The following is a 49,492-nucleotide window of genomic DNA, read 5'->3' on the forward strand; positions in this document are numbered from 1 at the left end:
GAATTCAGCCATGCGGCGGCGATGTTCCAGCTGGCTTACGCCTGCCCGGAAAATTGGGGGCAACTGCTGCAGGCGGTGGAACAGGGCTGGCGCCATAGTGGTGCCACGCTGATTGAGCTGCAGGTGCCGCCGAGTGATGGCGCGCAGACGCTGCAGCATCTGGTGCAACAGATGGCGGAGCAATGATGCTGGCAACCAAAGTATTGCAACAGGGTGAGGCCGATCGCCCATGGCTGATCTGGCTGCACGGCCTGTTGGGCAATAATAATGAATGGCGAGTGATTGCTTCACGCTGTCCGGAGTGGCCATCGCTGGCGATCGACCTGCCCGGCCACGGGGATTCCGTTGCGGTTGTCTGCACCAGCTTTGACGATATCAGCGCGCAGATCAGCGCCACCCTGCAAATGCACGGTATCGAACGCTATTGGCTGGTGGGCTATTCGCTGGGCGGACGTATTGCTATGTACCACGCCTGCCACGGTGAAACCCGTGGCTTGCAGGGCATCATTATTGAAGGGGGCAACCCAGGGTTGGCCGATGCCGCACAGCGCGAGCAGCGGTTGGCGCATGATGCCGCCTGGGCCGAACGTTTTCGCCGTGAGCCACTCGCCGAGGTGCTGGCAGACTGGTATCAGCAGCCGGTGTTCGCCAATCTCAGTGCGGTGCACCGTGAAGCGTTGATCGACGCCCGTTCTGACAATGCCGGCGCGGCCGTGGCGGACATGCTGGAAGCCACTTCGCTGGGCAGACAGCCCTCTCTGGCGCCACAGCTGCAACAACTGGCGGTGCCGCTGGTGGTGCTGTGCGGTGCTGACGATCACAAATTTCAACAGCTGGCGCGCGATGCCGGGTTGCCGTTACGCATCGTGCCGCAGGCCGGGCATAACTCGCACCTGGCCAATCCGCAAGATTTCGCCGCCGAGCTGCGCACTTTTCTCGTTAACCCTGGTTAAAGGAACAGAACATGCTCTATCCGAATGAAGAACAACTGTATGCCGCCATCGACTGGCAGGATTGCTCCGGTGATTTTGAAGATATCCTGTATCACAAGTCGAGCGACGGCATTGCCAAAATCACCATCAACCGCCCGCAGGTGCGCAATGCGTTCCGGCCGCATACGGTAAAAGAGATGATCGAAGCGCTGTCCAATGCCCGTTATGACGACGGGATCGGCACCATTATCCTCACCGGTGCCGGTGACAAGGCCTTTTGCTCCGGTGGCGATCAGAAAGTACGTGGCGACTACGGCGGCTATCAGGACGACAGCGGTGTACATCACCTGAACGTGCTCGACTTCCAGCGTCAGATCCGCACCTGTCCGAAACCGATTGTGGCGATGGTCGCCGGCTATTCGATCGGCGGTGGCCACGTGTTGCATATGATGTGTGACCTGACCATTGCGGCGGACAACGCCATTTTCGGCCAAACCGGTCCGAAAGTCGGTTCTTTCGACGGCGGTTGGGGCGCTTCTTACATGGCGCGTATTGTCGGTCAGAAGAAAGCCCGCGAGATCTGGTTCCTGTGCCGTCAATATGACGCTGCTGCGGCGTTGGACATGGGCCTGGTCAATACCGTGGTACCGCTGGCGGAGCTGGAAAAAGAAACCGTACGCTGGTGCCGTGAAATGTTGCAGAACAGCCCGATGGCGCTGCGCTGTCTGAAAGCGGCCCTGAACGCCGACTGCGACGGTCAGGCCGGTCTGCAGGAACTGGCGGGTAACGCCACCATGCTGTTCTACATGACTGACGAAGGCCAGGAAGGGCGCAACGCATTTAACGAAAAGCGCCAGCCAGACTTCAGCAAATTCAAGCGTAATCCGTAATGAACACGGCTAGACGTAACGCGGCTGTTTACCGTTACAGCCTGCCGATGGACGCTGGCGTAGTGCTGCGCAACCAGCGGCTGAAAACCCGCGATGGCTTGCTGATCCATCTGCAGCAGGGTGAACAGGAGGGCTGGGGTGAGATCGCGCCACTGCCGGAGTTCAGCCAGGAAACACTGACGCAGGCCGAACAGGCCGCACTGAGCTGGCTTCAAAGCTGGCAAGGCGGGGCATTACCGGCAGAAAGCCCGTTACCTTCGGTGGCGTTCGGCATCAGCTGTGCGTTGGCGGAACTTGAGCAGCGGCTGCCGCTGCAGGCCGATTACCGCAAGGCGCCGCTGTGCACCGGTGACCCCGATGAGCTGTTCGAGGTATTAACCGCCTTGCCGGGGGAAAAGGTCGCCAAGGTGAAGGTCGGGCTGTATGAAGCGGTGCGCGACGGCATGATCGTCAACGTGCTGTTGGAAGCCCTGCCGGATCTCCGACTGCGGCTGGATGCCAACCGCAGTTGGACGCGAGCCAAGGCCGATGGTTTCGCTAAATACGTCAACCCGGTGCTGCGTGACCGTATTGCTTTCCTTGAAGAACCTTGTAAAACCCGCGATGAATCGCGGGATTTCGCTAAGGTGACCGGCATTGCCATTGCCTGGGACGAAAGCGTCCGCGAGGCCGATTTTGTGGTGCAGGCGGAACCGGGCGTGGCAGCGATAGTGATTAAGCCGACGCTGGTCGGCAGCCTGAGCCGTTGCCGCTCGCTGGTGGAACAGGCCCATGCGGTGGGGTTGACGGCGGTGATCAGTTCCAGCATTGAATCCAGCCTGGGGCTGACGCAGTTGGCGCGCATCGCACACTGGCTGACGCCGACCACTGTGCCTGGACTCGACACGCTGGATCTGATGCAGGCACAGCTGCTGCGGCGCTGGCCGGACAGCAAGCTGCCGCTACTGGATCAGCAAGCGCTGGAGTGTTTATGGCGCAGTTAAATGACTGGCCGTGGCGATATTGGGCGCAGCGGCGTCCGCAGGCGACGGCGCTGATTGTCGGTCATCAGCCGGTGAGTTGGTTGGTGTTACGGCGTCAGGTGGATAAGCTGGCGGCGGATTTTCAGTATCAGGGGGTAGAGCCCGGTTGCGGCGTTGCGCTGTGTGGCAAGAACAGTTATCCGCTGTTGTTGGCCTACCTGGCGCTGTTGCAGTGCGGTGCGCGACTGCTGCCTCTGAATCCGGCGCTGCCTGCTACCCTGCTGGCGACGATGTTGCCCGAGCTGGATATCGATTTTGCCTTTAGCCCAGACGCGTTGCCGACCTTGCCGGCCACCGTTATCCGCTTAACGCCTCCTTCTACCGAACCCCGCTGGCTGAATCCGCCGCGCTGGGACGCCCAGCGGTTGGCCACGCTGACCCTGACTTCCGGCTCCAGCGGCAGACCGAAAGCGGCCGCACACAGTTTTGCCGGGCATCTGGCCAGCGCCGAAGGCGTGTTGCAGCTGATGGATTTTCAACCTCGGGATCGTTGGCTGCTGTCATTACCCTTGTTTCACGTGTCCGGGCAGGGCATTGTCTGGCGCTGGCTGACGGCGGGGGCCACGCTGGTGGTGCGCGATATGCACCCGCTGGCGGATGCTCTGGCGGGCTGTACCCATGCCTCGCTGGTGCCGACTCAGCTCTGGCGTTTGCTGGCGCAACCGCGGACTGGGCTGACGCTGAAAAAAGTGCTGCTGGGGGGCGCGATGATCCCGGTTGCGCTGACCGAGCAGGCGGAGGCCGTGGGTATCCGCTGCTGGTGCGGTTATGGGTTAACCGAGCTGGCTTCCACGGTGTGCGCCAAGCGCGCCGATGCACGGCCGGGTGTCGGCCTGCCACTGGCCGGCAGGGAAATTAAGCTGGTGGATGAAGAAGTGTGGATCCGTGCGCAGAGTCTGGCGTTGGGATACTGGCAGCAGGGCGCATTACTGCCGCTCGTTGATCCGCAAGGCTGGTTCCATACCCGCGATCGCGGCGTTATGGAGCAGGGTGAGCTGCGGATTATCGGTCGGCTGGACAACCTGTTTTTCAGCGGTGGAGAAGGCATTCAGCCGGAGGATATTGAGCGTGTGTTGGCAGCCCACCCGCAGATTTCACAGGTGGTGGTGGTTCCGGTGGACGACGCCGAGTTTGGCCAACGCCCGGTGGCGGTAATTGACAGTGAGCAGCCTCTTTCGCTGGAAGAACTGCTGGCCTGGTCGCAAGATCGACTGGTGAACTTCCAGCGGCCAATGGCGCTGTTGGCGATGCCGAATGCGTTGAAAGCCGGCGGCATCAAGATCTCACGCCGTCAGTTGCAGCAATGGGCGGCGGCGCAGATCTCCGGCCGATAAAAAAGGCCGCCTGAAGGCGGCCTGAACGATAAAGCGAGCGGGTTATTTCAGACCCAAAACCTTGGCTACCCCGGCACCGTAGTTCGGGTGCACTTTGCTAAACAGATCAACCTGGCGGCGCTGAATTTGCTCCGGCACCTGCGACAGCTCACCGGCGATGCGGGTGAACATGCGCTGATGCTCTTCGGCGCTCAGCAGGTTGAACAGCGCGCGTGGCTGGCTGTAGTAATCATCGTCTTCACGGTGATTCCAATGGTCAGCCGCCCCTTCAATGCTCAACGGCGGTTCGCTGAAGTCCGGTTGCTCCTGGAACAGACCGAAGCTGTTCGGCTCGTAGGTTGCCCCGTTGCCGCTGTTGCCATCCACACGCATTGCACCGTCACGGTGATAGTTGTGGAACGGGCATTTCGGGCTGTTCACCGGGATCTGATGGTGGTTTACCCCCAGACGGTAACGGTGCGTATCCCCGTAAGAGAACAGACGACCTTGCAGCATTTTATCCGGAGAGAAACTGACGCCAGGGACCACGTTAGCCGGGTTCATCGCCACCTGTTCAACTTCGGAGAAGTAGTTTTCCGGGTTGCGGTGCAGTTCGAAGAAACCCACGTCAATCAGCGGGTAATCACCGTGCGGCCATACCTTGGTCAGATCGAACGGGTTGTATGGCGTCTGGGAGGCTTCGTGTTCCGGCATGATCTGGATTTGCAGTTTCCAACGTGGGAAATCACCCCGTTCGATGGCTTCATACAGATCGCGCTGTGAGCTTTCACGATCTTTGGCGATGATCGCTTCCGCTTCATCGTCCATCAGGTTCTCAATGCCCTGTTCGCAGCGGAAGTGGAATTTCACCCAGAAGCGTTCGTTGTTGGCGTTGATAAAGCTGAAGGCGTGGCTGCCGAAGCCGTGCATATGGCGATAGGACTTCGGAATGCCTCGGTCGCTGAAGTCAATGGTCAGCTGATGCAGGCTTTCCGGTGACAGCGAGAAAAAATCCCACTTGTAGGTTGGATTACGCAGATTGGTGCGAGGATCGCGTTTGACCACGTGGTTAAGATCCGGGAATTTCAGCGGATCGCGCAGATAGAATACCGGCGTATCGTTACCCACCAGATCCCAGTTGCCTTCCTCGGTGTAAAACTTCATGGCGAAACCACGAATGTCACGTTCGGCGTCGGCGGCACCACGCTCACCGGCGACGGTGGAGAAGCGGATGAACATGTCAGTTTGCTTGCCGATTTCAGAAAAGATTTTTGCGCGGGTGTACTGGCTAATATCGTGGGTAACGGTGAAAGTGCCATAAGCGCCGGAGCCTTTGGCGTGCATGCGGCGCTCGGGGATCACTTCACGATCGAAATGGGCCAGCTTTTCCAGGAACCACACGTCCTGTAGCAGCATCGGGCCGCGTTTGCCTGCGGTGATCACGTTATTATTATCGACAACCGGTGCGCCGGCTGCGGTGGTCAGTCCTTTCTTGCTCATCACTTGCTCCTTATCGTATTGCAATCGAGTGAAGATTCGGGCGAATTAAGCGTTCATCATCATAATCCAGCAGGGGATGGTTACCCTGATGTCAATCAATGCCACTACTAGTTGTAGACCTATTGAACGCTCGCGGCAAATAGGTCTGAGTTATCGTTGCCATTGCCCCAGGAGAGATGAGCTTTGCTTGCAAAACTTTACATTTGTTTGATTAATTAAGGATTTATCCCTTAAAGACTGGTTGTGCTTTGGTATAGACTTGTGACCGTATTATTACGGGTTAACTCATATCATTCGCAATGGATGAAGCAGCAAGAGGGATAGATAATGAAAAAGACTTTGGTGGCCTGCGCAGCAAGTATGCTGTTCGTGACCGGTGCGGCGAGCGCTCTCAGCCTGTCGGGCGAGGCCGGGCAGCATTACACCAACCTTGGCTTTGGCCAGGACACCGGGACCACCGGGTTAGGGCTAACCGGCAACTGGGCGCGTAGCGATCATGACGGCAACGTCGGCAGCCTTGGGTTGAATTTCGGTCTGCCGCTTGGGCCGTTGACCGCTACGGTAGGTGGCAAGGCGCTGTACCTGAGCCCGAAAGACGGTAAAAGCGGTGGCGCACTGGCGTTGGGCGGCGGCCTGGACTGGGCTATCAACCGTTACTTCAGCCTGCATGGCGAAGGCTATTTTGCCCCGGACTCACTGACCAGCGGCGTGAAAGCCTATAACGAAGCCAGCGGTGGCCTGCGCTGGAATATTTTCCGTCCGCTCAGCGTGGATGTGGGTTACCGTTACATGAAGATGGAAGGAAAGGACGGACGTCGTGACAATACCCTGGCCGATGGGCCGTATGTGGGTGTGGGTCTGAGCTTCTGATACCAACAACAAAGGGGCCAATCGGCCCCTTTGTTTTATTGACCCATCTATTACCCTACCGCGGGCAAAATACCGCTGGCGATGCCCAACTGAATGGCAATCACCGTTATCCCGCAGACAAACACCAGTGCTAAGGCCGGTGTGCCACCCCAGACTCGGTATTTCGCCTGATGCTGCTGACGGGTTTTCCACACCAGCAGTGACGGCAATAACAGCGCCAGCACCGCCAGCGCGATGGCGGCAAAGCCCAGAGCCAACACAAAGCCACGCGGATAGAACAGGGCGAAGGCCAACGGTGGCAAGAAGGTAATGGCCCCGGTCTGCAGACGGCCCCGCACGTTATCCTGGCGCTTAAACAGATCAGCCAAGAAATCAAACAGCCCGAGTGCTACGCCAAGGAACGAAGTGGCCAGCGCCAGATCGGCAAACAGATGCACCGCCAGTTCAACATGTGGAGACGCCACAACGTCGCGGACTGCCTGCAACAGTCCATTCAGGCCGGCTTGCTGCGCCAAAATGCCCACGAAAGTGGTGGAACTGATGCTGCCGAGCGTCGCCAACTGCCAGAAAATATAGGCCACCAGCGGAATGGCACTGCCGATAATGAATACCCAGCGCAGCTTGCGGATATTGCCGCCCATGTAGTTAACAATGCTGGGCACGCTGCCGTGGAAGCCAAACGATGTGAAGATCACCGGGATGGCCGACAGCGCCAGCCCCTGTTCCAGCGGTAGGGTCATCAGGTTGGTTTGATGAATATTCGGTAACATCAGGCCCAGCATGACGATCAGGAACACCACTTTGGCGCTGAACAGGATACGGTTAAACAAGTCGACCGAGTGAGTGCCGATGCAGACGACACCGCCCGCCACCAGTGTAAACAACAGCACGCCGAGCGTGGTGGGGAAATCCTGTGAGGTCCATTGACTGATACTGGCCGCCAGCAATTCACCGGCACCGCTGATATAGGCGGCGGTCAGGGCATACATCAGGAACATCATGCTGAAACTGGTCAGCCATTGGCCCCCGCCGCCAAGGTAGCGCTTTGCCAGAGTACCGAGGCCGGTATCCGCCTGTTCATGCTGATAAACCTCAACCAGCAGCAATGCGGTATAACACATCAACAACCACAGTCCGACCAACAGACCCAGCGTGACGCCAAAGCCGACACCGGCTGCCGCCAGTGGCATCGCCAACATCCCTGCGCCAATGGTGGTTCCTGCCACGATAAAAACACTGCCAAGCGTGCGATTTTTCACGTTTTTCTCTACCAGCCAAAGATTTTGTAAAATTATAGGTAACCCATGCTATGTGCGGCAGGATAGTGGATGGATTATTTTGTGTCAAACAGGCGTTACGGGTAGTGTTAACTTATATTTACACATTGATAGGCCGCGTGATATCGCAAAAAAGTGCCTTCGGCAGAAATTATCCGCTAATGCCTAGTGAAAACTTATTTACGGGCTTCTATAGTGGAATGATCAGAAAATGTGGGAGAGATCAATGTTAAGGGTGGAGATGCTCAGCACCGGTGATGAGGTGCTGCACGGGCAAATTATAGATACCAACGCCGCCTGGCTGGCAGACTATCTGTTCCAGCAGGGTATGCCGATGAGCGGCCGCGAAACGGTGGGGGACAGTCTCTCCTCTTTGATCGAAATATTGCAGGAGCGCAGTCATATCGCCGATGTGTTGATCGTTAACGGGGGCCTGGGGCCGACCAGTGACGATCTCAGCGCGCTGGCGGCGGCCACCGCTTGTGGCGTTGAGCTGGTTGAACATGCTGAGTGGATCGCGCGTATTGAGGCTTATTTTGCCGAACGTGGCCGACCGATGGCGGCTTCAAACCGCAAACAGGCGCTGATCCCAGCTAATGCCGAGATGCTCGATAACCCGGTGGGTACTGCCTGTGGCTTCGCACTGAAGTTGAACCGGTGCACGATGTTTTTCACCCCTGGCGTGCCTTCTGAATTCAAAGTGATGGTCGAGCAGCAAATCGTACCGCGCCTGCGTGAGCGGTTTACCTTACCGGCCCCCCCACTGTGCCTGCGTTTAACCACCTTTGGCACCTCGGAGAGCGATCTGGCCGCTGCGCTGGACGGCATGCCGCTGCCGCCAGACGTGGTGATGGGTTACCGCTCTTCCAGCCCGATCATTGAACTGAAGTTAACCGGCCCGGTGACCCAGCGAGCCGCGATGGAGCAAGCCTGGGAACGGGTGCGTCAGGTGGCGGGGGATAACACTCTGTTTGAGGGGACTGTTGGCCTGCCGGCAGTATTGACGCAACGCTTGAATCAGCAGGGGTTGAAGTTGGCGCTGAGCGAACAGTTTAGCGCCGGATTAATCAATCTGCAGTTACAGACTGAAGGTGCTCCGTTGGCCGGTGGCGAACTGTTGCCGTCGCACTGCGTGGAAACGCTGGAAACCACGCTGGCCCGTGCTCGTTCACTGGCCGAACTGACCGGGGCGCAACTGGCACTGGCGGTCAGTGCCATGAGCGGTGACCAGGTGAGCGTGGTACTGCATACGCCGAAAGGCGGTATTGGGCAGACGGTGCGTTACCAGGCATCGCGTCATGGTTTGCGTCTGCGGCAGGAGTCGGTGGCGATGCTGGCGCTGGACATGCTGCGGCGCTGGCTGAACGGTGGGTCAGTGTGCGGGAAAAACGGCTGGTTGGAGATTGTCGAGATTATTGAGTAGAGAATGCTTGATGGCAGTGATATATCCCTTATTAATCATAATATTATAAGGGGTTATCGCGTCTGGAATAGGCTGTTACAATCGCTGCGGGTGCTTGAGACTGTTCGTCTTGGGCATTGTGTGGCAAGGCGGATAGAAGAAAGCCCCAAACTGACTCTCAATCAGATTGGGGCTGCCCTAACGCCTAGACACCGTTATGGTAGCCCCTTCACAGCAAGGAGGCAAGCCATGTATAAAAAGCATGCGCTATACGCGTTAACTGTTGTATGTATTACGGTTTTGGTATTTATCTGGATGATTAAAGATCGCTTTTGCGGATTGGAAATCTACCAGAAAGATATCACTATCCTGATGACGTTAACCTGTATGTGAAGCGGTAATCATAGGGCGGGGGAAACCCCGCCTTCTGGTCTCCAGGCGCGGTTTCCGGCACCCAACTTTTTAGAGTTCCAGTTCGATATCGGTCAGTGGCATACAGCAGCAAGGCAGGATTTCGCCGTCGTTGATAAACGCCAGCGGCTGCTGGTGATAAACCACTTCACCTTTTACCAGCTTCAGGCGGCAGGCGCCGCAATAGCCGGAACGGCACTGGTATTCCACTTCAACGTCGTGCAATTCCAGCACGTCGAGCAGGCAGCCTTCACTTTTGGGGCAGGATAGCTGCGTACCTGTGGTACGCAGCGTCACGATTGATGATGCCATCGCTTAGAGTTCGAAGTCGCTCAGGTCGTCGGCATGCACTTCCGAGTCGATCTGGCCGACCAGGTAGGAGCTGACTTCCACTTCCTGCGGGGCAACCTGCACGTTGTCTGACACTAACCAGGCGTTGATCCATGGGATCGGGTTAGAGCGGGTTGCGAACGGCAGGCCAAGACCGACCGCCTGCATGCGGATGTTGGTGATGTATTCCACATACTGGCACAGGATGTCTTTGTTCAGGCCGATCATCGAGCCGTCACGGAACAGGTATTCTGCCCACTCTTTTTCCTGCTCGGCCGCCAGCACGAACAGGTCATAGCATTGCTGCTGACACTCAACGGCAATTTCCGCCATCTCTGGGTCATCTGCGCCGGAACGCATCAGGTTCAGCATATGCTGGGTACCGGTCAGGTGCAGCGCTTCGTCACGGGCGATCAGCTTGATGATTTTGGCGTTGCCTTCCATCAATTCACGTTCCGCGAAGGCAAACGAACAGGCGAAGCTGACGTAGAAGCGGATGGCTTCCAGTGCGTTAACGCTCATCAGGCACAGGTAGAGCTGTTTCTTCAACGCACGCAGGGTAACGGTCACTGTTTTACCGTTGACCTGATGCGTGCCTTCACCCAACAGATGATAGTAGCCAGTCATTGCGATCAGATCGTCGTAGTAGCCGGAGATATCTTTCGCGCGCTTGAGGATCTCTTCGTTGGTGACGATGTCATCAAACACCACCGCCGGATCGTTAACGATGTTTCGGATGATGTGGGTGTAAGAACGAGAGTGAATCGTCTCGGAGAAGGACCAGGTTTCTATCCAGGTTTCCAGCTCCGGGATCGAGATCAGCGGCAGCAGGGCGACGTTCGGGCTACGGCCCTGGATCGAATCCAGCAGCGTTTGATATTTCAGGTTGCTGATGAAAATGTGTTTTTCATGTTCCGGCAGCGCCTGATAGTCGATACGGTCGCGTGAAACGTCCACTTCTTCCGGACGCCAGAAGAAGGACAGTTGCTTCTCAATCAGTTTTTCGAAAATTTCATGTTTTTGCTGATCGAAACGCGCAACGTTAACCGACTGACCGAAAAACATCGGCTCCAGCAACTGGTTATTTTTGTTCTGAGAAAATGTGGTGTAAGCCATAAGCCTGAATCCATCGTAACGTGGCTAAATGAAGGGGCCGGAAGAGTTCCGGCCCGCTGTGTCAAACTTTAGATCTTGCAGGCGCCGCTTTCGCAGTCATCATCGCCGCCTTTGGCCGGCAGCAAATCTTCCTGAATATCATCGGCACCGTCGCGGGTGTTCTGATAATACAGCGTCTTGACACCAAACTTGTAGGTGGTGAGCAGGTCTTTCAACAGCTGCTTCATTGGCACCTTGCCGCCCGGGAAACGGGTTGGGTCATAGTTGGTGTTGGCCGAGATCGACTGGTCGATAAATTTCTGCATCAGGCCGACCAGTTGCAGATAGCCGTCGTTGTTCGGCATTTCCCACAGCAGTTCGTAGTCGTTTTTCAGACGCTCATATTCTGGTACCACCTGGCGCAGAATACCGTCTTTAGACGCTTTGATACTGATGTGACCGCGTGGCGGCTCAATGCCGTTAGTGGCATTGGAAATCTGCGAAGAGGTTTCCGAAGGCATCAGCGCCGACAGGGTAGAGTTGCGCAGACCGGTTTCCTTGATCTCTTTACGCAGGGTTTCCCAGTCGTAGTGCAGTGGCTCCTGGCAGATAACATCCAGATCTTTCTTGTAGGTGTCGATCGGCAGGATGCCCTGTGAATAAGTGGTTTCATTGAACCACGGGCAGGCACCTTGTTCCTGAGCCAGACGGTTCGAGGCCTTCAGCAGGTAATACTGGATGGCTTCGAAAGTCTTGTGGGTCAGGGCGTTAGCGCTGCCGTCGGAGTAGCGCACGCCGTTCTTCGCCAGGTAGTAAGCGTAGTTGATCACGCCGATACCCAGGGTACGACGACCCATCGCGCCACGGTGAGCGGCTTTGATTGGGTAGTCCTGGTAATCCAGCAGGGCATCCAGCGCACGTACTGCCAGGGTAGCCAGCTCTTCCAGATCGTCCAGGCTTTCGATGGCGCCCAGGTTAAAGGCGGACAGCGTACACAGGGCGATTTCGCCGTTTTCGTCGTTGACGTCATCCAGTGGCTTGGTCGGCAGGGCGATTTCCAGGCATAGGTTGGACTGGCGTACCGGCGCGATCTGCGGATCAAACGGACTGTGGGTGTTGCAGTGGTCAACGTTCTGGATGTAGATGCGGCCGGTAGAGGCACGTTCCTGCATCATCAGCGAGAACAGTTCAACCGCTTTCACACGTTTCTGGCGGATGCTGCTGTCTTGTTCGTACTGGGTGTAAAGACGTTCGAATTCGTCCTGATTGGCGAAGAACGCGTCATACAGCCCCGGTACGTCAGACGGGCTAAACAGGGTGATGTCCTGGCCCTTGATCAGGCGCTGGTACATCAGGCGGTTCAACTGCACGCCGTAATCCATGTGGCGCACGCGGTTGCCTTCAACGCCACGGTTGTTCTTCAGTACCAGCAGGCTTTCAACTTCCAGATGCCACATCGGGTAGAACAGCGTAGCTGCACCACCACGCACGCCGCCCTGAGAACAGGACTTCACTGCGGTCTGGAAATGTTTGTAGAACGGGATACAGCCGGTATGGAAGGCTTCACCACCACGGATCGGGCTGCCCAGTGCACGAATGCGGCCAGCATTGATACCGATGCCGGCGCGTTGCGAAACGTATTTCACAATGGCGCTGGAAGTGGCGTTGATGGAATCCAGGCTGTCGCCGCACTCGATCAGCACGCAAGAGCTGAACTGGCGGGTTGGGGTGCGCACGCCGGACATGATTGGCGTAGGCAGTGAAATCTTGAAGGTGGAGATCGCGTCGTAGAAACGTTTAACGTAGTCCAGACGGGTATCACGCGGGTAGTTGGAGAACAGGCACGCGGCTACCAGGATATACAGGAACTGGGCGCTCTCGTAGATCTCGCCGCTAACCCGGTTCTGCACCAGATACTTCCCTTCCAGCTGCTTAACGGCGGCGTAGGAGAAGTTCATATCACGCCAGTGATCGATAAAGGACTCCATCTGCTCGAACTCTTCAGAGCTGTAGTCTTCCAGCAGATGCTTATCGTACTTGCCCATTTCTACCATGCGCGTTACGTGAGCGAGCAGCTTCGGCGGCTCGAATTGGCCGTAAGCTTTTTTACGCAGATGGAAGATGGCCAGGCGGGCTGCCAGATACTGATAGTCCGGCGCGTCGCGCGAGATCAGATCGGCTGCTGCTTTGATAATGGTTTCATGAATATCAGCCGTTTTGATGCCGTCATAAAACTGAATATGGGAACGCAACTCTACTTGAGAAACCGAGACGTTGTTTAACCCTTCCGCGGCCCAGTCGATGACACGGTGGATTTTGTCGAGATTGATGCGTTCTTTACGGCCATCGCGTTTAGTTACAAGCAGACTTTGGTTCATGTGGTGTTTTACCTGTCCGTATGGTGCCCCTAAGCAGAAGTGTAGTAGCTCTGCTCAGTATGTAAACACTATATATAGGGGTTGTATGTCGGTGAGGTAACAAGATAGTGAGAAAACAGGGCGTTTGCAAGTGAACAAAAGTGGCCTAATTTGTGGATAACTTGGGGGTGAAATGTGACTTGTCTTTCGCAGTGCGCGCTGTGACTGGCGCGACAAGCTTGTCAATAAGCGGGATAAGAATTTCCCTAGAATCAGAAAAACGTGATCGTTTGCCGCTTTATTAAACGTTAGAAAAAAACGGCATATTGATCTGATTTAATATTCTTAAAAACTGTTTACAACGGTGATTTTGATCGAAAGCGGAAAAATCAGGTATTTATCTTAATGTTATCGGCGCACCGGAACGGACAAGCCAGTCCCGGCGTGCTTTGGCAGGCTCAGCCTTCGTGCTGAGTATGTACCATATAGTTCACATCAACGTTGCGGCCAAGCTTGAAATGGTCGGTGATTGGGTTGTAATGCAGGCCAATCATATGCTTTTCGCGTAGCGGCGTGCCGTCAACCCAGCCGATCAACTCAGAAGGGCGGATGAACTTCTTATGGTCATGGGTACCCTGTGGCACCATCTTCAGAATATATTCCGCACCGACCACCGCCATTAGCCAGGCTTTGGTGTTGCGGTTAATGGTGGAGAAAAACACGTGGCCGCCCGGTTTGACCAGGTGAGCGCAGGCGCGTACCACCGAAGCCGGATCGGGAACGTGCTCCAGCATTTCCATGCAGGTCACTACGTCATAGCGTTGTGGATTGGCCTGCGCATGGCTCTCCACCGTTTCCTGTATGTAAGTCAGATTCACGCCGGTTTCCAGTGCGTGCAGCCGGGCAACCTGCAGCGGCTCGGCGCCCATGTCCAGTCCGGTGACCTGTGCGCCTTCGCGCGCCATGCTTTCTGCCAAAATGCCGCCGCCGCAGCCAACGTCGAGGACGGTTTTGTCAAAAATGCCGCCGGCGCGTTGCAGGATGTAGTTCAGACGCAGCGGGTTGATACGGTGCAGCGGCTTGAATTCACCTTCCAAATCCCACCAGCGCGAGGCCACGGCCTCGAACTTGGCGATTTCATGATGGTCTACGTTTTGCGCTTGGCTGGATGATTCTGCATTCATGGGCGTATTTGGCTCCTGGTTCTCGTTGCGCGGATTATACATGTTCCGGCGCAGCACCGTCTGCGTCGATGCATTTTTACTGCACATATATGCATAATTTAAGTTAAACAGCGGCGGTTATTTTCCCGTAAAGCGTGCTTTGTGATATAGTTTTACACCTTTGCCACTATGGCAGCGGGCAGATGAATCATTAGTAGAGGGATAGCAGCTCCATGAGCGACCTTGCCAGAGAAATCACACCGGTAAACATCGAAGACGAGTTGAAAAACTCGTATCTGGACTACGCGATGTCCGTAATTGTCGGACGTGCGCTGCCAGATGTTCGTGATGGACTGAAGCCGGTGCACCGTCGCGTTTTGTTCGCGATGAGTGTATTGGGTAACGACTGGAATAAACCATACAAAAAATCGGCCCGTGTCGTCGGGGACGTAATCGGTAAATATCACCCACACGGTGACAGCGCGGTTTACGACACCATCGTGCGTATGGCTCAACCGTTTTCGCTGCGCTATATGCTGGTGGACGGTCAGGGTAACTTCGGTTCTGTCGATGGCGACTCCGCCGCGGCGATGCGTTATACCGAAGTGCGCATGTCCAAAATTGCTCACGAACTGCTGGCGGATCTGGAAAAAGAAACCGTCGACTTCGTGCCTAACTATGATGGCACCGAGCAGATCCCAGCCGTCATGCCAACCAAGATCCCGAACCTGCTGGTTAACGGCTCGTCGGGCATCGCCGTGGGTATGGCCACCAACATTCCGCCGCATAACCTGTCAGAGGTTATCAACGGCTGCCTGGCTTATATCGATGATGAAAACATCAGCATCGAAGGCCTGATGGAACACATCCCGGGGCCGGACTTCCCGACGGCGGCGATCATCAACGGCCGTCGCGGCATCGAAGAAGCCTACCGCACCGGGCGCGGCAAAATTTACTTGCGCGCACGCGCCGAAGTAGAAGCCGATGCCAAAACCGGTCGCGAAACCATCATTGTTCACGAGATCCCGTATCAGGTGAACAAGGCGCGTCTGATCGAGAAGATCGCCGAACTGGTCAAAGAAAAACGCGTGGAAGGTATCAGCGCGCTGCGTGATGAGTCCGACAAAGACGGCATGCGTATCGTGGTTGAAATCAAGCGCGACGCGGTCGGTGAAGTGGTACTGAACAACCTGTACTCGCTGACGCAACTGCAGGTCACCTTCGGCATCAACATGGTGGCATTGCATCAGGGTCAGCCGAAACTGCTGAACCTGAAAGACATTCTGAAAGCGTTTGTCCGCCACCGTCGCGAAGTGGTGACTCGTCGTACCATCTTCGAACTGCGTAAAGCCCGCGATCGCGCCCATATCCTGGAAGCGTTGGCTATCGCCCTGGCGAACATCGATCCGATCATCGAAATGATCCGTCGTGCGTCAACCCCTGCGGAAGCCAAAATCTCGCTGGTGGCTCAGGCGTGGGAGCTGGGTAATGTGGCTGCAATGCTGGAGCGAGCCGGTGACAATGCCGCTCGCCCTGAGTGGCTGGAGCCGGAGTTCGGTATCCGTGACGGTAAATACCATCTGACCGAGCAGCAGGCTCAGGCGATTCTGGATCTGCGTCTGCAGAAACTGACCGGCCTGGAGCATGAAAAGCTGCTGGACGAATATAAAGAGCTGCTGACGGCGATTGCCGCGCTGATCTTTATTCTGGAAAACCCAGACCGTCTGATGGAAGTGATCCGCGAAGAGCTGATTGCAATCAAAGAGCAGTACAACGACGGCCGTCGCACCGAGATCACCGCCAATACTTCAGATATTAATATCGAAGACCTGATCAACCAGGAAGACGTGGTCGTTACGCTGTCGCACCAGGGCTATGTGAAGTATCAGCCTCTGACTGACTATGAAGCGCAACGCCGCGGCGGTAAAGGCAAGTCAGCGGCACGTATTAAAGAAGAAGACTTTATCGATCGTCTGTTGGTGGCTAACACCCACGATACGATCCTGTGCTTCTCCAGCCGTGGTCGCCTGTACTGGATGAAGGTGTACCAACTGCCTGAAGCCAGCCGTGGCGCGCGCGGTCGTCCAATCGTCAACTTGCTGCCGCTGGAAGCCAATGAGCGTATCACCGCCATTCTGCCAGTGCGTGAGTATGAAGAAGGGCGCCACGTGTTTATGGCCACTGCCAGCGGTACCGTGAAGAAAACTGCTCTGACCGATTTCAGCCGCCCACGCAGCGCCGGCATCATCGCCGTTAACCTCAACGAGGGTGACGAGCTGATTGGTGTTGACCTGACCGATGGCAGCAATGAAGTCATGCTGTTCTCCGCCAATGGTAAAGTGGTGCGCTTCCCGGAAACGCAGGTGCGTTCAATGGGCCGTACTGCTACCGGCGTGCGCGGTATCAATCTGGGTGAAGGCGACAGCGTTATCTCCCTGATTGTGCCACGTGGTGAAGGCGATATTCTGACCGTCACTCAAAACGGCTACGGTAAACGTACTGCGGTCACCGAGTATCCGACCAAGTCACGCGCCACCCAGGGGGTTATCTCCATTAAGGTGAGCGAGCGTAATGGTCAGGTAGTGGGTGCGGTTCAGGTGGATACCACCGATCAGATCATGATGATCACCGATGCCGGTACGCTGGTGCGTACCCGCGTATCGGAAGTCAGCGTGGTTGGGCGTAATACCCAGGGTGTTACGCTGATCCGTACTGCGGAAGACGAGAACGTCGTCGGTCTGCAACGCGTTGCCGAACCGGTGGAAGATGAAGAGCTGGACAGCCTCGAACCGGGGGCAGAAGTTGCAGAAGAAGACGCTGCACCGCTGGACGAAGGCGATGATGATTCTGAAGCGCCAGAAGACGCGGAAGATGATAACGCCTAAGGGGTAGGGGCTTTGCCGCCCCTGTCGCACTGAGGTTAAAAGGGCCTGGCAGCGATGCTAGGCCCTTTTTCAGTTATATGGTTTAATTGCCGGACCCAAGTCAGAGATCCCGGCTCTGATATGAACGCGCTGGTCGCCACTCACTTTCGTATGGTATCCGATTGAAATATTTAGCTTCTTTCCGCACCACGTTAAAGATATCCCGCTATTTGTTCCGGGTGCTGGCGATAATGCTGTGGTCGTTGGGGGCCTTGCTCACCACCTTCTATATCCTGAATATTCTGCACCAGAAAGAGTCCGACATTCGGCAGGACTACAATCTGAATTTCGATCAGGCGCAGGGCTACATCCGCCACTCGGCAGACATAATGCGTGATATCAAGTACATGGCGGAAAATCGCCTCAACGGCTCAGTCAGTAGCTTGGACATGTTCAGCGGTATTTTCCCCGGCAAGAACAGTCCGCTGGAGTTTGTACCGCTGTATTCAGAGTCCAACTGTTCACTTAATACCACTTACCGCAGTTCGCTCAATTCGCTGAGCGGGCTGATCCAGTATTGGAAAGAAAACTTCGTCGCGGCCTACGATCTCAACCGGGTATTTTTCATCGACGGTGATACTTTGTGCATGGCGGAGTTTGGTGGCAGCAGCAACGGCGTGGCCAACCGAGCCGACGCGCTGAAAACCCTGCATGAGCGCATCCTCAAATACCGTAATGCCAAGAACCAGGACAAAGACAATAATCTGTACTGGATCAGTCCAAGCCAGCAGCGGCCGGATGTCGGTTATCTGTATGTACTGACGCCCATCTATATTGGTAACAAGCTGGAGGCGTTGCTGGGTATTGAGCAGACCATTCGTTTGGACGACTTTGTCACCGCAGGCAGCCTGCCGACCGGCGTAACCCTGCTGGATGAGAATAACCAACCAATACTGCAACTGGCGGATGGCGAGCGCGATGCGCAGGAACCCGGCAGCTATCCGGACGAACCGGCTTATTTTGGTTATGTAGATAATTACCGTGACTTGATCATGAAAAAGGCGCTGCCGCCGTCATCGCTCAGTATTGTTTATGCCGTGCCGGTGAAGACGGTGGTTGAGCGCTTCAGGATGTTAATCCTCAATGCGGTGCTGCTGAATCTGCTGTCCGCTATTGTACTGTTCAGCCTGGCCTGGCTGTTTGAGCGCAAAATGTTCCTGCCGGCGGAAGACAACGCTTTCCGGCTGGAGGAGCATGAACAGTTCAACCGTAAGATTGTCGCCTCGGCACCGGTGGGCATTTGTATTCTGCGCATCAGCGACGGTACCAACATTTTGAGTAACGAGTTGGCGCACAACTATATCAATCTGCTGACCCATGAAGACCGTGACCGCATTACGCGCATCATCTGCGAGCAGCAGGTGAATTTTGTCGATGTGATGACCAGTAATAACAATAATCTGCAAATCAGCTTTGTGCATTCCCGTTACCGCAACGAGGATGTGGCGATCTGCGTGCTGGTGGACGTTAGCGCACGTGTGAAAATGGAAGAGTCGCTACAGGAGATGGCGGCGGCAGCAGAGCAGGCCAGTCAATCCAAATCGATGTTCCTGGCGACCGTCAGCCACGAGTTGCGTACGCCGCTGTACGGCATCATCGGCAACCTCGATTTATTGCAGACCAAGGCGTTGCCGCAGGGTGTTGATCGACTGGTCAATGCGATGAACAACTCGTCCGGGCTGTTGCTGAAGATCATTAGCGACATCCTGGACTTCTCGAAAATTGAATCCGAGCAGCTGAAGATTGAACCGCGTGAGTTCTCCTGCCTGGAGGTGATCACCCACATCGCCGGCAACTATTTGCCGCTGGTGGTGAAGAAGCGGCTGGGGTTGTACTGTTTTATCGAGCAGAACGTGCCAGAGCGCATTTCCGGCGATCCGGTCCGCTTGCAGCAGGTGCTGTCGAACTTGTTGAACAATGCGATTAAGTTTACCGATACCGGCTGCATCATTCTGCAAGTCTGTACGCGCGGTAGCTATCTGGAATTCAGCGTCCGTGATACCGGGGTCGGCATTCCGGAGAAAGAAATCACCCGCCTGTTTGACCCCTTCTTCCAGGTTGGTAGCGGCGTGCAACGCCATTTCCAGGGCACCGGGCTGGGGCTGGCGATTTGCGAAAAGTTGATCAACATGATGGATGGTGACATTGCCGTTGAATCCGAGCCAGGATTAGGCAGTCTGTTCACCATCCGCATTCCGCTGTTTAACGCCCAGTTCCCGATCCCGCAGCCCAGCGATACCTGGCAAGGCAAAACTCTGTGGCTGGATATCCGCAACCAACGGTTGGAAAGTTACCTGATGGAGATCCTTGGCGGCTATGGCGCTACGGTACTGCGTCACCAGGGGCAGGATACCGCAGCCGAGGATGTGATGCTCAGCGATCACCCGCTGATGGTCAATACGCCACTGCTGGCGCAGATCCAGTTCTCCATTGAGCATATTGGCCCGTCGCAGGAAACCCGGCCGGGCTATTGGATGCACAGTACCTCGACGCCACGTGAAACCCTGGCATTGCTTAATCGTTTGTTTGGTACCCGTGATGAAAGCGGCAATACCCTGATGCAATTGCCGTTGCCGGCCAAGGCCAGCAGGGTAGACAACGGGGATATTCATTTGCTGGTAGTGGATGACCACCCGATTAACCGCCGGTTGCTGTCCGACCAGCTTGGCTCACTGGGCTATCAGGTAGTGACCGCCAATGACGGGGTTGATGCACTCGACGTACTGAATCGCAATACCGTCGATATCGTGCTGACCGACGTCAATATGCCCAACATGGATGGCTATCTTTTGACCCAGCGTTTGCGCCAGTTGCACTTTACCGCTCCGGTGATCGGCGTGACGGCGAATGCCCTGGCGGAGCAGAAGCAGCGCTGTATTGAGGCGGGGATGGATAACTGCCTGTCGAAACCGGTGACGCTGGAAACGCTGGAGCAGACTTTGGGGTATTACAGCCAGCAGGTGCGCCGTACGCGGGCTGAGTCAGAAGATGCCTGAAAGCAAAAGGGCGCAGCAAAATGCCGCGCCCTCTGTTAACTACCGGGATTTTAGTCTTTGTCCAGCGGTGCCATGCTGACAGAGGAGAGGTAGTTGAGCAGCGCAATATCGTTCTCAACACCCAACTTCATCATCGCCGATTTCTTCTGGCTACTGATGGTTTTGATGCTGCGATTGAGCTTCTTGGCGATCTCGGTCACCAGGAAACCTTCGGCGAACAGGCGCAGTACTTCGCTCTCTTTCGGTGACAGACGCTTATCACCGTAACCGCTGGCGCTGATCCTCTCCAACAGTTTGGAGACGCTTTCCGGCGTGAACTTCTTGCCTTTCTGCAATGCGGCCAGCGCTTTCGGCAGGTCGGTCGGCGCACCCTGCTTCAACACGATGCCTTCGATATCCAGATCCAACACGGCGCTAAGAATGGCCGGGTTGTTGTTCATGGTCAGAACGATGATCGACAACTGCGGATAATGGCGTTTGATGTATTTGATCAGCGTAATGCCGTCGCCATACTTATCACCCGGCATCGAAAGGTCGGTGATCAGGACGTTAGCATCCAGTTTGGACAGATTGTTGATCAGTGCTGTTGAGTCTTCAAACTCCCCAACGACATTCACCCATTCAATTTGCTCAAGTGACTTCCGGATGCCAAACAGTACGATAGGATGGTCATCAGCAATAATTACGTTCAGGTTATTCATGTTGTTGGCTACCTTGCTGCAGCAGTCTACTGACGAAAAAATCAATCTGACTGATGTTATTCTCGATCTTGAGCGCATCACCGTCTGCGATGTGCTGTTCTAACGATTCACACAGTTGCTTGCCGGGAAGCAGATTTAACATGGCAAACACGCCTTTCAGGCGGTGTGCTGTCTGTGACAGAGCATTGAAATCACTGCTGCCCGCCTCAGTATACAGTTTTTTGACATCGTCGGGTACTGTATCAATAAATAGGCCATAGTAATCACTTGATTTCAATTGTTTTTCATAGAGTTGGATGTCATCGGCGGTCAGTGAAAGTGCGCTTTCCTGCTGTTCCAACGCGGCCATTTGCTGCTCAATCAGCATCAATACGGCGTCTATCATGGCACCGCTCAGGTTATAGTTTACCCGAATATACCGTTTTTCAAGCTGTTGCCATCCGGCTTCATCGCTGGTCAGCAGCAGGGTGTAATCGTCTGCTCTTTGCGGGTTATCGGTCAGCAATACGTCGTAGTCGCGATTAATCTGGCGTTCGTCGGCAACGATGCAACTCGCGCCGTAGGCGTGCAGCAGGTGGGTGACGATGCCACGCACTTCGTCGGACGTGATGTCCAACAATGCGGTTACACCGTCGAGCAATTTTTCCTGTGCTTCCGTCTCTTTTTTCTCCATTTCCATCGGCACGCGGATGGTGTAACGGGTGCCAATATCGACCTTGCTGCGGATATCCAACTGGCCATTGAGCTTTTTGCACAGTTGATTGCACAGGAAGAAGGTGAGGCCGGAGCCATGATTAAAGCGATCCACCAGCGTCTGGCTGAGGAACGGATAGTTCAGGTTGCTGATCTCTTCGTTGGAAATGCCTGACCCGGTGTCATTGATATGGAACACCAGGCGATCGGGGTGCTCGGGCTCATGATCGATCACCAGCGAAATCTTGCCGCAGGCGGTAGTGATAATGGCGTAATGCACCAGCAGTGAGATCACCTTGCGCAGGGCGTTGGCATCACCGACATATTGCTGTTCGACATCAAGATGGAAATGGTTGAACAACGACAGGCCTTTTTGGTTGATGGATGGCAGAGCTTCCTGCAGTAATTCATCTATCAGCGCCGATGGGCTGAAGGGGTGACGCGAAGGCTGCCAGTCCTGGGTTTCCAGCCGGGTGAGCAGGGTGATGTTTTCAATCAGCCCCAGCACCGTCGATGATTGTGCCGTCAGTTGCTTCAGTAGCGCTTGCTGCTGTTCTTCATCCGCTTGCGAACGCAGACGGTCGGCCAGATCGTGCATCTGGCGCACCGGCTGGTTCAGCTCAATACCCAGGTTATGCAGCATCAGTTTGCGTGCCTGAACATTTTTATCGTACTCGCGCTGCGCCTGCTGCAAGCGCTTGTTCACCATCACTTCCTTGTCCTGATCGTTGAGCAGGAACAGATAGGTTTCTGGTGACAGCTGGCTGCGGAAGATGCGAATTTCATACACCTCGTTGTTTACCGTCGCCTGGATAACGCCGTGATGCTGTTCGGCCATATGGGCGATTTTTTGCAGGCTGAGGTGTGGCAACAGGTGTTGGGCGATCTTGTTACTGGCGATCACCGTATTGCTGGCGAAGTTGTACACCAGCAGGCCGGAAGGCAGGCTGGCGATGATTTCCTGATTCAGTGCGCGTTCGACTTCCAATTCGACCGCCATATTCTCGCTCGGACGGATATATTGGCGACGGATAAAGTAAATGCCCACCAACGACAGCGCCAACAGCAACAGATTGATGGCAATCAGCCAGATATTGTTCCGCAGCAGGTCGATCGCCAGGCTGATAGCGGAGACGCGGTAAACCACTTTCAGCGGCGAATTAGGCAGGGAAGCGCTGAACTCCACCCAACTGCCGCTCATCGAGATGCCGGTGCTGGTCGCCGTATCCAACGGCAAGGTCCCGTCGTCCATGCTGCTATCGTCAGGCAACAGCATAAAGTTGGCGCGCGCCATATTAATGGGAATGATGTCGTTAATCGGCAGATCGAAGGCGATCACCGTAGCCAAGTGTCCCGGTTGATTAAAGGTGGTACGGATTGAAAACGAATAGGTGTTCTGGAAACGTTGTTTACGCAACGCTGAGAAGCTTTCACGCTCGTCGAGCATATTGGCCTGCTGCAGCATTTCGGCTCGACGATCCTCGGCCGAGGTTGTCAGATAGCTTTCCTTGAAACGTGAGGCCAGTTCTTTCAGCGGTTGGGTGGTGATCAGACTCAGGCTGTTATCCTGCCCGTTAAGGTAATACATGGCGTAATTTTCAGTCTTGGCTCCCCAACGGGTATCCAGATAGTCTGAAATGTTGGCGATCATCGCCAGGGTCCCTTCTTCATGACTGCCAAAAATAACCGCGTCGGTCTTTTTATGCGGCTTCTCCAGGTAATAAACGTCCGGGCGCAGCCGGGTTTCCTGCAGGCTGGGATCGACATTCAATGATGGCGCATTGCCGAACTTGTCGTAGATCTGATAGGTGATGTAGCGGTAGTTGTCGATACGTTTTTGCAGGCCGTTGGCGATGCTGTTCAGCGCGTATTTCTTTTCTGCCAGCCAGGCGTTGGTGTAGTTGTAGCCATACAAGCCGATGGCTATCGTCAGCAGTACGGAAAATAACAGGAAGCAGCGGGTGATATTGCTTGAGCTGATGGTCAGTTGTTTATTTTGCATAGTTGACTGCGCATTCCTGAATCAACGGGTTATCGCCCGGGCACTGGCGGTGACTGCCAGGAGTAATACTGCAACGCAGGCAAAGGCCGCCGTCAGGCTGGAGAACTGGGCGATAAAGCCGATCAATGCCGGTCCGGCGAGAATGCCGGCATAGCCCACGGTGGTTACTGAGGCGATAGCCAGATTGGCTGGCATATCATGTTGGTTACCTGCCGCACTGAACAGGATCGGCACCACGTTGGAAGCCCCCAGGCCCACCAGCATAAACCCAATCAGTGAAACCATGGCGTTGTTGAACACAATGGCCAGGCTTAGGCCAATAGCCGCGCACAGGCTCCCCAGCAGCAGTACCTTATATCGGCCCAGTTTGTTCACTACCCAATCGCCGTTCAACCTGCCGATAGTCATGGTGATGGAGAACAGCGCATAGCCTAATCCTGCCTGGCTATGGTCAACCCTGCGCAGGGTGGTGAGGAACAGGGCGCTCCAGTCGAGCATCGAGCCTTCCGCCAGGAACATAATGAAGCACAGGATACCGATAAACATCACCCAGCCACGTGGCAGCACGAACATCGGCCCACCTTCTTCACCGCCGCTTTCGCGCAGCAAATTGCGACTGGCCAATATCAGCAGCGCGGCAATAGTCAAAACGGTGACACAGGTTGCCAGCAAGGGGGACAGCCCCAGCCACAGCATCAGGCTGACGCCGCCGGCACCGGCGATACCGCCAACGCTGAAGAAACCATGGAAACCGGACATCATTGCCTTGCCGCTGGCGCGTTCGACCACCACTGCCTGCACGTTCATTGCCACATCGATCATGCCGATCGCCGCGCCAAACAGCAGCAGAGCCAGTGCCATACCGGTGGTGGTGTTCATCAGAACCAGCAGGGGTAAATCAATACATAGCGCCAGGCCGGCGAGCAGGATCACCGGGCGACAGCCCAACCTGCCGGTCAGGAAGCCGGTTAGCGGCATCGCTAACATCGACCCTGCGCCTATGCACAACAGCAGCAGACCCAGCGAGCCATCGTCAATGCCAATGCGCGCTTTGGCAAACGGCACCAAGGGGGCCCAGGCGGCCATACCAAAGCCGGCCACAAAGAAAGCCAACCGAGTTGCAATCTGGGCCGGGACGCCGGGTTTTTGCTGTTCATTACACAAGGTGGATGTCATGTGGGCATCAGGATCTATTGTGGAAATGCGGGCTGAAAGTTATGGAGTGTTTTTATCACAATCCGCGATCCGGGTCGAAAGGATTCGCGCTGTCATCGGCCTTTACGCCCGCCTGTCGCTCCAGCCACAAGGCAATGACTTGTACAATGTACTGCTTTTGTTGTTCGTCCAGCGCTTGCCCCTGGGGAATGTTATGCCACTTGGCCAGACAGCCCCGGCAACAGGTGGCGGTGGCATGCTGGGCGACAAACACCGGATGGCCACGCATCGGGGTTTGTTTACCATCATTTTTTGGGAAAGGGGGTGCCAGCCGTTGCTCGATAAAATCGCGTGCGTGGCTAAGGATCAGCGGCAGCCCTTTGGTATCAAAATAACCTCGGTCTTTGGGGTTCAGGCGAAATTTGGCGCGGAAGGGGGAGCTTTGCAGCCGACGCCATAGCGCTTCGGGTTGAAATAGCATGGGTCATCTTCTTCGGGATATTTTGTCTAGGCTATCAAAATAGGCACGATGCGCCAATATTGCTTTCCCAAACGGACGGTAGATCCAAGCTGCAGGTATTTTAGCAATGTAATACTTTCCTAATTAATGCGATTAATCCGTAGCCTAAAAATGGCTAATAAATTAGCAATTAGTGCGAAACTTAATTAAGGGGATAATGTCTATGGGTGATTATTTTTTTTGGCAAAAAATGCGCACCAAGGTGAATTTTGGAGAAAGTAGCAGGCAATAAAAAACCGGCCAGAAGCCGGTCGAATTGTACAAAAATTATCTTACAGATAATGAAGGTAATAATGAAAATAATGATGATAGCGGGATTATTATAACGTCAGGGCCAGGAGATGTTTTTGGCACAATGTGCTTATCAGAAGTGACTTTTGTATGGCTGTCTGTTTTTTCTTAAAGATTTGTATAACTACATGATTTTATATCTATAAGTGTATTTTTTAGCATTACGTGCTTTATTTTTTCTGTCTGTAATGTTTTGTGGAAGTTCGCGCAAGTTTACATTTGGAAGCATTTATTAATCATAGTGAAACACTATCGGATACTTGGTATCATTTTCTTTCTGGATTAATATAACCCTTGTTACCAGAATGGTAATGCACAGTCGTGCTAATAATGCTCAAAAGGGCAGTGGCCATAGCTCGACATAATTAACGAGGATAATAACGATGAAACTTCGAGTACTCTCTCTGATAGTACCCGCACTGCTGGTTGCAGGCACGGCAGGCGCGGCGGAAATCTACAACAAAGACGGTAACAAACTGGATTTGTACGGTAAAATCGATGGTCTTCACTATTTCTCCGATAACAATGGTTCCGATGGTGACATGTCTTATATGCGTTTCGGCCTGCGTGGCGAAACACAAATCAGCGATCAACTGACCGGTTATGGCCAATGGGAATACCAGGCAAACCTCAACCACGCTGAAAGCGAAGACAACAAAAACTTTACCCGTTACGGCTTTGCCGGCCTGAAATTTGGCGACTACGGCTCATTTGACTACGGTCGTAACACTGGCGTGCTGTATGACGTAGCCGCTTATACCGACTTGCAGCCAGAGTTCGATGGTTCCACTTACGGTGCCGACCAATTCATGTTCCAACGTTCCAGCGGTTTGGCGACTTACCGTAACACCGACTTCTTCGGTTTGGTTGACGGCCTGAACTTTGCTCTGCAGTACCAGGGTAAAAACGGCAGCGGCGAAGAGTCTAACAACGGCCGTGAAGTTCTTAATCAGAACGGCGACGGCTACGGCATGTCGGTGAACTATGATATCGGCTATGGCATTAGCGCTGCAGGTGCCTTCTTTAGCTCCAAACGTACCAGCGAGCAAAACGGCGGTGGCACATACAGCAGCATTATGGGCCGTGGCGATCGTGCAGAAGGTTATTCTGGCGGTCTGAAATATGACGCCAACGACGCTTATCTGGCCGTGATGTTCACCCAGTCTTACAATGCCGCACGCTTTGGTTCTACAAGCAGCGATGCTTATGGCTATGCCAACAAAGCGCAAAGTATTGAAGCCTACGCCCACTACCAGTTCGACTTCGGCCTGCGTCCATTCGTTGGTTATAACCAAACCAAAGGTAAAAACCTGGGGCTGGCAGCTAACGGTAAAGACTACGGTGACGAAGATCTGGTCAAATTTGTGGACCTGGGTACCAGCTACTTCTTCAACAAAAATATGTCCACCTACGTTGATTACAAAATCAACCTGCTGGATGACAACGATTTCACCAGGTCTGCCGGTATCAACACTGACAACGTGGTTGCCGTGGGTCTGGTTTACCAGTTCTAAGCAACAGAGTGTGAATATGATCACGCGGCCTTTGGGCCGCGTTTTTTTTGCCTGCGGTTTGGCACAAATTGGTATTAGCACGGCACGGATTGCCATTTCGATGTCCTGTGGTTTGTCTAAACTGCTTACATATAGAAAAATCAGGAGGTTAGCATGGAACTCAAGATAGAAAGGGTCATTGAAACGGTGCTGTACGTCAAGGATATCGAACGGGCCGCCGCTTTTTATCAACAGGTGTTAAAATTGCCAGCAATGGTGGCCAACGAACGTTTTCGCGCCTATAACGTGGGCCAGCAAAGCGTGTTGCTGTTGTTTATTGAAGGCGACTCAGTGAAAGGCGCACATTATCCGGAAGGGTACATTCCCCCGCATGACGGCAAAGGGCCGCTGCATATTGGCCTGGCGGTGGCGAAAGAGCAGCTGCCGTATTGGGAACAACACCTGACGGCACACGGCGTCGCAATAGAAGGGCGCATGAGCTGGGGGCACGGCGGAGAGAGTATTTATTTCCGCGATCCCGATGATCATCTGCTGGAACTGGTCACGCCGGGGATCTGGGCTAATTACTGAGGGTTCCAGGCGGCGGCCAATGTCTTCAGCATTTCACTCAGAAGCAGCAGGGCGTTCTGTGCCTGCTTTTCAATTTGCACCTTGACGATCGCTCCGTCGATCAACATCGCCAGCATCTCAGCCCGCGGTTCTCGTTGAGGCCCGATGGGCAGGTAGCGGGCAATCACTTCTGCCATCTGCGCCTTATGCCGGCGGGCTATGTCCAGGCTTTCCGGCAGCATATCCGCCAATTCCACCGCGGTATTGATAAATGCACAACCGCGGTAGTGCGGATCGCTGAACCACTCCTCGAGACAAGGCACCAAAGCGAGCATGACATTCCCTGACCCTGCGACATGCTGCTCCAGCGACAGGTTAAACCAGCTCAGCCACTGATCGTGACGGTAGGCGAGAAACGCCTCAATTAGCTCATTCTTACTGGGGAAATGACGATAAAACGTCACCTTGGCCACGCCTGACTCGCTGATGATGCGATCGATACCGGTCGCGCGTACCCCATCGCGGTAAAACAAATCGTGGGCAGTCAGCAGAATACGCTGACGCGGCGGCAGAGCGCTGGGAGTAGCAGACATCAAAACATCTCCTGAAATATTGGCTTGAATGATTGTAGACAACTCTGTCTACATGCGCTAGCTTAATTGTGTAGACAAACCTGTCTACTCGGTTATAACCCGCAGAGGTGAGCTATGAGCATTAAACCCCCATTACCGCCGTTTACCCGTGAGTCGGCCATCGAGAAAGTCCGTCTGGCGGAAGATGCCTGGAACAGTCGCGATCCTGAACGAGTTTCACAGGTCTATTCTGTGGATACCCACTGGCGTAACCGGGCAGAGTTTGTTGATGGCCGTGAGGCCGTCTGCGCATTCTTACAGCGCAAGTGGGCAAAAGAGCTGGAGTATCGGCTGATTAAGGAACTATGGGCGTTTGATGGGGCGCGTATCGCGGTGCGTTTTGCCTACGAATGGCGTGATGACTCCGGCAACTGGTACCGTAGTTTTGGCAACGAGAATTGGGAGTTTAATTCGGACGGCCAGATGATTAACCGGCACGCCTGCATCAACGATATGCCGATCCGCGAACAGGATCGTCAGTTCCACTGGTCGCTTGGCCGTCGCCCGGATGACATTGCGGCTCTGAGTGATTTCGGCTTCTGATCGTTGTTACTGATAATAGGGCCGTAGTTGTGTATGAAGCGTGGAGATAAGCCGTTTTTTCCACTCAACTTCCCCCTGCCGGTAGTACGAAAACAGATGACCAATTGCCAGGTTGTCCAGGATCGGCAGGGTAAGTAAACCCTGTTTATCCTGTTGCGCACTGAACCAGGGCTGCGGAACTACCGCCATCAGCGGAGCCGCTCGCAACACCGGGGGGAGCTGGGCATAGTCAGCGCAACTAAGTTGGATCCTGCGTTGCAATCCCTGACGTTCCAACTGGCGATCCAACTCATTTTCCGCCTGCGGCCAGGGGTGGCAGTAATAGTGTGCATAGTCTGCCAGCTCGCTGAAAGCCAGTCCGCTCTTGTGCTGCAACACAGGTTGCAAAGGCGGCCCAAATACCGCGACCAGGCGGGTGCTACCAAGCAGTTCATAACGCAGTGCGCTGGTGCGCTGTTGATGATCGCCAACGGCAATCACCATATCGATACTGCCCTCCAGCAGTTCATTGCGCCATGAGCGCCGCTCAAAGTTTTGGCAGCGGATATCTGCGTTGACGAGAGTGCTTTTCTGCGCCAGCAGCGGCAGTAAGATTGGATGCAGCGCGGGCGGTGCGACCAGGGTGAAATTCCGGGGTGCATCCTGTACATGACCGAACAATTCACCGTCCAGTGAAGAGAACAGTGGCGTCAGTTTTTCTTTAAGCGACAGGGCAAACAGAGTAGGAATCTGGCGATGTCCCTCGCGGCGAAATAAAGGTTCATCCAGCACTTCTCGCAGGCGGGCCAGCGCATGGCTAACGGCTGAGGTGCTGATACCCAATCTGTCAGCCGTTTTTTGACTGGAGCCGGTACTGGTCAGCAGGTAGAGCACCTTCAGCAGGTTCATGTCCATTTGCAGAATATTCATTAATGGCCTTTTAAATTGAACACCTTTCAATATTGGTCTGAGTATACTTCAGCCCCATTTACCCCGATAGAAGTGGACCATGAAAAAAAACGCTGGTTATCTGACGGCCATGACTCTTGTCCTGTGTTTTAGCGCTCAGGCGCAGCTTAATCCAGCCCAACCCTTGTCCAGTGCGCCACCGTATTCACTGTTCGAGCAATGGGCGCAGCCGGTTGTACCCTTCCAGATGTTCCCACATGTTTATTATGTCGGCACCCGTAACCTTTCGTCGGTGTTGTTGAGTACGCCAGAAGGTTTGATTCTGATCGATGCTGCGCTGGATGCCAGCGCTCCGACGATAAGAGCGCACATTGAGGCTTTGGGTTTCAACATTAAGGATCTGCGCTATATCCTTAATAGCCATGCGCGTCTCGATCAGGCGGGTGGCATCGCGCGAATGAAGGCCTGGAGCGGAGCAAAAGTGGTCGCCAGCGCTGCCAACGCAAAGCAGTTGGCATTGGGGGGGAAACAGGATTTCGCGCTGGGAGATGCGTTGAGCTTCCCACCGGTGAAGGCCGATATTATTGTCGGAGAGGGGGACAGCGTGACTCTGGGGGGGCTGAGGTTAACAGCATTGATGACGCCGGGCCATTTACCGGGTGCCACCTCATGGCTGACCACGCTTCGCCAGGGCGGGCGAAGTTACCGGCTGGTCTATGCCGACAGCCTGGCCACGCCGGATTATTATCTGATCAATAACAAAAACTACCCCAGCCTGGTAGCGGATATCCGCGGCAGTTTCCTCCGACTGGCGCAGCAGCAGGCGGATATTTTTATTGCCAATAAGGGAACGCGCTTCGACCTGGACAATAAAATATCACGACTGCAAGCGGGTGATCTGGACGCCTTTGTCGATCGTCAGGGGTTGCAGCAATATGTGCAACAGTCACAACAGACATTTGAGGCGCAGTTAAAACAGCAACAAAATAAAATGTAAATTACGTTGGTCTGGCTATCCTGGACTTGGTGAGGATATTGACGTGAAGCGCACCTATCGACAAAGTGAAATTTGTAGAAAAGCCTTCTCTCTTCTAGACTTAGAGGACAATAAACGTACTCCAAGAGGACAAACCATGACGAATAAGCTGGTTTTAGCCATTTGCACTGCAGCGATTTTCACCCTTCTTGCCGGTTGTACAGCTTATGACAGGGCCGCTAGTTACGTTCAGGAACCTGTGGTCAGTGACGTAAAAGTGGGGATGACCAAACAGCAGGTACGGGCGATTGCCGGACCACCGTCAACTACGGCTACCTTGGTTCACGCACAGGGTACCTGCGACACCTATGCGGTGGCGCCACGTGACGGAAAAGTACAAACCTATTTTGTCAGCTACAGCGACACCGGTCATGTGATGAACAAAGGTTATCAGACCTGTTCAGACTACGACTCTCAGCCTAAATAATTTGCCGTTGTGTTGAACAATCCAGCCCCGCTTTGGCGGGGTTTTTCATTTTTTAACCGCTAGTGGCATGAAGTTTAACCAAACGCACTTTTTCCTGCATTTTTTCGCATGAAACGATAGACATTTCATAACGGTAGCGCTAATATCTGCGCCCATTGGAAGGATGGCCGAGTGGTTTAAGGCAACGGTCTTGAAAACCGTCGAGTGTAACAGCTCCCAGAGTTCGAATCTCTGTCCTTCCGCCAAATTTAGCCGGCTTAGCTCAGTAGGTAGAGCAACTGACTTGTAATCAGTAGGTCACCAGTTCGACTCCGGTAGCCGGCACCATATAAGTTGTACAGACGTTTAACCCCGTCTACGAACCCCAGTAATCGTAATGATTGCTGGGGTTTTTCGTTTTCCGCCCGCGTCGACCGGGTCTTAACAGGGCATTGTCAGGCGCAAGATGTTAATCTGCATAAATTGCAACCGGAGGTAGTTATGGGCAGCGGCTTCGAAGATTCAAAAGCCTTGTATATCGGCATATGTACGGTGATAGGCGATGCGGTTTTAGTGTTAATTAATGAAGAGCGTGCCACGGAAAAGGCTGACATCATTGATGTGTTAAAAACGGCGATCACCCGGGAAGGCAGAGATGTCAGTCTGGATGAGGCGCGCATATTGGCCGTCGAATGGCTGGAGCGGTAAGCGCTAAAAGCCGTTGTTATTTGGCCTGGTACTCTGGGCGTTGGGTATAGAAAAACCTGCAGAAAAGCAGGTTTTTCTAATTTTGTCGGCATGAGCTGATCCTGCAAACCTTTCGCAAGTCTAAATGTGCAGGGGAGCAGAGGTTTTCACGAAAACTGACAGTTTGTTGAAAGACAGTTAGCCATGAATGAGATATAACCGAATAGCGAAAAAATAAGGAGTGTTAAATGCGAAGGGTATTATTTCTTTTGGTTATTTTGACCCTGTCTGGGTGCTCGGGCTCTTTGGGCTCCATATTGGGTGTTATTCCGCAAAGTTCCGATGTGTGCCCTCAGGGGAAAAACTCGATCACGGGTGAATGCCGGGTTTAAGGCATAAAAAAACCAACCGCAACGGGTTGGTTTTAATGGGAATGTTTGGTCGGCATGAGAGGATTCGAACCTCCGACCCCCGACACCCCATGACACCGACACTAAACCGCTGAAAGCCCCGCCACGACTGGCCCTCCTCTGTTTTGACTGTTCATACAAACAGTGCATTTCTCGCCAAAATCGGTCTATATACATCAATGGGTTAGGGGCGCTTTTACCATCACCCTGTTTTGATCTCACCGTGGGGAACGACCACCCAATCGATATGGTTCTGGGTATAAATCTTCGTGGATTTTGCATCGCTGTGAGCCATGCGCCCCTGCGGATCTATCCCTTGATTATCGAACAAGTGTGCGGCTAATGCCCGGATCTCGTGGAACGTTGGGCGCTCTTCCACTTCTAAATGATCGGATAAACCAAGCCGATCCCGCAGCTTCGAAAATGAACGGCTAAGATAGTCCGGCGCTACCTGGGTAGGGTGCGCGACTTCTTTGCTGCGTTTTACGTTACGTTCTGGTATGCGGTGGACTATGTACGGGCTGGCCACATTGTCTCGACTGTCGTCAATAATTCGCTTCAACTCATCCCCGATCGGAATTGCTACATGCGAGGCCTCTTTTTTCTGCACTTTCTGGCGGTGGATATAGAGGGTGCCGTGAATGCCATTTAACGGTTGGTCCAACCATACGCAACCGCAAACGCCGTTCTTAGGTTCCCGGATTGAATACCGGATCCGTGAAACCTCAAGCCGGGCATGGGTTGTCTGTAATGCTAAATCCATGGCTGTTCTTAACCATGGGGCTGCAGCTCTGCGAATGGCCATAAAATTGTCGAATGACAAACGCTGTCTTTTCTTCTCTTCTATTCTGCGCATTTTCTTACGGGTGGCTGGATTGTCCAGCATCAGCGATTCATCGACTGCATAGCTGAAAAGCTTCTTCAGAAAACTGACTTTACGGTTTTGCACGTTTGCAGATGAATCAGCGTGGTATTCCTTTATATACGAGTTGACGTGTTCCAGTTCGATATCGCATGCCGGGATCTTGTCGAAAAACTCCTTCACACGAGTCGCATCGTTATTCCAGTCATCACGTGTGCTCTCGGACGGTTGCTCATCTTCTATCGCGCGCGCCATAATGCGGTCGACGTGTTCAGCGAAAGGCAGAGCCTCACCTTGAATTCCGCCAGATTCCCGGATCAGCGAGTCGATAGATACAGACGTTTCAGGGCGCATCCTGTTGTTATATTCACGTGCGATAGCAATCGCCATAGCCCGATCACTACCGAGTGATTTGCGCTTCCCGGTTACAAGAGTGAAGCGATAAACGCCCGTCGCCTTATCAAAATAGAGTAAATCCGGAAGATGCCGATTTTCCCGTCGGCGCGGGCGGGCAGCCATTACGACTCCCTGATCAGTTGATTAACAGCGTGGGAAACTTCGGATTGAACTCCCCAACGCTCAGATGAATAAACCCATGACATACCGTCTATTACCCTTCCTCGAAGTTGTCCGTGCTCAATCCAACGTTTAACAGTACGTTTATCAGGGATTGAACCCTCTTCAAATTCACGCTTTAGCCATTTGCTGGCGCGCATCAATTTGTCTTCATTTGCCATGGTTTTATCTCCACACGATAGAGTCCCGCTGCAACGGGCCGTTAAAACTATTTTCGGTTGCTGGTGGTCAGATCACCACATACTTGCGCAACAAACTTGTCGATAGAATCTGGTTCAATTTCATCTGGAGCAGTTGCTGGTGCTGCTGGCGCTGGCGGGGCGGTGTAGGCTTCTTGCAGGCGCTCCAGCTTGACGTATTCCTGCACGCAAGTTCCGGTGTAACCAGTGAGCCATAGCATGGCTTTTTCTGGATCGGTGTTGTAGGCGCAGATCTCGCCATTTTCCCAGCCTAACGCGAACAGGTCAGCCACCGGTTTGAATTGCGCGCCTGCCACCGGCGTAGCCAGCCGCGTTTCTGCCTTCTCGATGCGCACTCCTGCCATTTGCAGGGCCTGAACTGATTTATCCAGCAGTACCTCCAGCGTCGAGATGCGCTTATCCTTCACTTCCAGCTCTGCCAGTAGGGCGCGGATTTTTACTGGCGACACGGCCTCCAGGTAGTCGCATAACCACGATGTATGACGGCTATCATCAGCAGCGCGAACAACCTCATCGTCTGCGTTTGTGATGGCATGATAGTTTTTTCCGTTTTCACCGCCGACAAGCGCGCTATCCCATTCGCCGCCGTATGGTGTTTTCTCCAGCCATTCCAGGGCTTCTTTCAGTTCGCTCAGCTTCTCAGTGCTCATCAGTCGTCACCCTCATCAGCCATAACCAACTGCGTATCGTCCGGCACGTCTATGTTCAACTGGACGCTGTAACCGCGCTCATGCATGGTGAATGACACCGGCCATGCTGGTACTGGTTTTCCTTCCTCTACCTGCCCCAGGCCAATTGCCCAGCAGCCCTCATCGGTATAGGTGGCGACCACCAATACTTCACCTTCAGCCGATTTCAGGTGATAAATTCCCAATTCGTTGAAGCAACCAATCTCTTCGCGGATCGCGCCTTCAACCTCAAACAGGTCATCGCTGGCACCATAAAACTTCAGTGTTTTGCTCATGCTGTTTCCTTCTGGGTTTTAGCCCGATTGTTTTGGCTGATAGAACGCATCCATCAGGAAGCGTTTGCCGAGTTTGGTTAATTTCCCGTGAAGCTTCTTCGTGAAGCCGATTTCCACCATGATGGTAGAGAGGGTGTGGCCAGACCATGAGTCACACGCAGCCTTAAGGCACCCTTGCTCTAACATTTTCCGTTTGTTAACCGGGCCAAAGTTGGTGCCGTCGAACGCTTGCTCGATATACTCATCCGTGATGTGGTCGCAGTTAACCGGCTTAGCCATTGACGCCTCCCTTAACGAAGATGATCCAATGCGTTTTATCGTTCTTGCCTGTGCGCTGCCAGATAGCCGGTTTCTCGTCGGTTAGGGCGATGATCTGGCTAACCGGTATCTGGGTTTCGTTCCACTTGAATATCAGCACGCCGTGTGGCCGCAATACACGAAAGGCTTCCCTGAACCCAACGCACAGATCATCGCGCCAGGTATCACGGTCGAGCTTCCCGTATTTCTTACCCTGCCAGCCGTTTGGCCCTACGCGCTCCAGGTGTGGCGGATCGAACACGACAACCGGAAAGCAGCCGTCTGCAAACGGCAGCGCGCGGAAGTCAGCGATCAAATCAGGGGAAATCACCAACTGTCGACCGTCGCACAGGGTATGGTTTTCGCAGCGCTTATCGCTGAATACAGCCCGATCGTCCTGTTTATCGAACCAGAACATGCGAGGGCCACAGCACATGTCGAGAATGCTTTTGCCATCGAGGCTAAGTTCATTACTCATTTGTCCCCCTGGCGCCGTGCCGGAATAACTCCGTCAACCGGTAGGCATTCATACTGCGGTGGTAACTGCTGCTGGTGGATATCTGCCAGGCAGTTGCTTTGATCTGGATACACCCAGCCTTGCGGCACGAACTCGCACGGCTGGTACGTGTAGCAGACGAGCAGGAACAGGCCGAACATCACGCAGTCCTCTCGGCGGTCAGCTGGTGGAATCGCAGCATGAACATTGTGCGGGCCTGAATTGGGTTAACGGGGGATACCAGGATATCTTCCGATGGCTGGATACCGTCGAGCATTGGCCATGGGGTGCCGTCGTCCAGTTCCAGATCCCGGCGTTCGGTGGCCAACAAAATGAGGTCAGCGAGTTTGACGATAGGGCTAATGGTTGCAGGCAGATCGAATTTTTGGCGGATCACAAAATCGATACTATTTTCGATGCCGCGATAATCTGGGATAAGTGCTTTCAGTGGTGACGGAATATCTTTGCAATAGGCCTCATGAGCATCATGTAATAATGCCTCTAATGCATATTCTTCCGGTACGATTTGACTCACTAAAACGCAATGTTGGGCGACGCTATAAAATTCAGGCAAGTGCCCAGCAAATCGGCATTCATGGGATAAGGCTTGCGCTGTATCCTCAATGCAAATACTTTCTTTGGTAGGGTTTTTATAATCAAAACGCTTTCCGGTGAATGTTTTAATCCACGACATAAATATTTCTCCACACAGTTTTAGGCAACACTTCACCAAATACCCCATTACTGGGGTATTTGAGGCTGCATTACAGGGGGGTAATTAAGCTTTAAATTTACCAATGAAGGATTCGACTTCAACGCCATCGAATTTATTGATCAGCAGGTCACGGAATTCAGCGGCAATTTCTTCCTCCGCTGTTTCCAGCTGAACAATTCGTAGCACCAAGATCGGCTTGTCGCTGGTGATAATGCTGTAGCGCAATTTGAAGGGGCGTTCGCCCAGGCCTTCATAAGGTACGCATTTGAATTCGAAGGCCGCCGGCATAACGTCTTTGCTCTTGGCTTCAACGCTTTCCATCAGCGAGCGTTTGCCACTGAAATCGTTCTCTTCATGATCGGAGGTTGAGATTGACTCAATGGTGATGCGGCGAACAGCGCCAACAGCCTGCTTGATATCCAGCACAGTGCCGTCAGCATCAAAGGCCAGCAGGAAATCACGGTTATCTTCCAGCCATTCAGCCAGTTCTTTCTGGCCCTGTTTGCGGCCGTTGATATCCAGCAGGCCAGTGAATGGCGCTGTTTTCTTCAGGGTAATGGCCGCTTTGTTGTCGGCATGGCCTGGGTTATCCAGGGTACCCAGATTGAAGATGGTTTCGGCCTGCATGCGATCCGCATCGATGAAGCAGCGAACGCCAGAACCAGCGTAGTCCGAAGAGTATTTTACGAAGTCTTCAATGCTGGTAGTGGTCATGTTTCCACGGAAGCGGAAGCGGTTTGCGTTGAACCCCTCCAGGTTGTGGAGATCAACATCATTCGGTAATACCGCGACAGGACAATCGGTCAGTTCCAAATTCTTGAGTAATGATGCCGCAAGGGTAAGGTTTTTAATTTGTTCGATGGCAGAACCGTCTAATTGAGACATAAATATAATCCTATCTATTAATAAAATGACTGTGTTAATGAAAGTGTCGCGGTATTACTGAGCGACGCGTAATTTACCGTCTGTCTTTCCGTCGACAGTAAATAACTGGCCTTGGTCTTCTTGCAGGATTGTTAATTTGCCACCTTTGCCAACGTACATTGGTGTTTCGGTGGTGTCTTCCTCTGAAACTTTCCCGCGAGGGGTAGGGGTAACAAACTTAAGTTGATGCTTAATACCAACGCGTTTTTCTTCAACCGAATTACTTAAGCGGTCGAGGTCAAGGGTAATAACAATTTTTCCCTTACCACCGTTATTGAGAACACCCAGAGCTGTAGCGTTTAAAGCTGCTGAGATTTTATTTTGAAACACACCGGCATCCAGTTCGCCCAGAAAGTCCGGTACGTTGGTCTTGCGGTCTTCACTCATTGAATACTCCTCACACGAAGCGGCGAACGCCGCGGTTTTCTCCACACACCTGGTAGCGCACCGGTACAGGGTTTTTATACTGTGCAATATGAAAAATTGAACTGCCCAGTGCGCTACCTGATGTGTAAAAAAAAGGGCGGCCAGCCTACGAACATTATCTTCACCTCCGAGGGGTAGAAGCTCGGCGTGGCCGCCAAAGACTACACACAGCACTTACTTGGTTGTGGTGGCCGGCGGACAACGCCCCGAAGTCCACCAGCCAGATCCACAACGGCATGCTCACTCATGAGTTAGGATCCTCCACCGCTCCCAGAACTGAGGGAAAGGGCGAGTGAGCATGCCGTTGTGTGCCGGGATTTTTAACCATGCCCGGCGCATGGCTATGTGGTATGATTTTTATGCGAATAACAATCAACCACAAATAGGTAATTATATGAATTTAAAAAATATTCATTCTCAGATTAAGAGTCAATTACGTGCAAAATATGAAACTAAAGGCACAGACTCCGCTAACTTTGTATCTTGCCGCGCACTAATCATTACTCGGCTTTACCAGCTAGTTCAGGACTACAGGTCCAACAACATGGAAATGCTCACAATTAATGATGAGGAAGCCATTATTCACTTGGTTTATCAGGAGTCAGGAACGACGATTTCTTCTCTTGATCAGATTCTTCCTTCACTAGTGGTGAAAATACTTGCTGAAGGGATTGATCGTGTTGATTTTTCGTCCCAGCCTGAATTTTCCGAAGTTGAGCAAGCAATGTCGCGTTGGCTGCAAGAAAACTGGCTAGACTTACTTCATAATTCGTCAGCAAGAGAGACTCTTCCTCCGCTAAGCTGGAGTGATTTCCCACCCGAACTATTTCGTTTTCGGAAAGGAATCTGATCCGCTTGGTCACGGTTTCTAGGATCATGTTTAAATCCAAGCCCAAGCCATAAATTGCACCTTCAATTATTGATGCTGTGGTTGTAGATCCCAACTCACGCAACCACGCTCTAAGTTCCCCCTCTGACATATCGCCAACATAGATGTATGGTTTCGCGTTTTTCGTTACGTATCCCATCATGGAACCCCTTACTGAGTATCTGGCTGTGCGCCTTTGATGGGGTAAATTTATGCGTTAAGTGCAAATGTGTCAATTATAAATTATGCATAACTCGCAAATTAATCATATGCCAATGAAGCATAAGGAATTTTAGATATAAAAAAACCCAGGGTTAACTGGGCTTTTCTTTGTTGGGGAGATGACCGATCTAAAAGTTAGGCGTGACGCCTGATTTGTTGGGGTTGGCTACCGATAACTTTGCCTTCAATATGGAGCATGCTGATTTCTTCGGGGGAGATAGACCAGGCTTCGTATGCTTTGTTATCAGAAATAACTCTTAGCTCAAACTTGACTTTTTGAAGACGCTTAACGAAAAAATCACCATTGAAATCAAAAACATAAATTCCATCACCATCAAAATTAGTTATTCTGTTATCAACAAAAATAAGATCGTTAGGGTAGATCGTTCCCTCCATAGAATCGCCCCTGACATTAATCAGCGTAACTGAGCCTTCAGGCCGCCCACCAAAGATGGCTTTAGCGTAATCAACGTCGTATTCAATCGAGTTAATGATCTCTACGACATCTCCAGTATAGGAGCCTGCACCAGCACTTGCAGAAATATCAAGCATATCAACTCTATACACATCCTTTTCCTTGATATGAGTCGGAATATAACCACTGTTGTTATATACAGTATCTTCCATGTTCTCAGTTTTGAAAAGGTCTGCAATAGAAACGCGTAATGCTTGGGCCACTCTCCCCAATGCGGCTTCAGTAAATGACTTCTGTTTTCCGGTTTCTAGACGAGAGACGTTGCCAGCATCGCTATCAATAGCCTCTGCCAGTTCCGTGATTGTCATGCCGCGTTGCTGCCTTAGCTCGCGTATACGATTTCCTATGTTCATACAGCCATTACAAAGTCATTTTGCGTTTAATGCAAAGCAACTTGCGCAAATCTCTTGCTGCAATTAATATGCTCAAAACGCAAATAAATGAGGGTATCATGAAAACTCCGCTTAGAATGTTGCGTCTTGAACAAAAGAAGACAATTCAAGATGTTGCTAAAGCTACGAATATCGATGTTGGAAATCTCAGTCGGATCGAAAGGGGTATGCAAGTCACATCCCTAGAGATAGCTGAAAAGCTATCCAAGTACTTCGGCGGTGAAATTAGTGAAATGCAGATTCTCTTTCCCCAGCGTTTCCTTGCTTCTGATGATGCTATCGGATCTGAACGAAACAGTTAACTACCAAAGGAAAAACAACATGGTAGAGCCAAATTTGAAAGATGCAGTGAAGGGCATGTGTAAGGCGGTAGCTGGTGGCCGATCGGCGATGGCCGGCGCACTGGGTATGTCTGAGACGGCTTTTAACAACAACCTGTACGAGAAGAACGGTTGCCGTTTCTTCGAGATCGGGGAGTTGGAAGCAATGGAAGATATTTCCGGCACCAACCTGCTGACCGAATATTTCGCCCGGCGCCGCGGTTTGCTGGTGGTTGAGATCCCGGCCCTGGAAGAACTGGACCAGGTGGAGTTGTTCAGCAAAAGCATCCGCACCGCCGCGCACCGTGGCCATGTGGATCAGATCATTCAGGAGTCTCTCGCAGATGGAGTCATTGATGAAAAAGAAGCTGCCGACATTATGCGCTTTCACCGCAAGCACCTGCAGGCGCGTGATGCAGAGGTTAGGGCTGTACTGGCGCTGTTTGGCAAAAAAGCCAAATGTCAGAAAGGTTGACGCCCAGAGGTTGCAGCCGCTGGGCGTCGAGGTGCGAGTAAATCAGTGTGTGGAGAAATAATCGCATGAGCAATTTAACCAGAAATTCAATGGTGCCGCAAATCCGCTGCCGTGCAATGACTGGCGGTAAATCTGCGTCGCCGTTCCGGTATGAAGTAAATGTAATGGGTCGATGGATTGCCAGCAACTACCAGTTTGCGCGCTGGGTGGTAGATGGCGGCAAGTGGCTGGCGCGTGAGCGGGAGGATGTATGAATACCATGATCACTTCGGCAAATCGAACCATGAGCAGCCGAGAAATCGCTCAGTTGGTTGAGTCTCGCCATTCTGACGTCTGCACCACCATTGACCGTTTGGTGAAACGTGGCGCGATATCGGGGTATGCGGCAATGCCGTACACCCACCCCCAGAACGGTCGACAGTACAGCGAGTACCAGGTGAACAAGCGTGACAGCTACGTTGTGGTTGCCCAGTTATCACCTGAGTTTACAGCCCGTTTGGTCGACCGGTGGCAAGAGCTGGAAAACCAGACCTCTGTCCCACAATCACTTCCTGAGGCATTACGCCTGGCTGCCGACATGGCCGAGCAGAAAGCAGCCCTGGAGCAGAAAGTGCAGGCTGACGCCCCGAAAGTGGCCTTTGTCGATCACTACGTTGACGCCAGCGGTGCCAAGAGCCTGCGAGAGACAGCCAAAATTCTGAACATGCCAGAGAAGGCGATGATTGAGGCACTGATCCGCGATCGGGTGTTGTTCCGCCAGTCCAATAACCTCCTTCCGCATTCGCAACGTCAGCGAGAGGGGCTGCTTACTGTGAAAACGGGCACCTCTGACCATTCAGGCCATGCCTATACGCAAACACGTGTGACGCCGCGCGGCATCCAGTGGATCGCTGAGCGTTACGCCTCTGAGCTGATGGTGGGCTGATATGGCGAACTTACTTATTCAGGCTGGCTGCCATTACCGCGATCGCAATCACTCAGTGGTGCTGGTGCACAGCACAGATCCGGAGCGCGAGACCGTCACCTACAGCCCGGTAGGGCAAGAATGGGCGATCACCACGGCGATGATTATTTTCCGGTCACGATTTATCAGGTTTGACGTATGAGCAGAATATTTGAAGTTGTTCAGGCCATGTCTGGGCAGAAGAACTGCATTGTGATCCCAGGCCCATACTTGGACTTCTTTGCCAGTGATCAGCAGTCCTTTGCTTTGGCCGCCGTGCTGAATCAGCTGGTGTTCTGGACAGGGAAGTCATCACAGGACGATGGCTGGTTTTACAAAACGCATGAAGAGCTTGCGGGTGAACTGCGTGGGGTCAGTGAGGACCAGGTACAGCGCGTTGTTAGCAAACTCCGCAAGAAGTATTTGCCGGGTGTTATTGAAGTATCTACCCGTAAGGTAAATGGCACCCCGAAGAACCATTACCGTATCGACGGCGACAAGCTAATTGCTCTGATATTCCCGCCAGCAGTGGAATCCGCAGAATCACGGAATGGAAAACGTGAAGTTACGGAATCCATTACGCAGAATCACGGAATGGAAAACGCAGAAGTGCAGGAACAAAGCCGCGATTCTGCGGAATCCTATCTCTATACAGATCATTACTCAGATCAGAACAAACAGATCATAAAACCTGTTGGTCAACTGGCTGAGCCAGCCGACCCGCAAGCGGATGATTCTTTGAAAATCGATTATCAGGATGTGTTGAAAACCTTCCACGACACGCTGCCTGAATTGCCACAGGTTATCAAAGTGACCGAAGCCCGCCGCAAAGTGCTGCGCAAGCTGTGGAAAGAGTACGACCTGAACATCGAGAAGTGGGGCGCTTACCTTCGCTACATCGCCAAGAAGTGCCGCTGGATGCTCGAAGACCGCCCGGATACAACCAGCGGTAAGACCTGGCGCAAGAAAGATTTCGACTACCTGATCACCGAGAAATGTTACCTGTCGGTCAAGGAAGAACGGGCCAACGACCTGCCGAAAGTCGAGAGACTGGACACCGCCGCCCGGGATGATGCTTACCTGCGGATCGTGACTCAGCGCCGCAAGCCGCGCAATGAGGTAGAGACTATTGCCCAGCGTCTGGCTGGCTCCCTGGGCCGTATGACTGACTACGACGCCCGCAAGGCATGGGTAGGTATTTGGGCGAATGCAGTGGCTCAGGCCAGCGAGAATGACTTAGGGAGGTTGGCAGGATGAAACCAGCAACACATCAAATTTTAGGCGTCACCGTATTCCCGCTGGTGGCCATGCTGCAACAGGTTCGCCGCTGGTGGTCATTGCGGTATTTACGCGGGCATTGGGCTGATGATCAGGATCTACGCCGTATCGCCCGGGAACGTAACTGGGGGCGCGTACTGACCCAATTCAACATCGAGGCGCGTTATCGCTTCATCAAGCTACTGGCCATCGCTGAACAGCAAAGGGGGATCCTGTGAGCAATTATTGTGAAAGCCTCGCCACTTTACGTGAGCAACCGGCCCACCAGCTGAAAGAGGTTGGCGATCAGTGGTGTACTCCCGACGACCTGTTTTGGGGGATTAATGCGATGTTCGGCCCACTGGTGCTGGATCTGTTCACCGACGGTGATAACAGTAAGTGTCCGGCATTCTACACGGCGGAAGATAATGCCCTCACTCAGGACTGGTCAGCACGGCTGGTGGAACTGCACGGTGCCGCTTTTGGCAATCCGCCATATTCCCGCGCCCAGCAGCATGAGGGGCAATACATCACCGGTATGCTGCACATCATGGCGCATACGATGGCTATGCGTGAGCTGGGCGGCCGGTACGTTTTCCTGATTAAGGCCGCAACATCGGAAACTTGGTGGCCTGAGCAGGCAGATCATGTTGCTTTCATCCGTGGGCGTGTTGGATTCGATGTACCGAAGTGGTTTGTTCCGGCAGATGAAAAGCAAGTGCCCACCGGCGCATTCTTTGCTGGCGCGGTCGTTGTATTCGATAAAACGTGGAATGGCCCGGCCACCAGCTATGTGAGCCGCACCCAGTTGGAGAATATGGGTGAAGCCTTTATGGCGCAGATCCGCCGCGAGGCCGAACGCCTGGCACCACAAATCCAACCCCAACATATTCCAGAAAATATTCTGCCGGAAACCGCCAATACCGTGTGGCCACAGGAAGTAAATTTCCTGTTTGACCAAGTGACCACAGCCAGCAGCCTGCCGGCGCACCTGCAGAACAAACTGCGCAACCACATCAACCGCCTGAAGTTGGAGGGCGCTCCGGAGGCCGCCATTATCCAGGCCGCAACCACTTTAACCGCCGCAATGGGAGCCACAGCATGAACCGTGAACTGATAGTAGATAATTTTGCTGGTGGCGGCGGGGCGAGCACCGGCATTGAGATGGCCACTGGGCGCAGCGTTGACATTGCGATCAACCACGATGAAAACGCCATTGCGATGCACGAAACCAACCACCCCGAGACGTTGCACTACTGCGAATCGGTCTTTGATATCGATCCGGTAGCGGCGACCGCCGGGCAACCCGTCGGCCTGGCATGGTTTAGTCCAGACTGCCGTCATTTCTCAAAAGCGAAGGGCAGCAAACCGGTTAAGAAGGAGATTCGCGGACTGGCCTGGATTGTGATCCGTTGGGCACTGGCGAAGCGCCCGCGCGTGATGATGCTGGAGAACGTCGAAGAGTTTAAAACGTGGGGACCACTGCTGACCGCCGAAGACGGAACAGAGCATCCAGATTCGACGCGGGCTGGTGAAACCTTTGCTGCCTTCATTGGCATGCTAACAACCGGCGTTGCTGCAGATCATCCGGCGATTGCTGAGTGCTGCGAGGTGTTAAACATCGATGCGGCCAGCGACGATGTGCGCCGACTGGTTTCCGGCCTGGGCTACGTTGTCGATCATAAGGAATTACGCGCCTGTGATTTCGGCGCGCCGACTATTCGCCGCCGGTTCTTCATGGTCATGCGCTGCGACGGGAGGCCGGTCGAGTGGCCAGTTGCGAGCCACGGGGATCCTAAATCACTTGATGTGCAGAGCGGTAAGCTCGCTCCGTGGCGCACCGCCGCGGAGTGTATCGACTGGTCAATTCCGTGTCCGAGCATTTTTGAGCGCAAACGCCCGCTGGCCGAAAACACCCTGCGTCGTATTGCCCGTGGCATCCAGCGATTTGTGATCGACAGCCCGAACCCGTTTATCGTCAAGTGTAACCACACTAGCAGCAAGACGAAGTATGACTGTTTCCGTGGACAGTCGCTGGAAGAGCCGTTGCAGACGATCACCAAAACTCACGGCTACGCGCTGGTGACGCCGCACGTTACTAAATTCAGAACCGGCGCCACCGGCCAAGAATGCGATGAGCCGCTTTCAACCATCACAGCAGGCAGTTCGGAACGACCTGGTGGTAATGGGCATGCTCTGGGAATGGTTTCGGCAAAACTGGCGCCATTTATTACTGGCGCTGGTGGCTCGGAGTATCAGGCTAAGCCGCGCAGCGCGGATCAGCCGATGCACACAATCCTGAAACAATCTCGAGCCGCATTGGTGACGCCGATCATCGCACGTATCGGACAGACCGGCTTCGGCGGAGATCGTCTGGCGTATGAAGCAGGCAAGCCTCTGACAACTGTTACCACGAAAGCAGAGCATCTGCTGGTGGCCCCAATCATTGCCCGCCAGTTTGGTAATAGCGTAGGTCACCGCGCAGACGAGCCAAATGGCACGATCACTGCGGGCGGCGGTGGCAAAAGCCAACTGGTTGCAACATTCCTGGCGAAACACTTCGGCGGCAATTACACCGGCCCCGGCGCTGATCTTGCTGAACCGGCGCACACAGTGACGACTGTCGACCACCATGCGCTGGTTACGTCAAACCTGATCAAATTCCGTGGTACTTGTAAGGATGGCCAGCCGGTGACTGAGCCCATGCCAACCATTACCGCCGGCGGCCTGCATATTGGTGAGGTTAGGGCGTTCCTGCTGAAGTATTACGGCAACGAAAAGGAAGGGGTAAGCCTCACAGATCCGCTGCACACCGTCACTACGAATGACCGCTTCGGCCTTGTCACTGTAGAAGGCATCGATTACCAGATCGTTGATATCGGTATGCGTATGTTGCAGCCGCACGAACTGTACGCTGCCCAGGGATTCCCGTCCTGGTACATCATCGATCAGGACTATCGTGGCAAGAAGTACGCCAAGGATAAGCAGGTAGCGCGTTGTGGCAACGCAGTGCCGCCACCGTTTGCTGAAGCGCTGGTGCAGGCCAATTTGCCTGAGTTGTGTGTTGAACGTAAAGAGGTGGCCGCGTGAGGATGTTACTTACCTCTTACCTGCAGCGTGATCTAGGTGTGGTGCTGCTGCGCCCAGGTAGCGATCTGCTGGATTATTTCAGTGGGCGTTGCCGCCTGCTGATTGCCAGTGAACCGGAAGAGTTAAAGTCGCTGCCTTCCGGCCTGCTGCCAGCAGTAGATCAGAGCCTGGCGGCCGACCCACGATTGTCATCATTTTTCCAGAATGAACGGGTCATAGATGCAGCTGGTGGTGTTGCAGGCCTGAAAGAGTGGTTGATGCGCAGCACAGAATGTCAGTGGACCACCGGCGACGATTACCACCACCATAATATGGACATCCTGAACTATGACGGCCGCCCGGTCCGCTTGTGCTGGCATCATGAGCACCGCCTGCGGGAGCAAACGTTGCCGGAGCTGGATGCTATCGCTGCGCAGAACGTGGCGGAGTGGGTAGTTTACCGCGCTCGCTCGCATTTTAAGTTTGGTGAAGACCACCAACTGAGTCTGCCGGAATTGTGCTGGTGGGCTGTATTGAAGCACGTGTCCGATCTGTTGCCTGATGCGGTAGCCCGCTTTTCCCTGCGCCTTCCACCAGCCACTATCCCAACGGGAACGCGCAAAGAGGCCGATATCGTGTGGGAGAAAGCCCCACAGGCGATCATTAACGAATACGTGGAGAAGGTGAAACCGGCGCTGACCGTTGATGTCGACCCCGAGCCACCAGCCGGTTTTATGCTGCTGCCCAAGCTTACCCGCTGGGAGTGCGAGAAATACACCCAGTGGGTGAAGTCACAGCCATGCTGCTGTGGCTGCAAACGCCCGGCAGACGACCCGCACCACATTATCGATCATGGGCTTGGCGGCACCGGCACCAAACCACACGACATTTTCACCATCCCCCTGACCCGTGAATGCCATGACGAGCTGCATGATGATGTGGCCGCATGGGAGGCCAAGCACGGCAGCCAGTTATTCCACCTGGTGCGCACGTTGAACAAGGCATTTGGTATTGGGGCGATCAGCACGGCAAACAAGCGCGGGGCAAAACGATGAATCTCGAATCAGCACTGAAACACTTCAGCCCTAAAAGCCTGAATATTTCCGACTCGTCCAGAGCCACGGCGAGCGAAGCATTAACGGGTACTGACATCATGGCAGCACTCGGCATGGTAGAAGCCAAGGCAGTATTTGGCATGGCACTTTGTCTCGGCAAGTATGGTGTCAGTGAAGAGGATCGCCAGCGGTCGGTTGATATGCTGACTCAATTTGCCAGCAAGAAAGCGCCAAGGGCGATAAAGCGAGCCGCCGGGGCTAAGTTTGGTCGTTGCCTGCGTATCATGGCCGCAATGGCTTACGGTGAGTTTTGTCGTTCGGCATTGTCAACTGAGTCGTGTTCGTGCTGCCAGGGTAGAGGGTTGGTGCGTAAAACCCAGATTAACCGCAACGAGCTGGCCATCGAGTGGGAAGAGAACAAATTCAGCATCAAGAATGGGTTGTGGATGATAAAAGACCAATGCCAGCCGCCAGCAAAGACAGTATGGGAAGACGTTATGATGGTGGCCTGCCCAGTATGTAAGGGTAAAGGCAATATCAGCGCACGTTGCCGCTGCCAGGGTACAGGCACCGTGCTGGATAAGAAGAATAGCGAGCTTCAAGGTGTGCCGGTAATGAAGGAGTGCCCGAAATGCAAGGGGAGAGGCTTCAAACGGGTTCAGCCGTCAGTGATCCACCATGCGGTTAAAAAGCTAATCCCTGAGCTGCCAGAGCGCACATGGCGGTATAGCTGGAAACCCTTCTATGAGTCGTTGCTGACAAAATGCTATCAGGAAGAGAGTGAGTTAGAGCGTGTTTTCAGCAAGGTCACGCGGTGATGGAAAACGTGCACTTGCAATAGTTGCCGTTTTTTCCTAATATCAGCTTTAACGATGGGGTATATACGCCCGTTACAGAAAACCTGCCGATGTGCAGGTTTTTTTATGGAAGCAGCAGAAGGGCGCATTTAGTTTTGATACGCACTATCGAACCCTTTGGTGGGGAGTTTCTAAGTGCGCCCCTCGATGTGAAGTGACAGTCGGGAAAGACCGGCACCAATTCTAACCCTGGCATCTGCCGGGGTTTTTCTATTTAAGGGCTGCGCTAATGCGTGGCCTTTTTTATGTCTTACGCCCGGCGTTCGCTGAGCGAGCAAAGGAGCAAACAAATGACTGAGCCGGTAGGTACTGGGGCAGCGACTACCGCATTAACCGGCGTGACTGTGGCGGGGCTGTTATCAGGGGTAGATTCTGGCGTGCTGATCGGGGCATTCGCCGGCGCAGTAATTTTTGTTATGTCAGCCAGTGATTTTACTTGGCTAAAAAAGCTGGCGTTGTTCGTTGCTTCTTTACTCGTGGGAATTCTGGCAGCGCCTTTTGCTGCTGACATCATCACTTGGGCAACACCTGGTGACATCAAAGCCAGTAATCCAGTCGGTGCGTTGGTGGCCTCCGCAATCGCAGTTCGGCTACTCATGTCAGCTAGTCAAAATCCAACGGGTTTTTTTGACCGGTTCCGGCGAGGGGGGAGCGATGCTAAATGAATACCTCTTAATCGTGAATGCCATTACATGTGCAGTGATAGCAGCCCGCATGATGTTGTATCGCCGGAACGGGGCAACTCACCGGTTCTTTGCTTCTTTCTGCGCTTGGCTGCTGATCGTCGCCAGTGCCTCAGTGACGATCCGCATCCTTACCGGTGATTATCACTATGCGAACTGGTCGGAAACATTAATCAACTTGGCATTCTGTGTGGCGGTAATTGCGTCTCGCGGCAATGTCATGAGACTGGCAAAACCCGCCCAAAGGTAATTCACCATGACTTATAAATTCAGCCAACGCAGCGAGAAAAATCTCGTTGGCGTCAACCCCGCGTTGGTAGCGGTTGCGCGCCGGGCACTTGAGCTATCACCCGTTGATTTCGGTATCACGGAAGGGCTTCGTAGCCGTGAGCGTCAAAGACAGATGGTTGCCGCCGGCGCCAGCCAGACGATGAACAGCCGCCATCTGACCGGGCATGCTGTAGACGTAGTGGCCTATCTTGGCAGCAATATCAGTTGGGAATGGAAATACTACGAGCAGATCGCCATAGCCTTTAAGCAGGCAGGCGCGGAGTTGGCCACGCCGATCGAGTGGGGTGGTGATTGGAAAACCCTGAAGGACGGGCCGCACTTCCAGTTACCACATCGGGATTATCCGGCATGAATAGCTGGTTGGCGATGGTAAAGAACGGTGGATTAGTGGCGCTGCTGCTTACCGCCATTTTCCTGGGTGGGTATAGCTCGCTGTTGTCACATCGGCTGGAGCTGGCACGGCAGCAGGTGACAGAACAGGAAAAAACGCTGGCGCAGCAGGCCGGACTGATCGCCACTCTGCAAACACAGGATGCTCAGAACCGTGCACTGATGGCCGCCCAGCAACAGCAAGAACAGCAGTTGCGCCAACAGGCTGACATCTATCAAAGGAAAT

At 53.5% G+C, this 49,492-nt stretch carries 55 protein-coding genes and 2 tRNA genes (1 of these 57 only partly in view); 34 read left to right on the forward strand and 23 right to left on the reverse strand.

Annotated features, from left to right (window positions below):
* The 5 genes in view from menD to menE are tightly spaced (at most 11 nt apart) and all read left to right on the forward strand, a layout consistent with a single transcriptional unit that may run on beyond the window.
* Window positions 1–186, forward strand: the 3' portion of a protein-coding gene (gene menD, locus OC597_RS17495) for a 2-succinyl-5-enolpyruvyl-6-hydroxy-3-cyclohexene-1-carboxylic-acid synthase (RefSeq protein WP_262209761.1). 1,488 nt of this gene lie to the left of the window's left edge; the window shows 186 of its 1,674 coding nt (coding positions 1,489–1,674); the start codon falls outside the window, past its left edge; it ends in the stop codon at window positions 184–186.
* Window positions 183–953 (forward strand): 2-succinyl-6-hydroxy-2,4-cyclohexadiene-1-carboxylate synthase, encoded by a 771-nt coding sequence (gene menH / locus OC597_RS17500; protein WP_261285031.1) that lies wholly within the window; start codon window positions 183–185, stop codon window positions 951–953. The genes menD and menH overlap by 4 nt, the downstream gene beginning before the upstream one ends.
* Before the next feature lie 11 nt (window positions 954–964).
* Entirely contained in the window at window positions 965–1,822 is an 858-nt protein-coding gene (menB, locus tag OC597_RS17505) for a 1,4-dihydroxy-2-naphthoyl-CoA synthase (RefSeq protein WP_085117730.1), read from the forward strand.
* Entirely contained in the window at window positions 1,822–2,805 is a 984-nt protein-coding gene (gene menC, locus OC597_RS17510) for an o-succinylbenzoate synthase (protein WP_262209763.1), read from the forward strand. Before menB ends, menC begins: the two co-directional genes overlap by 1 nt.
* The gene (menE, locus tag OC597_RS17515) at window positions 2,793–4,178 is read left to right on the forward strand and encodes an o-succinylbenzoate--CoA ligase (protein WP_262209764.1); all 1,386 of its coding nucleotides are present in this window, start codon (window positions 2,793–2,795) and stop codon (window positions 4,176–4,178) included. Before menC ends, menE begins: the two co-directional genes overlap by 13 nt.
* A 42-nt stretch (window positions 4,179–4,220) precedes the next feature.
* Here menE and katA read toward each other — a convergent pair whose 3' ends face one another.
* The gene (katA, locus tag OC597_RS17520) at window positions 4,221–5,657 is read right to left on the reverse strand and encodes a catalase KatA (protein WP_261425923.1); all 1,437 of its coding nucleotides are present in this window, start codon (window positions 5,655–5,657) and stop codon (window positions 4,221–4,223) included.
* A gap of 327 nt (window positions 5,658–5,984) precedes the next feature.
* Between katA and OC597_RS17525 the strand changes: the two genes are divergently transcribed.
* Complete coding sequence (locus OC597_RS17525) at window positions 5,985–6,527, forward strand: YfaZ family outer membrane protein (protein ID WP_085117760.1); 543 nt, start codon at window positions 5,985–5,987, stop codon at window positions 6,525–6,527.
* Between the two features lie 50 nt (window positions 6,528–6,577).
* Here the strand turns inward: OC597_RS17525 and tyrP are convergent, their stop codons facing one another.
* Entirely contained in the window at window positions 6,578–7,786 is a 1,209-nt protein-coding gene (gene tyrP / locus OC597_RS17530; protein ID WP_012145991.1) for a tyrosine transporter TyrP, read from the reverse strand.
* 244 nt (window positions 7,787–8,030) lie between these two features.
* Here tyrP and OC597_RS17535 point away from each other — a divergent pair, with 244 nt between their 5' ends.
* Together OC597_RS17535 and OC597_RS17540 are read left to right on the forward strand one after the other, a co-directional pair.
* Complete coding sequence (locus OC597_RS17535; protein WP_262209766.1) at window positions 8,031–9,227, forward strand: nicotinamide mononucleotide deamidase-related protein YfaY; 1,197 nt, start codon at window positions 8,031–8,033, stop codon at window positions 9,225–9,227.
* A gap of 228 nt (window positions 9,228–9,455) precedes the next feature.
* Complete coding sequence (locus OC597_RS17540; protein WP_063196836.1) at window positions 9,456–9,599, forward strand: Hok/Gef family protein; 144 nt, start codon at window positions 9,456–9,458, stop codon at window positions 9,597–9,599.
* Window positions 9,600–9,668: 69 nt separating this feature from the next.
* Here the strand turns inward: OC597_RS17540 and yfaE are convergent, their stop codons facing one another.
* The 4 genes from yfaE to ubiG form a co-directional block, all read right to left on the reverse strand.
* Window positions 9,669–9,929, reverse strand: coding sequence for a class I ribonucleotide reductase maintenance protein YfaE (gene yfaE / locus OC597_RS17545; RefSeq protein WP_261258192.1), 261 nt, complete (start codon window positions 9,927–9,929; stop codon window positions 9,669–9,671).
* 3 nt (window positions 9,930–9,932) lie between these two features.
* Entirely contained in the window at window positions 9,933–11,063 is a 1,131-nt protein-coding gene (gene nrdB / locus OC597_RS17550) for a class Ia ribonucleoside-diphosphate reductase subunit beta (RefSeq protein ID WP_085117713.1), read from the reverse strand.
* Between the two features lie 68 nt (window positions 11,064–11,131).
* Window positions 11,132–13,420, reverse strand: a complete 2,289-nt coding sequence (nrdA, locus tag OC597_RS17555; protein WP_261425925.1) for a class 1a ribonucleoside-diphosphate reductase subunit alpha — start codon at window positions 13,418–13,420, stop codon at window positions 11,132–11,134.
* A gap of 437 nt (window positions 13,421–13,857) precedes the next feature.
* Complete coding sequence (ubiG, locus tag OC597_RS17560) at window positions 13,858–14,583, reverse strand: bifunctional 2-polyprenyl-6-hydroxyphenol methylase/3-demethylubiquinol 3-O-methyltransferase UbiG (RefSeq protein ID WP_261258188.1); 726 nt, start codon at window positions 14,581–14,583, stop codon at window positions 13,858–13,860.
* A gap of 212 nt (window positions 14,584–14,795) precedes the next feature.
* Between ubiG and gyrA the strand changes: the two genes are divergently transcribed.
* On the forward strand, window positions 14,796–17,447 hold the full coding sequence (gene gyrA / locus OC597_RS17565; protein ID WP_262209767.1) for a DNA topoisomerase (ATP-hydrolyzing) subunit A: 2,652 nt from the start codon (window positions 14,796–14,798) through the stop codon (window positions 17,445–17,447).
* A 161-nt stretch (window positions 17,448–17,608) separates the two neighbouring features.
* Entirely contained in the window at window positions 17,609–20,482 is a 2,874-nt protein-coding gene (rcsC, locus tag OC597_RS17570) for a two-component system sensor histidine kinase RcsC (RefSeq protein ID WP_262209768.1), read from the forward strand.
* A 50-nt stretch (window positions 20,483–20,532) separates the two neighbouring features.
* On the opposite strand, the gene rcsB is transcribed toward rcsC, so the two are convergent.
* From rcsB to OC597_RS17590, 4 genes are read right to left on the reverse strand one after another with little or no spacing between them, the layout of a single operon-like run.
* Window positions 20,533–21,183, reverse strand: coding sequence for a response regulator transcription factor RcsB (gene rcsB, locus OC597_RS17575; protein WP_037420903.1), 651 nt, complete (start codon window positions 21,181–21,183; stop codon window positions 20,533–20,535).
* Window positions 21,176–23,878 (reverse strand): phosphotransferase RcsD, encoded by a 2,703-nt coding sequence (rcsD, locus tag OC597_RS17580; protein ID WP_262209770.1) that lies wholly within the window; start codon window positions 23,876–23,878, stop codon window positions 21,176–21,178. The genes rcsB and rcsD overlap by 8 nt, the downstream gene beginning before the upstream one ends.
* Before the next feature lie 21 nt (window positions 23,879–23,899).
* Window positions 23,900–25,054 (reverse strand): MFS transporter, encoded by a 1,155-nt coding sequence (locus OC597_RS17585; RefSeq protein WP_262209771.1) that lies wholly within the window; start codon window positions 25,052–25,054, stop codon window positions 23,900–23,902.
* A 55-nt stretch (window positions 25,055–25,109) separates the two neighbouring features.
* Entirely contained in the window at window positions 25,110–25,514 is a 405-nt protein-coding gene (locus OC597_RS17590; RefSeq protein ID WP_261258179.1) for a DUF4186 domain-containing protein, read from the reverse strand.
* A gap of 713 nt (window positions 25,515–26,227) precedes the next feature.
* On the opposite strand from OC597_RS17590, the gene ompC reads away from it, so the two are divergent.
* A complete protein-coding gene (gene ompC / locus OC597_RS17595) occupies window positions 26,228–27,358 on the forward strand; it encodes a porin OmpC (RefSeq protein WP_261258177.1) in 1,131 nt (376 codons plus the stop codon).
* Window positions 27,359–27,511: 153 nt separating this feature from the next.
* The gene (locus OC597_RS17600) at window positions 27,512–27,928 is read left to right on the forward strand and encodes a VOC family protein (RefSeq protein ID WP_262209772.1); all 417 of its coding nucleotides are present in this window, start codon (window positions 27,512–27,514) and stop codon (window positions 27,926–27,928) included.
* On the opposite strand, the gene OC597_RS17605 is transcribed toward OC597_RS17600, so the two are convergent.
* Window positions 27,922–28,500 (reverse strand): TetR/AcrR family transcriptional regulator, encoded by a 579-nt coding sequence (locus OC597_RS17605; protein ID WP_261258172.1) that lies wholly within the window; start codon window positions 28,498–28,500, stop codon window positions 27,922–27,924. The genes OC597_RS17600 and OC597_RS17605 overlap by 7 nt on opposite strands.
* A gap of 114 nt (window positions 28,501–28,614) precedes the next feature.
* Here OC597_RS17605 and OC597_RS17610 point away from each other — a divergent pair, with 114 nt between their 5' ends.
* On the forward strand, window positions 28,615–29,082 hold the full coding sequence (locus OC597_RS17610) for a nuclear transport factor 2 family protein (protein WP_261425934.1): 468 nt from the start codon (window positions 28,615–28,617) through the stop codon (window positions 29,080–29,082).
* Between the two features lie 6 nt (window positions 29,083–29,088).
* Here the strand turns inward: OC597_RS17610 and OC597_RS17615 are convergent, their stop codons facing one another.
* Window positions 29,089–29,991 (reverse strand): LysR family transcriptional regulator, encoded by a 903-nt coding sequence (locus tag OC597_RS17615; protein ID WP_261258168.1) that lies wholly within the window; start codon window positions 29,989–29,991, stop codon window positions 29,089–29,091.
* Between the two features lie 79 nt (window positions 29,992–30,070).
* On the opposite strand from OC597_RS17615, the gene blaSPR reads away from it, so the two are divergent.
* From blaSPR to OC597_RS17640, 5 genes are all read left to right on the forward strand, one after another.
* Window positions 30,071–30,967, forward strand: a complete 897-nt coding sequence (gene blaSPR / locus OC597_RS17620) for an SPR family subclass B3 metallo-beta-lactamase (RefSeq protein WP_262209775.1) — start codon at window positions 30,071–30,073, stop codon at window positions 30,965–30,967.
* Window positions 30,968–31,103: 136 nt separating this feature from the next.
* Window positions 31,104–31,433 (forward strand): osmotically-inducible lipoprotein OsmE, encoded by a 330-nt coding sequence (gene osmE / locus OC597_RS17625; RefSeq protein WP_262209777.1) that lies wholly within the window; start codon window positions 31,104–31,106, stop codon window positions 31,431–31,433.
* Between the two features lie 157 nt (window positions 31,434–31,590).
* Window positions 31,591–31,678 (forward strand) — tRNA-Ser (locus OC597_RS17630).
* A 6-nt stretch (window positions 31,679–31,684) separates the two neighbouring features.
* Window positions 31,685–31,760, forward strand: a tRNA-Thr gene (locus OC597_RS17635).
* A 153-nt stretch (window positions 31,761–31,913) separates the two neighbouring features.
* Window positions 31,914–32,120, forward strand: coding sequence for a DUF2767 family protein (locus tag OC597_RS17640; RefSeq protein WP_017893457.1), 207 nt, complete (start codon window positions 31,914–31,916; stop codon window positions 32,118–32,120).
* 591 nt (window positions 32,121–32,711) lie between these two features.
* On the opposite strand, the gene OC597_RS17645 is transcribed toward OC597_RS17640, so the two are convergent.
* The 10 genes from OC597_RS17645 to OC597_RS17690 all read right to left on the reverse strand — a co-directional run bounded on the left by OC597_RS17645 (window position 32,712) and on the right by OC597_RS17690 (window position 37,930).
* On the reverse strand, window positions 32,712–33,890 hold the full coding sequence (locus tag OC597_RS17645; protein WP_262209780.1) for a phage integrase Arm DNA-binding domain-containing protein: 1,179 nt from the start codon (window positions 33,888–33,890) through the stop codon (window positions 32,712–32,714).
* Window positions 33,890–34,108 (reverse strand): hypothetical protein, encoded by a 219-nt coding sequence (locus OC597_RS17650; protein WP_013813848.1) that lies wholly within the window; start codon window positions 34,106–34,108, stop codon window positions 33,890–33,892. The genes OC597_RS17645 and OC597_RS17650 overlap by 1 nt, the downstream gene beginning before the upstream one ends.
* 47 nt (window positions 34,109–34,155) lie before the next feature.
* On the reverse strand, window positions 34,156–34,797 hold the full coding sequence (locus tag OC597_RS17655; RefSeq protein WP_262209782.1) for a hypothetical protein: 642 nt from the start codon (window positions 34,795–34,797) through the stop codon (window positions 34,156–34,158).
* Window positions 34,797–35,111: a hypothetical protein gene (locus OC597_RS17660; RefSeq protein WP_262209783.1), complete on the reverse strand. Its 315-nt coding sequence runs from the start codon at window positions 35,109–35,111 to the stop codon at window positions 34,797–34,799. The genes OC597_RS17655 and OC597_RS17660 overlap by 1 nt, the downstream gene beginning before the upstream one ends.
* 18 nt (window positions 35,112–35,129) lie before the next feature.
* Window positions 35,130–35,390, reverse strand: a complete 261-nt coding sequence (locus tag OC597_RS17665; protein ID WP_060559504.1) for a hypothetical protein — start codon at window positions 35,388–35,390, stop codon at window positions 35,130–35,132.
* Window positions 35,383–35,886 (reverse strand): class I SAM-dependent methyltransferase, encoded by a 504-nt coding sequence (locus OC597_RS17670; protein ID WP_262209785.1) that lies wholly within the window; start codon window positions 35,884–35,886, stop codon window positions 35,383–35,385. The genes OC597_RS17665 and OC597_RS17670 overlap by 8 nt, the downstream gene beginning before the upstream one ends.
* Window positions 35,883–36,065, reverse strand: coding sequence for a DUF1482 family protein (locus OC597_RS17675; protein WP_166729283.1), 183 nt, complete (start codon window positions 36,063–36,065; stop codon window positions 35,883–35,885). The genes OC597_RS17670 and OC597_RS17675 overlap by 4 nt, the downstream gene beginning before the upstream one ends.
* A complete protein-coding gene (locus OC597_RS17680; RefSeq protein ID WP_261158613.1) occupies window positions 36,065–36,598 on the reverse strand; it encodes an HD family hydrolase in 534 nt (177 codons plus the stop codon). The genes OC597_RS17675 and OC597_RS17680 overlap by 1 nt, the downstream gene beginning before the upstream one ends.
* Before the next feature lie 84 nt (window positions 36,599–36,682).
* Window positions 36,683–37,504: a YfdQ family protein gene (locus OC597_RS17685; protein WP_262209787.1), complete on the reverse strand. Its 822-nt coding sequence runs from the start codon at window positions 37,502–37,504 to the stop codon at window positions 36,683–36,685.
* Window positions 37,505–37,558: 54 nt separating this feature from the next.
* On the reverse strand, window positions 37,559–37,930 hold the full coding sequence (locus tag OC597_RS17690) for a YfdP family phage-associated protein (RefSeq protein WP_262209789.1): 372 nt from the start codon (window positions 37,928–37,930) through the stop codon (window positions 37,559–37,561).
* A 331-nt stretch (window positions 37,931–38,261) separates the two neighbouring features.
* Between OC597_RS17690 and OC597_RS17695 the strand changes: the two genes are divergently transcribed.
* Window positions 38,262–38,819 (forward strand): hypothetical protein, encoded by a 558-nt coding sequence (locus OC597_RS17695; RefSeq protein WP_262209791.1) that lies wholly within the window; start codon window positions 38,262–38,264, stop codon window positions 38,817–38,819.
* 375 nt (window positions 38,820–39,194) lie between these two features.
* Here the strand turns inward: OC597_RS17695 and OC597_RS17700 are convergent, their stop codons facing one another.
* Entirely contained in the window at window positions 39,195–39,887 is a 693-nt protein-coding gene (locus OC597_RS17700; RefSeq protein WP_262209792.1) for an XRE family transcriptional regulator, read from the reverse strand.
* Window positions 39,888–39,985: 98 nt separating this feature from the next.
* Between OC597_RS17700 and OC597_RS17705 the strand changes: the two genes are divergently transcribed.
* The 15 genes from OC597_RS17705 to OC597_RS17775 form a co-directional block, all read left to right on the forward strand.
* Complete coding sequence (locus OC597_RS17705) at window positions 39,986–40,228, forward strand: helix-turn-helix domain-containing protein (protein WP_261258147.1); 243 nt, start codon at window positions 39,986–39,988, stop codon at window positions 40,226–40,228.
* 19 nt (window positions 40,229–40,247) lie between these two features.
* Complete coding sequence (locus OC597_RS17710; protein ID WP_262209795.1) at window positions 40,248–40,721, forward strand: YmfL family putative regulatory protein; 474 nt, start codon at window positions 40,248–40,250, stop codon at window positions 40,719–40,721.
* Window positions 40,722–40,786: 65 nt separating this feature from the next.
* On the forward strand, window positions 40,787–40,975 hold the full coding sequence (locus tag OC597_RS17715) for a hypothetical protein (RefSeq protein ID WP_129939132.1): 189 nt from the start codon (window positions 40,787–40,789) through the stop codon (window positions 40,973–40,975).
* On the forward strand, window positions 40,972–41,646 hold the full coding sequence (locus OC597_RS17720; protein ID WP_262209797.1) for a phage antirepressor KilAC domain-containing protein: 675 nt from the start codon (window positions 40,972–40,974) through the stop codon (window positions 41,644–41,646). The genes OC597_RS17715 and OC597_RS17720 overlap by 4 nt, the downstream gene beginning before the upstream one ends.
* A gap of 1 nt (window position 41,647) precedes the next feature.
* Window positions 41,648–41,827, forward strand: coding sequence for a DUF4222 domain-containing protein (locus tag OC597_RS17725; RefSeq protein WP_261462650.1), 180 nt, complete (start codon window positions 41,648–41,650; stop codon window positions 41,825–41,827).
* Window positions 41,824–42,921: a hypothetical protein gene (locus OC597_RS17730; RefSeq protein ID WP_262209799.1), complete on the forward strand. Its 1,098-nt coding sequence runs from the start codon at window positions 41,824–41,826 to the stop codon at window positions 42,919–42,921. The genes OC597_RS17725 and OC597_RS17730 overlap by 4 nt, the downstream gene beginning before the upstream one ends.
* Window positions 42,918–43,160: a hypothetical protein gene (locus OC597_RS17735; protein WP_262209800.1), complete on the forward strand. Its 243-nt coding sequence runs from the start codon at window positions 42,918–42,920 to the stop codon at window positions 43,158–43,160. The genes OC597_RS17730 and OC597_RS17735 overlap by 4 nt, the downstream gene beginning before the upstream one ends.
* Window positions 43,157–44,026: a phage N-6-adenine-methyltransferase gene (locus OC597_RS17740; RefSeq protein ID WP_262209802.1), complete on the forward strand. Its 870-nt coding sequence runs from the start codon at window positions 43,157–43,159 to the stop codon at window positions 44,024–44,026. Before OC597_RS17735 ends, OC597_RS17740 begins: the two co-directional genes overlap by 4 nt.
* Window positions 44,023–46,011 (forward strand): DNA cytosine methyltransferase, encoded by a 1,989-nt coding sequence (locus OC597_RS17745; RefSeq protein ID WP_262209805.1) that lies wholly within the window; start codon window positions 44,023–44,025, stop codon window positions 46,009–46,011. The genes OC597_RS17740 and OC597_RS17745 overlap by 4 nt, the downstream gene beginning before the upstream one ends.
* Entirely contained in the window at window positions 46,008–47,045 is a 1,038-nt protein-coding gene (locus OC597_RS17750) for a DUF968 domain-containing protein (protein WP_262209806.1), read from the forward strand. Before OC597_RS17745 ends, OC597_RS17750 begins: the two co-directional genes overlap by 4 nt.
* A complete protein-coding gene (locus OC597_RS17755) occupies window positions 47,042–47,863 on the forward strand; it encodes an antitermination protein Q (protein ID WP_262209808.1) in 822 nt (273 codons plus the stop codon). The genes OC597_RS17750 and OC597_RS17755 overlap by 4 nt, the downstream gene beginning before the upstream one ends.
* 329 nt (window positions 47,864–48,192) lie before the next feature.
* On the forward strand, window positions 48,193–48,567 hold the full coding sequence (locus tag OC597_RS17760; RefSeq protein ID WP_013813826.1) for a putative holin: 375 nt from the start codon (window positions 48,193–48,195) through the stop codon (window positions 48,565–48,567).
* On the forward strand, window positions 48,557–48,835 hold the full coding sequence (locus OC597_RS17765) for a phage holin family protein (protein WP_262209810.1): 279 nt from the start codon (window positions 48,557–48,559) through the stop codon (window positions 48,833–48,835). The genes OC597_RS17760 and OC597_RS17765 overlap by 11 nt, the downstream gene beginning before the upstream one ends.
* A gap of 6 nt (window positions 48,836–48,841) precedes the next feature.
* The gene (locus tag OC597_RS17770; protein WP_262209812.1) at window positions 48,842–49,228 is read left to right on the forward strand and encodes a M15 family metallopeptidase; all 387 of its coding nucleotides are present in this window, start codon (window positions 48,842–48,844) and stop codon (window positions 49,226–49,228) included.
* Window positions 49,225–49,492 (forward strand): DUF2570 family protein (locus OC597_RS17775; RefSeq protein ID WP_262209813.1); only part of this gene is annotated, 268 nt, incomplete at its 3' end. The genes OC597_RS17770 and OC597_RS17775, both read left to right, overlap by 4 nt.

The organism is Serratia proteamaculans (assembly GCF_946227095.1).
Taxonomy (GTDB): Bacteria; Pseudomonadota; Gammaproteobacteria; order Enterobacterales; family Enterobacteriaceae; genus Serratia; species Serratia proteamaculans_E.

Excerpts from the sequence above, each read along its gene's own strand:
- OC597_RS17590 (WP_261258179.1), bottom strand. The coding sequence starts at position 25,514 with ATGCTATTTCAACCCGAAGCGCTATGGCGTCGGCTGCAAAGCTCCCCC.
- katA (WP_261425923.1), bottom strand. The coding sequence starts at position 5,657 with ATGAGCAAGAAAGGACTGACCACCGCAGCCGGCGCACCGGTTGTCGAT.
- ubiG (WP_261258188.1), bottom strand. The coding sequence starts at position 14,583 with ATGAATGCAGAATCATCCAGCCAAGCGCAAAACGTAGACCATCATGAA.
- OC597_RS17615 (WP_261258168.1), bottom strand. The coding sequence starts at position 29,991 with ATGAATATTCTGCAAATGGACATGAACCTGCTGAAGGTGCTCTACCTG.
- OC597_RS17755 (WP_262209808.1), top strand. The coding sequence starts at position 47,042 with ATGAATCTCGAATCAGCACTGAAACACTTCAGCCCTAAAAGCCTGAAT.
- ompC (WP_261258177.1), top strand. The coding sequence starts at position 26,228 with ATGAAACTTCGAGTACTCTCTCTGATAGTACCCGCACTGCTGGTTGCA.
- menE (WP_262209764.1), top strand. The coding sequence starts at position 2,793 with ATGGCGCAGTTAAATGACTGGCCGTGGCGATATTGGGCGCAGCGGCGT.
- OC597_RS17770 (WP_262209812.1), top strand. The coding sequence starts at position 48,842 with ATGACTTATAAATTCAGCCAACGCAGCGAGAAAAATCTCGTTGGCGTC.
- OC597_RS17745 (WP_262209805.1), top strand. The coding sequence starts at position 44,023 with ATGAACCGTGAACTGATAGTAGATAATTTTGCTGGTGGCGGCGGGGCG.
- OC597_RS17670 (WP_262209785.1), bottom strand. The coding sequence starts at position 35,886 with ATGAGTAATGAACTTAGCCTCGATGGCAAAAGCATTCTCGACATGTGC.
- OC597_RS17585 (WP_262209771.1), bottom strand. The coding sequence starts at position 25,054 with ATGACATCCACCTTGTGTAATGAACAGCAAAAACCCGGCGTCCCGGCC.
- OC597_RS17650 (WP_013813848.1), bottom strand. The coding sequence starts at position 34,108 with ATGGCAAATGAAGACAAATTGATGCGCGCCAGCAAATGGCTAAAGCGT.
- menB (WP_085117730.1), top strand. The coding sequence starts at position 965 with ATGCTCTATCCGAATGAAGAACAACTGTATGCCGCCATCGACTGGCAG.
- OC597_RS17705 (WP_261258147.1), top strand. The coding sequence starts at position 39,986 with ATGAAAACTCCGCTTAGAATGTTGCGTCTTGAACAAAAGAAGACAATT.
- OC597_RS17690 (WP_262209789.1), bottom strand. The coding sequence starts at position 37,930 with ATGAGTGAAGACCGCAAGACCAACGTACCGGACTTTCTGGGCGAACTG.
- OC597_RS17655 (WP_262209782.1), bottom strand. The coding sequence starts at position 34,797 with ATGAGCACTGAGAAGCTGAGCGAACTGAAAGAAGCCCTGGAATGGCTG.
- nrdA (WP_261425925.1), bottom strand. The coding sequence starts at position 13,420 with ATGAACCAAAGTCTGCTTGTAACTAAACGCGATGGCCGTAAAGAACGC.
- OC597_RS17710 (WP_262209795.1), top strand. The coding sequence starts at position 40,248 with ATGGTAGAGCCAAATTTGAAAGATGCAGTGAAGGGCATGTGTAAGGCG.
- rcsB (WP_037420903.1), bottom strand. The coding sequence starts at position 21,183 with ATGAATAACCTGAACGTAATTATTGCTGATGACCATCCTATCGTACTG.
- blaSPR (WP_262209775.1), top strand. The coding sequence starts at position 30,071 with ATGAAAAAAAACGCTGGTTATCTGACGGCCATGACTCTTGTCCTGTGT.
- OC597_RS17665 (WP_060559504.1), bottom strand. The coding sequence starts at position 35,390 with ATGGCTAAGCCGGTTAACTGCGACCACATCACGGATGAGTATATCGAG.
- OC597_RS17660 (WP_262209783.1), bottom strand. The coding sequence starts at position 35,111 with ATGAGCAAAACACTGAAGTTTTATGGTGCCAGCGATGACCTGTTTGAG.
- gyrA (WP_262209767.1), top strand. The coding sequence starts at position 14,796 with ATGAGCGACCTTGCCAGAGAAATCACACCGGTAAACATCGAAGACGAG.
- menH (WP_261285031.1), top strand. The coding sequence starts at position 183 with ATGATGCTGGCAACCAAAGTATTGCAACAGGGTGAGGCCGATCGCCCA.
- OC597_RS17765 (WP_262209810.1), top strand. The coding sequence starts at position 48,557 with ATGCTAAATGAATACCTCTTAATCGTGAATGCCATTACATGTGCAGTG.
- OC597_RS17600 (WP_262209772.1), top strand. The coding sequence starts at position 27,512 with ATGGAACTCAAGATAGAAAGGGTCATTGAAACGGTGCTGTACGTCAAG.
- OC597_RS17525 (WP_085117760.1), top strand. The coding sequence starts at position 5,985 with ATGAAAAAGACTTTGGTGGCCTGCGCAGCAAGTATGCTGTTCGTGACC.
- OC597_RS17685 (WP_262209787.1), bottom strand. The coding sequence starts at position 37,504 with ATGTCTCAATTAGACGGTTCTGCCATCGAACAAATTAAAAACCTTACC.
- OC597_RS17645 (WP_262209780.1), bottom strand. The coding sequence starts at position 33,890 with ATGGCTGCCCGCCCGCGCCGACGGGAAAATCGGCATCTTCCGGATTTA.
- osmE (WP_262209777.1), top strand. The coding sequence starts at position 31,104 with ATGACGAATAAGCTGGTTTTAGCCATTTGCACTGCAGCGATTTTCACC.
- OC597_RS17540 (WP_063196836.1), top strand. The coding sequence starts at position 9,456 with ATGTATAAAAAGCATGCGCTATACGCGTTAACTGTTGTATGTATTACG.
- OC597_RS17680 (WP_261158613.1), bottom strand. The coding sequence starts at position 36,598 with ATGTCGTGGATTAAAACATTCACCGGAAAGCGTTTTGATTATAAAAAC.
- nrdB (WP_085117713.1), bottom strand. The coding sequence starts at position 11,063 with ATGGCTTACACCACATTTTCTCAGAACAAAAATAACCAGTTGCTGGAG.
- OC597_RS17715 (WP_129939132.1), top strand. The coding sequence starts at position 40,787 with ATGAGCAATTTAACCAGAAATTCAATGGTGCCGCAAATCCGCTGCCGT.
- OC597_RS17605 (WP_261258172.1), bottom strand. The coding sequence starts at position 28,500 with ATGTCTGCTACTCCCAGCGCTCTGCCGCCGCGTCAGCGTATTCTGCTG.
- rcsD (WP_262209770.1), bottom strand. The coding sequence starts at position 23,878 with ATGCAAAATAAACAACTGACCATCAGCTCAAGCAATATCACCCGCTGC.
- OC597_RS17535 (WP_262209766.1), top strand. The coding sequence starts at position 8,031 with ATGTTAAGGGTGGAGATGCTCAGCACCGGTGATGAGGTGCTGCACGGG.
- OC597_RS17610 (WP_261425934.1), top strand. The coding sequence starts at position 28,615 with ATGAGCATTAAACCCCCATTACCGCCGTTTACCCGTGAGTCGGCCATC.
- OC597_RS17760 (WP_013813826.1), top strand. The coding sequence starts at position 48,193 with ATGACTGAGCCGGTAGGTACTGGGGCAGCGACTACCGCATTAACCGGC.
- OC597_RS17725 (WP_261462650.1), top strand. The coding sequence starts at position 41,648 with ATGGCGAACTTACTTATTCAGGCTGGCTGCCATTACCGCGATCGCAAT.
- OC597_RS17730 (WP_262209799.1), top strand. The coding sequence starts at position 41,824 with ATGAGCAGAATATTTGAAGTTGTTCAGGCCATGTCTGGGCAGAAGAAC.
- OC597_RS17735 (WP_262209800.1), top strand. The coding sequence starts at position 42,918 with ATGAAACCAGCAACACATCAAATTTTAGGCGTCACCGTATTCCCGCTG.
- OC597_RS17700 (WP_262209792.1), bottom strand. The coding sequence starts at position 39,887 with ATGAACATAGGAAATCGTATACGCGAGCTAAGGCAGCAACGCGGCATG.
- yfaE (WP_261258192.1), bottom strand. The coding sequence starts at position 9,929 with ATGGCATCATCAATCGTGACGCTGCGTACCACAGGTACGCAGCTATCC.
- OC597_RS17720 (WP_262209797.1), top strand. The coding sequence starts at position 40,972 with ATGAATACCATGATCACTTCGGCAAATCGAACCATGAGCAGCCGAGAA.
- menC (WP_262209763.1), top strand. The coding sequence starts at position 1,822 with ATGAACACGGCTAGACGTAACGCGGCTGTTTACCGTTACAGCCTGCCG.
- OC597_RS17640 (WP_017893457.1), top strand. The coding sequence starts at position 31,914 with ATGGGCAGCGGCTTCGAAGATTCAAAAGCCTTGTATATCGGCATATGT.
- OC597_RS17675 (WP_166729283.1), bottom strand. The coding sequence starts at position 36,065 with ATGTTCGGCCTGTTCCTGCTCGTCTGCTACACGTACCAGCCGTGCGAG.